General features: G+C 63.4%; 59 protein-coding genes (3 of these 59 only partly in view). 17 read left to right on the top strand and 42 right to left on the bottom strand.

Annotated features, from left to right (window positions below):
* On the bottom strand, positions 1 to 3 hold the 5' portion of the coding sequence (locus HQ843_RS26370) for a hypothetical protein (protein WP_180900428.1). Its footprint begins 333 nt before the window's first position; only the first 3 of its 336 coding nucleotides appear in the window; it begins with the start codon at positions 1 to 3; the stop codon falls past the left edge of the window.
* Positions 1 to 1,354, bottom strand: the 5' portion of a protein-coding gene (locus HQ843_RS26365; RefSeq protein WP_180900429.1) for a phage head spike fiber domain-containing protein. The gene continues 5 nt to the left of window position 1, outside the view; the window shows 1,354 of its 1,359 coding nt (coding positions 1–1,354); it begins with the start codon at positions 1,352 to 1,354; its stop codon lies beyond the left edge, outside the window. The genes HQ843_RS26370 and HQ843_RS26365 overlap by 8 nt, the downstream gene beginning before the upstream one ends.
* Positions 1,351 to 1,614 carry a spike base protein, RCAP_Rcc01079 family gene (locus tag HQ843_RS26360; RefSeq protein WP_180900430.1) on the bottom strand — a complete coding sequence of 88 codons (264 nt, stop codon included), beginning with the start codon at positions 1,612 to 1,614 and terminating at the stop codon, positions 1,351 to 1,353. Before HQ843_RS26360 ends, HQ843_RS26365 begins: the two co-directional genes overlap by 4 nt.
* Before the next feature lie 124 nt (positions 1,615 to 1,738).
* Between HQ843_RS26360 and xseA the strand changes: the two genes are divergently transcribed.
* Entirely contained in the window at positions 1,739 to 3,199 is a 1,461-nt protein-coding gene (xseA, locus tag HQ843_RS26355; RefSeq protein ID WP_180900431.1) for an exodeoxyribonuclease VII large subunit, read from the top strand.
* 75 nt (positions 3,200 to 3,274) lie between these two features.
* On the opposite strand, the gene HQ843_RS26350 is transcribed toward xseA, so the two are convergent.
* A complete protein-coding gene (locus HQ843_RS26350; protein WP_180900432.1) occupies positions 3,275 to 4,531 on the bottom strand; it encodes an aminopeptidase in 1,257 nt (418 codons plus the stop codon).
* A 94-nt stretch (positions 4,532 to 4,625) separates the two neighbouring features.
* Entirely contained in the window at positions 4,626 to 5,042 is a 417-nt protein-coding gene (locus HQ843_RS26345) for a hypothetical protein (RefSeq protein WP_180900433.1), read from the bottom strand.
* A gap of 76 nt (positions 5,043 to 5,118) precedes the next feature.
* On the opposite strand from HQ843_RS26345, the gene HQ843_RS26340 reads away from it, so the two are divergent.
* On the top strand, positions 5,119 to 5,889 hold the full coding sequence (locus HQ843_RS26340; RefSeq protein ID WP_180900434.1) for a hypothetical protein: 771 nt from the start codon (positions 5,119 to 5,121) through the stop codon (positions 5,887 to 5,889).
* Between the two features lie 3 nt (positions 5,890 to 5,892).
* On the opposite strand, the gene ybaK is transcribed toward HQ843_RS26340, so the two are convergent.
* The 4 genes from ybaK to rpsT all read right to left on the bottom strand — a co-directional run bounded on the left by ybaK (position 5,893) and on the right by rpsT (position 9,575).
* The gene (ybaK, locus tag HQ843_RS26335; RefSeq protein WP_180900435.1) at positions 5,893 to 6,366 is read right to left on the bottom strand and encodes a Cys-tRNA(Pro) deacylase; all 474 of its coding nucleotides are present in this window, start codon (positions 6,364 to 6,366) and stop codon (positions 5,893 to 5,895) included.
* A 3-nt stretch (positions 6,367 to 6,369) separates the two neighbouring features.
* Positions 6,370 to 6,723 (bottom strand): ArsC family reductase, encoded by a 354-nt coding sequence (locus HQ843_RS26330; RefSeq protein ID WP_180900436.1) that lies wholly within the window; start codon positions 6,721 to 6,723, stop codon positions 6,370 to 6,372.
* 224 nt (positions 6,724 to 6,947) lie between these two features.
* The gene (gene dnaA / locus HQ843_RS26325) at positions 6,948 to 8,486 is read right to left on the bottom strand and encodes a chromosomal replication initiator protein DnaA (protein WP_180900437.1); all 1,539 of its coding nucleotides are present in this window, start codon (positions 8,484 to 8,486) and stop codon (positions 6,948 to 6,950) included.
* Positions 8,487 to 9,308: 822 nt separating this feature from the next.
* Complete coding sequence (gene rpsT, locus HQ843_RS26320) at positions 9,309 to 9,575, bottom strand: 30S ribosomal protein S20 (RefSeq protein WP_180900438.1); 267 nt, start codon at positions 9,573 to 9,575, stop codon at positions 9,309 to 9,311.
* A 295-nt stretch (positions 9,576 to 9,870) separates the two neighbouring features.
* Between rpsT and HQ843_RS26315 the strand changes: the two genes are divergently transcribed.
* Positions 9,871 to 10,863 carry a 2-hydroxyacid dehydrogenase gene (locus HQ843_RS26315; RefSeq protein WP_180900439.1) on the top strand — a complete coding sequence of 331 codons (993 nt, stop codon included), beginning with the start codon at positions 9,871 to 9,873 and terminating at the stop codon, positions 10,861 to 10,863.
* A gap of 4 nt (positions 10,864 to 10,867) precedes the next feature.
* Here HQ843_RS26315 and mutM read toward each other — a convergent pair whose 3' ends face one another.
* Positions 10,868 to 11,749 (bottom strand): bifunctional DNA-formamidopyrimidine glycosylase/DNA-(apurinic or apyrimidinic site) lyase, encoded by an 882-nt coding sequence (gene mutM, locus HQ843_RS26310; protein ID WP_180900440.1) that lies wholly within the window; start codon positions 11,747 to 11,749, stop codon positions 10,868 to 10,870.
* A 173-nt stretch (positions 11,750 to 11,922) separates the two neighbouring features.
* On the opposite strand from mutM, the gene ubiE reads away from it, so the two are divergent.
* The 12 genes from ubiE (at position 11,923) to HQ843_RS26250 (ending at position 26,257) form a co-directional block, all read left to right on the top strand.
* Entirely contained in the window at positions 11,923 to 12,699 is a 777-nt protein-coding gene (ubiE, locus tag HQ843_RS26305; RefSeq protein ID WP_180900441.1) for a bifunctional demethylmenaquinone methyltransferase/2-methoxy-6-polyprenyl-1,4-benzoquinol methylase UbiE, read from the top strand.
* 9 nt (positions 12,700 to 12,708) lie between these two features.
* Positions 12,709 to 14,295, top strand: a complete 1,587-nt coding sequence (gene ubiB, locus HQ843_RS26300) for a 2-polyprenylphenol 6-hydroxylase (protein ID WP_180900442.1) — start codon at positions 12,709 to 12,711, stop codon at positions 14,293 to 14,295.
* A gap of 255 nt (positions 14,296 to 14,550) precedes the next feature.
* Complete coding sequence (locus HQ843_RS26295; protein ID WP_180900443.1) at positions 14,551 to 15,834, top strand: RsmB/NOP family class I SAM-dependent RNA methyltransferase; 1,284 nt, start codon at positions 14,551 to 14,553, stop codon at positions 15,832 to 15,834.
* A 144-nt stretch (positions 15,835 to 15,978) separates the two neighbouring features.
* Positions 15,979 to 17,259, top strand: a complete 1,281-nt coding sequence (locus tag HQ843_RS26290; RefSeq protein ID WP_180900444.1) for an imelysin family protein — start codon at positions 15,979 to 15,981, stop codon at positions 17,257 to 17,259.
* Between the two features lie 300 nt (positions 17,260 to 17,559).
* Positions 17,560 to 19,089 carry a di-heme oxidoreductase family protein gene (locus tag HQ843_RS26285; RefSeq protein WP_246710228.1) on the top strand — a complete coding sequence of 510 codons (1,530 nt, stop codon included), beginning with the start codon at positions 17,560 to 17,562 and terminating at the stop codon, positions 19,087 to 19,089.
* A complete protein-coding gene (locus tag HQ843_RS26280; RefSeq protein ID WP_180900446.1) occupies positions 19,086 to 20,159 on the top strand; it encodes an imelysin family protein in 1,074 nt (357 codons plus the stop codon). Before HQ843_RS26285 ends, HQ843_RS26280 begins: the two co-directional genes overlap by 4 nt.
* A 1-nt stretch (position 20,160) precedes the next feature.
* Complete coding sequence (locus tag HQ843_RS26275; RefSeq protein ID WP_180900447.1) at positions 20,161 to 21,255, top strand: DUF1513 domain-containing protein; 1,095 nt, start codon at positions 20,161 to 20,163, stop codon at positions 21,253 to 21,255.
* Between the two features lie 19 nt (positions 21,256 to 21,274).
* Positions 21,275 to 21,733 (top strand): TspO/MBR family protein, encoded by a 459-nt coding sequence (locus HQ843_RS26270; protein ID WP_180900448.1) that lies wholly within the window; start codon positions 21,275 to 21,277, stop codon positions 21,731 to 21,733.
* Between the two features lie 353 nt (positions 21,734 to 22,086).
* Complete coding sequence (locus tag HQ843_RS26265; protein ID WP_371822146.1) at positions 22,087 to 22,470, top strand: PaaI family thioesterase; 384 nt, start codon at positions 22,087 to 22,089, stop codon at positions 22,468 to 22,470.
* Positions 22,470 to 23,102 carry a 5'-methylthioadenosine/S-adenosylhomocysteine nucleosidase gene (locus HQ843_RS26260; protein WP_180900450.1) on the top strand — a complete coding sequence of 211 codons (633 nt, stop codon included), beginning with the start codon at positions 22,470 to 22,472 and terminating at the stop codon, positions 23,100 to 23,102. Before HQ843_RS26265 ends, HQ843_RS26260 begins: the two co-directional genes overlap by 1 nt.
* Positions 23,103 to 23,143: 41 nt before the next feature.
* Positions 23,144 to 24,706: a glutamine-hydrolyzing GMP synthase gene (gene guaA, locus HQ843_RS26255; protein WP_180902025.1), complete on the top strand. Its 1,563-nt coding sequence runs from the start codon at positions 23,144 to 23,146 to the stop codon at positions 24,704 to 24,706.
* Positions 24,707 to 25,000: 294 nt separating this feature from the next.
* Positions 25,001 to 26,257 carry a tyrosine-type recombinase/integrase gene (locus tag HQ843_RS26250; protein ID WP_180900451.1) on the top strand — a complete coding sequence of 419 codons (1,257 nt, stop codon included), beginning with the start codon at positions 25,001 to 25,003 and terminating at the stop codon, positions 26,255 to 26,257.
* Here HQ843_RS26250 and HQ843_RS26245 read toward each other — a convergent pair.
* From HQ843_RS26245 to HQ843_RS26235, 3 genes are all read right to left on the bottom strand, one after another.
* Entirely contained in the window at positions 26,223 to 26,507 is a 285-nt protein-coding gene (locus HQ843_RS26245; protein ID WP_180900452.1) for a helix-turn-helix transcriptional regulator, read from the bottom strand. The genes HQ843_RS26250 and HQ843_RS26245 overlap by 35 nt on opposite strands.
* 226 nt (positions 26,508 to 26,733) lie before the next feature.
* Complete coding sequence (locus HQ843_RS26240) at positions 26,734 to 27,663, bottom strand: LysR family transcriptional regulator (protein ID WP_180900453.1); 930 nt, start codon at positions 27,661 to 27,663, stop codon at positions 26,734 to 26,736.
* Between the two features lie 56 nt (positions 27,664 to 27,719).
* Positions 27,720 to 28,991, bottom strand: a complete 1,272-nt coding sequence (locus HQ843_RS26235; protein ID WP_180900454.1) for an FAD-dependent oxidoreductase — start codon at positions 28,989 to 28,991, stop codon at positions 27,720 to 27,722.
* A gap of 67 nt (positions 28,992 to 29,058) precedes the next feature.
* Between HQ843_RS26235 and HQ843_RS26230 the strand changes: the two genes are divergently transcribed.
* On the top strand, positions 29,059 to 29,646 hold the full coding sequence (locus HQ843_RS26230) for a TetR/AcrR family transcriptional regulator C-terminal domain-containing protein (protein ID WP_180900455.1): 588 nt from the start codon (positions 29,059 to 29,061) through the stop codon (positions 29,644 to 29,646).
* An 81-nt stretch (positions 29,647 to 29,727) separates the two neighbouring features.
* Here the strand turns inward: HQ843_RS26230 and HQ843_RS26225 are convergent, their stop codons facing one another.
* From HQ843_RS26225 to HQ843_RS26170, 12 genes are all read right to left on the bottom strand, one after another.
* Positions 29,728 to 29,967 (bottom strand): DUF2274 domain-containing protein, encoded by a 240-nt coding sequence (locus HQ843_RS26225; RefSeq protein WP_180900456.1) that lies wholly within the window; start codon positions 29,965 to 29,967, stop codon positions 29,728 to 29,730.
* Positions 29,968 to 29,969: 2 nt separating this feature from the next.
* Positions 29,970 to 31,202: a TrbI/VirB10 family protein gene (locus tag HQ843_RS26220; protein ID WP_180900457.1), complete on the bottom strand. Its 1,233-nt coding sequence runs from the start codon at positions 31,200 to 31,202 to the stop codon at positions 29,970 to 29,972.
* Complete coding sequence (gene trbG / locus HQ843_RS26215; RefSeq protein WP_180900458.1) at positions 31,199 to 32,248, bottom strand: P-type conjugative transfer protein TrbG; 1,050 nt, start codon at positions 32,246 to 32,248, stop codon at positions 31,199 to 31,201. The genes HQ843_RS26220 and trbG overlap by 4 nt, the downstream gene beginning before the upstream one ends.
* On the bottom strand, positions 32,245 to 32,928 hold the full coding sequence (trbF, locus tag HQ843_RS26210; protein ID WP_180900459.1) for a conjugal transfer protein TrbF: 684 nt from the start codon (positions 32,926 to 32,928) through the stop codon (positions 32,245 to 32,247). The genes trbG and trbF overlap by 4 nt, the downstream gene beginning before the upstream one ends.
* Complete coding sequence (gene trbL, locus HQ843_RS26205) at positions 32,928 to 34,280, bottom strand: P-type conjugative transfer protein TrbL (protein ID WP_180900460.1); 1,353 nt, start codon at positions 34,278 to 34,280, stop codon at positions 32,928 to 32,930. Before trbL ends, trbF begins: the two co-directional genes overlap by 1 nt.
* Positions 34,281 to 34,284: 4 nt before the next feature.
* A complete protein-coding gene (trbK-alt, locus tag HQ843_RS26200) occupies positions 34,285 to 34,599 on the bottom strand; it encodes a putative entry exclusion protein TrbK-alt (protein ID WP_180900461.1) in 315 nt (104 codons plus the stop codon).
* A gap of 9 nt (positions 34,600 to 34,608) precedes the next feature.
* A complete protein-coding gene (gene trbJ, locus HQ843_RS26195) occupies positions 34,609 to 35,373 on the bottom strand; it encodes a P-type conjugative transfer protein TrbJ (protein ID WP_180900462.1) in 765 nt (254 codons plus the stop codon).
* Positions 35,370 to 37,808: a conjugal transfer protein TrbE gene (gene trbE, locus HQ843_RS26190; protein WP_180900463.1), complete on the bottom strand. Its 2,439-nt coding sequence runs from the start codon at positions 37,806 to 37,808 to the stop codon at positions 35,370 to 35,372. Before trbE ends, trbJ begins: the two co-directional genes overlap by 4 nt.
* Before the next feature lie 10 nt (positions 37,809 to 37,818).
* A complete protein-coding gene (locus HQ843_RS26185) occupies positions 37,819 to 38,100 on the bottom strand; it encodes a VirB3 family type IV secretion system protein (RefSeq protein ID WP_180900464.1) in 282 nt (93 codons plus the stop codon).
* Complete coding sequence (locus HQ843_RS26180) at positions 38,100 to 38,432, bottom strand: TrbC/VirB2 family protein (protein ID WP_180900465.1); 333 nt, start codon at positions 38,430 to 38,432, stop codon at positions 38,100 to 38,102. Before HQ843_RS26180 ends, HQ843_RS26185 begins: the two co-directional genes overlap by 1 nt.
* Positions 38,429 to 39,412 (bottom strand): P-type conjugative transfer ATPase TrbB, encoded by a 984-nt coding sequence (trbB, locus tag HQ843_RS26175; RefSeq protein ID WP_180900466.1) that lies wholly within the window; start codon positions 39,410 to 39,412, stop codon positions 38,429 to 38,431. The genes HQ843_RS26180 and trbB overlap by 4 nt, the downstream gene beginning before the upstream one ends.
* Before the next feature lie 414 nt (positions 39,413 to 39,826).
* Entirely contained in the window at positions 39,827 to 40,540 is a 714-nt protein-coding gene (locus HQ843_RS26170) for a TetR/AcrR family transcriptional regulator (RefSeq protein ID WP_180900467.1), read from the bottom strand.
* Between the two features lie 91 nt (positions 40,541 to 40,631).
* Between HQ843_RS26170 and HQ843_RS26165 the strand changes: the two genes are divergently transcribed.
* Positions 40,632 to 42,524 (top strand): FAD-dependent oxidoreductase, encoded by a 1,893-nt coding sequence (locus HQ843_RS26165; RefSeq protein ID WP_210280277.1) that lies wholly within the window; start codon positions 40,632 to 40,634, stop codon positions 42,522 to 42,524.
* Between the two features lie 95 nt (positions 42,525 to 42,619).
* Here the strand turns inward: HQ843_RS26165 and HQ843_RS26160 are convergent, their stop codons facing one another.
* The 17 genes from HQ843_RS26160 to HQ843_RS26085 form a co-directional block, all read right to left on the bottom strand.
* Entirely contained in the window at positions 42,620 to 43,054 is a 435-nt protein-coding gene (locus HQ843_RS26160; protein WP_180900469.1) for a CopG family transcriptional regulator, read from the bottom strand.
* A 10-nt stretch (positions 43,055 to 43,064) separates the two neighbouring features.
* Positions 43,065 to 45,050, bottom strand: a complete 1,986-nt coding sequence (locus HQ843_RS26155; protein WP_180900470.1) for a conjugal transfer protein TraG — start codon at positions 45,048 to 45,050, stop codon at positions 43,065 to 43,067.
* A 25-nt stretch (positions 45,051 to 45,075) separates the two neighbouring features.
* A complete protein-coding gene (locus tag HQ843_RS26150; protein ID WP_180900471.1) occupies positions 45,076 to 46,815 on the bottom strand; it encodes a relaxase/mobilization nuclease domain-containing protein in 1,740 nt (579 codons plus the stop codon).
* Positions 46,816 to 47,059: 244 nt separating this feature from the next.
* On the bottom strand, positions 47,060 to 47,824 hold the full coding sequence (locus HQ843_RS26145) for a lytic transglycosylase domain-containing protein (RefSeq protein WP_180900472.1): 765 nt from the start codon (positions 47,822 to 47,824) through the stop codon (positions 47,060 to 47,062).
* A gap of 3 nt (positions 47,825 to 47,827) precedes the next feature.
* Complete coding sequence (locus tag HQ843_RS26140) at positions 47,828 to 48,175, bottom strand: DUF736 domain-containing protein (RefSeq protein ID WP_180900473.1); 348 nt, start codon at positions 48,173 to 48,175, stop codon at positions 47,828 to 47,830.
* Between the two features lie 45 nt (positions 48,176 to 48,220).
* Positions 48,221 to 48,766 (bottom strand): S26 family signal peptidase, encoded by a 546-nt coding sequence (locus HQ843_RS26135; protein WP_180900474.1) that lies wholly within the window; start codon positions 48,764 to 48,766, stop codon positions 48,221 to 48,223.
* Positions 48,763 to 49,281: a DUF2840 domain-containing protein gene (locus tag HQ843_RS26130; RefSeq protein WP_180900475.1), complete on the bottom strand. Its 519-nt coding sequence runs from the start codon at positions 49,279 to 49,281 to the stop codon at positions 48,763 to 48,765. Before HQ843_RS26130 ends, HQ843_RS26135 begins: the two co-directional genes overlap by 4 nt.
* A complete protein-coding gene (locus tag HQ843_RS26125; protein WP_128222408.1) occupies positions 49,278 to 49,532 on the bottom strand; it encodes a hypothetical protein in 255 nt (84 codons plus the stop codon). Before HQ843_RS26125 ends, HQ843_RS26130 begins: the two co-directional genes overlap by 4 nt.
* Positions 49,529 to 50,167 (bottom strand): ParA family partition ATPase, encoded by a 639-nt coding sequence (parA, locus tag HQ843_RS26120; RefSeq protein ID WP_180900476.1) that lies wholly within the window; start codon positions 50,165 to 50,167, stop codon positions 49,529 to 49,531. The genes HQ843_RS26125 and parA overlap by 4 nt, the downstream gene beginning before the upstream one ends.
* Positions 50,168 to 50,375: 208 nt before the next feature.
* Positions 50,376 to 51,263, bottom strand: a complete 888-nt coding sequence (locus tag HQ843_RS26115) for a replication initiator protein A (RefSeq protein WP_180900477.1) — start codon at positions 51,261 to 51,263, stop codon at positions 50,376 to 50,378.
* Between the two features lie 11 nt (positions 51,264 to 51,274).
* Positions 51,275 to 51,556, bottom strand: a complete 282-nt coding sequence (locus HQ843_RS26110; RefSeq protein WP_180900478.1) for a helix-turn-helix transcriptional regulator — start codon at positions 51,554 to 51,556, stop codon at positions 51,275 to 51,277.
* A gap of 126 nt (positions 51,557 to 51,682) precedes the next feature.
* Positions 51,683 to 52,057: a DUF2285 domain-containing protein gene (locus HQ843_RS29635; protein WP_246710227.1), complete on the bottom strand. Its 375-nt coding sequence runs from the start codon at positions 52,055 to 52,057 to the stop codon at positions 51,683 to 51,685.
* A 76-nt stretch (positions 52,058 to 52,133) separates the two neighbouring features.
* Entirely contained in the window at positions 52,134 to 52,448 is a 315-nt protein-coding gene (locus HQ843_RS29630; RefSeq protein WP_246710226.1) for a transcriptional regulator domain-containing protein, read from the bottom strand.
* Positions 52,449 to 52,565: 117 nt separating this feature from the next.
* Positions 52,566 to 52,829 (bottom strand): DNA -binding domain-containing protein, encoded by a 264-nt coding sequence (locus HQ843_RS26100; RefSeq protein ID WP_180900479.1) that lies wholly within the window; start codon positions 52,827 to 52,829, stop codon positions 52,566 to 52,568.
* A gap of 120 nt (positions 52,830 to 52,949) precedes the next feature.
* Positions 52,950 to 53,192 carry a helix-turn-helix domain-containing protein gene (locus HQ843_RS26095; protein WP_099555757.1) on the bottom strand — a complete coding sequence of 81 codons (243 nt, stop codon included), beginning with the start codon at positions 53,190 to 53,192 and terminating at the stop codon, positions 52,950 to 52,952.
* A gap of 289 nt (positions 53,193 to 53,481) precedes the next feature.
* Positions 53,482 to 54,192 (bottom strand): SDR family oxidoreductase, encoded by a 711-nt coding sequence (locus tag HQ843_RS26090; protein WP_180900480.1) that lies wholly within the window; start codon positions 54,190 to 54,192, stop codon positions 53,482 to 53,484.
* 55 nt (positions 54,193 to 54,247) lie between these two features.
* Positions 54,248 to 54,710: the 3' portion of a peroxiredoxin-like family protein gene (locus HQ843_RS26085; RefSeq protein WP_180900481.1), read on the bottom strand. The gene runs 212 nt beyond the window's last position; 463 of the gene's 675 nt are visible here — the last part of the coding sequence; its start codon lies beyond the right edge, outside the window — the gene reads right to left on this strand; the stop codon is at positions 54,248 to 54,250.

The raw sequence follows: 54,710 nt of genomic DNA, 5'->3' as shown, positions 1-54,710 counted from the left end.
CATAAGCCACCGCCTTTGCCTGAAGATCGGCGTCCGTCATCCGGAACGGCCAGATCATGAGTTGGTCATACCAGCCGGCCGCGAAGGCAATGGCCGTTTCGTTGCGCCCAAGATACGCGGTCGACAAAACCGCCTCTTGCATACCGGACCTGCTCTGCACGGCTCCTGCGTTGTAACTCCCACTCAAAGTGGAGCCGTCCCAGCCCGCCGCGATCCCGAAGCCAGGCAAAGGCGCTGCTACTGTCGCGAGTTCCATAACTGGGGATGCGGCATTGATCGATGTGCCGAGTGTGTTCAGTAGGTAAACTGCGTCTGATCCGTCTGGCCCGCTCAATAGCCTGCCGCCGGTAAATGGCGATGAGCCGGAAATTCCTTCGCCCTGCACCAGCACACTCGCCTCCTCGCGCCGCAGCAGTGCGGCAACGGGCTCCGCCAATTGCGCCCTGTCGGCGGGTCGGGTGACGGTTGTTCCATTGGTCGGAATGTAGGAGGTGGAATGGGAGCCAGCCTCCAGCTGGGTTCCGTAGACGATGATTTTTTCCGCCCCGGTCGGCGTCCAGCCGTCAATGCCGGCTGCGTCCGTCGCGTTCAGGCCTAAGAGCACATTGCCGGTCCCGGCCGTCATCGTCGCGGTCACGGTGATCTTGTAGAACCCGTTTTCGTCCGCCGTCATCGTGCGGGCAACCGCCCCGGACGTGTTCCCGGCTACGCCGTTGAGAAGATCGAAAGAGGCCAGAGGAAGGTTCGATCCGTCGTAGAGGCGGACGTAAAACCATCGATGGCCTGCGTATTTCACGCGCAGCGTCAGGGTGTAGGGCTGGGCGGAAAATGTGACCGGCCGATAGATGTAATGGCTTCCCGCCTCCGGGGCTGCGACAATGGCGCAAGCATCATCGGGTGCGCCGGATGGGCCGGTCTCGGCCTTCGCAGCCGAGACCCGGGTCTTCAGCCATGCGGCATTGGTCAAATCATTCGAATAGGTCAGCAAATTCGTCGCGGGCCCCTCCAGCAACAACTGACGCCGCCCATGGGTGTAATCGAAGCGCGGCTGATCGGCCGCAGCCAGCTGGAGCAGGCCATCGGCATCGATATAGGTGGCGGAGCCTGCGCGGGTGAAGCCCAGAATATCCGTGAGCTGCCTTGCCGACAGAGCCGTGAGCGCCGCCGTCGAGGCCAGGGGGACATCCCCTGCCGGCACCCCCGACAGGGCAAAACGGTCCTGACGGAGGTCGAGGATGGCGGCCGGGCCGTGCTGGTTGCTGCCATCCGCGGCGGTCGCCAGATAGACGGGGGCGCTCCAGAATGGCGTCGGTTGCCTGCCGCCGCTGGCCGCGATGGAGACGCCCAGTCTCATATCAGTCCCACCAGCGCATCTGCCGTGGTGCCGGTGGCCAGGACATGGCTGACGCGGATGGGCAGGATCGTGCCCGCGGACACGTTCTGGAAGGTAACGGTCTCGCCGGAGGCGAAGGTCGCGGTAAGATCTCCGGCGATCCCGACATAGAGTGCGCGAGTAACCTCCAGCACCGGTTCGGCGTCGTCGGTGGTGATCGGGAACCCGTCATAGGCCGGGCTGGTGAGCGTTGCGTGGCGGGATGCAAATCTGTCTGTCATGACGCGTCTCCTTGGCTTGCGTTGACCGGCCCTAATTCTGCGGGCCGCGCGCGCCGCGGGGATTTGCGGGGAGAAAACAGGTTCGATTGTGCAACGGAAACGCGGATCGGGTAGACTGAAAGCCATGAGCAATCCCTTCGACGCCGAATCGGCGACAAACCTGACGGAATTTACCGTTTCGGAGCTTTCCGGATCGATCAAACGCACGGTCGAGGACCGGTTCGAACGGATTCGCCTGCGCGGCGAAATCTCCGGCTACCGCGGACCACATTCCTCGGGTCACGCCTATTTTTCGATCAAGGACGAGCGCGCCCGGATCGATGCCGTCATCTGGCGCGGCGTATTTTCCGGGCTGAAGATCAAGCCGGAAGAGGGCATGGAAGTGATCGTCACCGGCAAGGTCACCACCTTCCCCGGCGCTTCGAAATACCAGATCGTGGTGGAGGCGCTGGAGCCTGCCGGCGCCGGCGCGCTGATGGCGCTCTTGGAAGAGCGCCGCAGGAAGCTCGCTGCCGAGGGCCTGTTCGACGAGGCGGCCAAGAAGAAGCTGCCGTTCATGCCGCGTGTCGTGGGTGTGGTCACGTCGCCGACCGGGGCGGTGATCCGCGATATCCTGCACCGCATTGCCGATCGCTTTCCGGTCCATGTCGTGGTCTGGCCGGTGAAGGTCCAGGGCGATGGTTCGGGCGATGCGGTCGCCGCCGCCATCAGGGGGTTCAACGCCCTCGGCCCCGACGCTCCCGTGCGCCAGCCCGATGTGCTGATCGTCGCGCGCGGCGGCGGCTCGCTGGAAGATCTCTGGGGCTTCAATGACGAGGCGGTGGTGCGGGCGGCATACGAAAGCAAGATCCCGCTGATCTCCGCCGTCGGCCACGAGACCGACTGGACGCTGATCGATCACGCCGCCGATTACCGCGCCCCGACGCCGACGGGGGCGGCCGAACGGGCCGTGCCGGTCAAGGCCGACCTCGTCGCCGATCAGGCCCGTCTCGCAGCCCGGCTTGCAAGCGCCGTTTCCCGGGTGATGGATTTCCGCCGGCAGACGCTGACCGGGCTTGTCCGCGGCCTGCCGTCGCTCGATCAGTTGCTGGCCCTGCCGCGACGGCGCTTCGATGAGGCGGCGCTGAGAAGCACCCGCGCGCTGGAACTCAATACCATCAACAAGCGCCGGGCGTTTGAGCGCAGCGCCTCCGGCCTTTCGGCAACGCCCCAGCGCCTGACGATGATGATCGCGCGTGACCGTGAAAAGGTAGCGGTGCTTTCGCGCCGGGCGGCAACCGCGGTCGATGCCGGCCTGAAGACCCATCGCGCCGCCATCGCCGGCCAGCAGCGGGTGCTGAACTCGCTGTCCTACCGCAATGTGCTGGCGCGCGGCTTTGCGGTGATCCGCGATCAGGACAACCGCCCGGTCTCGCGCGCGGCTGGAATCCAGTCCGGCGCGCCGGTCGAGATCGAGTTTGCCGACGGAAGGGTAAAGGCGGTGACGGGCGAGGGGGGCACACCGTCGGAGGCCCCGCCTGCACCAAAGCCTAAGAAAAAGCCAAAAATCCCCGCCAAACCGCCCACTCAGGGCAGCCTGTTTTAGTCACCGCAGCCTTGCCGCCCACAATCTCTCCCCTCAAGGGGGGAGATTATTGTCCGGAAGGTTTGGGAGTGTTGCCTACTCGGCCCATTCGCCGCCGCGCATCACCGGCGTGGCATTGCCGTCGGCGTCGATCCCGTCGATGTCGATCCTGTCGGAGCCGATCATCCAGTCGATATGGATCAGCGATGAATTGCCGCCGCGCGCCGCGATCTCGTCGGGCGAAAGCGTGTCGCCGTTGAGGAAGCATTTCGAATAGCACTGGCCGAGCGCGATGTGGCACGAGGCGTTCTCATCGAACAGCGTGTTGTAGAACAGGATGCCGCTGGCCGAGATCGGCGAGGAATGCGGCACCAGCGCCACCTCGCCCAGCCGGCGGGCGCCCTCGTCGGTGTCGAGCACCTTGTTCAGCACCGCTTCGCCCTTGGCGGCGGAAGCCTTGACGATGCGGCCCTCGCTGAATTCGACGCGGATGTCATCGATCAGCGTGCCCTGGTGGGACAACGGCTTGGTGGACGAGACATGGCCGTCGACCCTGAGCCGGTGCGGCGTGGTGAACACTTCCTCGGTCGGGATGTTCGGGTTGCAGATAATGCCGTTCTTGGCCATCGACGCGCCGCCATGCCACTCGTGATCATCGGCAAGCCCGATCGTCAGATCGGTGCCGGGGCCGGTGTAGTGCAGCGCCGAGAACCGCTTGGCGTTGAGAAAGGCGGAACGGGCATGCAGGTTCTCGTTATGCTTGCGCCACGCGCCGACCGGGTCGGGCCGGTCCACCCGCGATGCGGCGTAGATCGCCTTGGCGAGCTTGGCGACGGCGATCGCGTCGGGGTCCTGCGGGAATACCGTCCTCGCCCAGGCAAGCGTCGGGTAGGAGACGATGTTCCAGTTGATGTCGAACCCCGCGATCTTCTCCAGCGCCGGCTTGTAGGCGGTCGACATGGCGCGGTTGGCGCGGGCAACCTTGTCGGCATCCTGGGCGGCAAGCAGCATCGGATCGTCGCCCGCGATCGCAAGCCGCGCCGCGCCATTGCCGAACGCCTTGCCCATGCCCTCGTAGAGCCAGTCCGCGGCCTTGTCGAAGCTCGCGTCATGGCCGTGCTCGAACCGTTCCAGCGTCGCCTCCGGGTCGGAAAACAGCGTGGTCACCACGCCGGCGCCGGCCTGATAGGCATGGCGGCTGATCAGCCGGGTCAGCGGCTGCGCCTCGATCGGCGCGGTCATCACCAGGTCCTGCCCCTCGGCAAGGTTGAGGCCGACCTTGACGGCGACCTCGGCCAGTTTTTCGAGTTTTTCCAGATCGATGGGATGGGGAAGCCGTGTCTGAACGTTCATCGTCGCCTCGCATGGATTTGCAATTGTCGGAACCTGTCTAATGCGTTTTGCGACGGAATTGAAGCAGTCACGGCTTTTTGGGGATATCCCGGCTTTAAATGACGCAGTTCAATGCACGCAATTGTTTGGCATTCTCGGTCAGTCGGTCTTGCCAATCTGCATGGGCTTGTTTGGCGGCCTCCATCTGGGCTTTGGTTTTCATGTACTCACCATCGCCAAGGCGCAGCTTCTCTTCGGCTCGAGTGATCATCACATCCAGCGCTATTCCCGCTATACTGCTGCCGGTCCGCAATCCTGGATGAGGGGCTGTGCCTGCCGCCGCAGCGGCTGCCTGCAACGCCTGGAGTTTGTATATTTCATTTTGAGCATCGGCTCTGGCCGTTTTTGCTTTCTCGTGAAGTTCAGCAGCATTTCTATAAACCTCAAGACTGTTCTTGATCCGCTCGTTGATCATAATTTCCGCATCCCGGCGTACGCGGCATTGTTCCGGGTCTTTTTCAGGCTCACGCATATTGATTGCTCCGCTTGTTGTGGAAGCCTATGGTAGTGCTTGCATCGGGAGCGGGGATTTGCGGGGATTGGGTGAAATGCGGCTAGGGGCTATCGTCTTGCTGTTTCTGGCCATTCTGCAGCCGGCGCACGCCGCAGATCGCTGGTCTTTCGAAACGCATCCCCATCCGTCCTATCCCGATGAGTATGCGCAAGAAGATCTGGCAATGATCGCGGATATCAATGCGTTGGGGTTTGACGGATGCGCCGCCCAGGTGGCTTTCGACTACCTGATCTATAACAGGACGTATCCGGATTACGCGCTGAAACACGATGGCGAAGACGGCCTTGAGGCATGGAAGCTGCATGTGCTTCGAACGGAGCGTTCGGCCTCGGCTTTCTGCATCGTGCAGACTGTCAGCGAGGCGCTCAGGGAGGTTTATATCCTGCGCCCTTCCGAAAGCCGTCTGGACGGGCTGTTCTGCGGCAGGTTCGGCAGACCCGCCGAAACCATCCTTGAGGACCGTGTGGTGGAGCTTCTGCACAAGCTCGTCAGTTTTGCCGAAACCGGACATTATTTCGCGATCCCGGAACTGCTGCGTAGCCGCAACTGGCTGGATTTCCGCTTCAATCCGGATATCCGGTACTACCTTGAGGCCAGACAGGAGCGCCGTTACGGGAACGAACCGGCCCCGATTCTGCGTCAGGCGGTAATCGAACTGCAAGGCAGGGACCGGCTCGCCTTCGTGGAGGATGCCATTGCCCGAAACGACCTTGCCGGCGTTATCGCAACCAGCCCGGACTGTTCTGCCTTCACGCCGGAAGCGCGGGCGAAAGCGCGCGAGGCGGCGCGCGGCGACCCGATCTGAGGTTTACGCGATCACGCCCGCCGTTACCGCGCCAAGCGCCTTCACCGCGTCGGCCGGCGCAAGCTTGACCTGCAAACCGCGCTGGCCGCCATTCATCACCACATAGGGCTCGGCAAGCGCCTTCTCCTCGAACGCCACCGGCACGCGCTTTCTCTGGCCGAAGGGCGAGATGCCGCCGACATGATAGCCGGAAAGCCGCTCGGCGGTCTTCGGGTCCGCCATCTCGGCATGCTTGCCGGAAAAGGCGGTGGCGAGTTTCTTCATCGAGACTTCGGCATTGGAGGGCACCACCGCGCAGACCGGCCTGCCATCAACCATGGCCATCAGCGTCTTCAGCACCCGGTCGGGGGCCTCGCCGATCGCTTCGGCCGCCTGAAGCCCGACCTTGAAGGCATTGGGGTCGTAATCATACTGCTGGATGGTGTAATCGACGCCGGCCTTGTCGAGAAACCGGGTCGCCTGCGTGGTCTTCGCCATCGCCTAGCCCTTGCCAAAAAGGGCTTCGTAGCTGTCCGGCCTGAAGCCGAGCGTAATCGCCCCGTCCGTTTCCAGCACCGGCCGCTTGATCATCGAGGGTTGGGCCAGCATCAGACCGATCGCCTTTTCGCGGGTGAGATCGGTCTTGTCGGCCTCCGGCAGCTTGCGGAAGGTCATGCCGGCGCGGTTCAGAACCTTGTCCCAGCCGGCTTCGTCGCACCAGCGCTCCAGATGCGCCCGGTCGATGCCGGCCTTCTTGTAGTCGTGAAAGTCGTAGGCAATGGAATGCGCGTCGAGCCAGGTCCAGGCCTTCTTCATCGTGTCGCAATTCCTGATTCCGTAAAGCGTGACCAGCATGACGTCTCTCCTGTTTGCCGTCTGCTTTAGCAAGTCGGCAGGAATGAGAAAAGCCCGGCGCGGGGCCGGGCTTATCGAGCGGTGACGAACCTGTCCTCACACTCCGCGTCCTCGGGCTTGACCCGAGGATCCAGGCCACACGGCGTGCGCTGGCCAAAGAGTATCGCTGCTCAATGCGTTAAGCGCTCGCAGCCGTGATTTCAGGTAATGAACTCGGGCGCTGTCTACTCGTTGATCAGCCGTTTCAGAAGTTCCACCTCCTGCGACAGCTTGTTGTCCTTCTCCAGAAGGTCCTCGATCTTGCGCACCGCATGCAGCACGGTGGTATGATCGCGTCCGCCGAAACGGCGGCCGATTTCCGGGAAGGAGCGCGGCGTCATGGTCTTGGCCAGAAACATCGCGATCTGGCGCGGCTTGACGATCACCCGCGTGCGCCGGTTGGAGACGAGCTCCTGCCGGGTGACGCAATAATGACGGGCGACGACGCGCTGGATATCCTCGATGCGCACCCGCTTCGGCTCGCCGGTTCCGACAAGATGGACCAGAAGCTCATCGACGCGTTCCAGCGACAGGTTGGGTTCGAACGAGCGGCGGAACAGCAACTGGTTGAACGCGCCTTCAAGCTCGCGCCCGCTCGCGGTCACCTTGCTGGCGACATGTTCGAGCACTTCCGGGGCGATGTCGATCGCGGCGTCTTCCTGCTGCGCCAGATAAAGCCGGCGCTTCAGCATTTCCAGCCGCATCGTGTAGTCGGGACCGTTCATTTCCAGCGAAACGCCGCCGGTCAGGCGCGAACGCACCCGGGGGTCGAGCGATTCCAGCTCCCACGGCGCGCGGTCGGCGGCGACGACAACCTGTTTGGCGCTGTCGAGCAGCGTGTTGATCAGGTGGCAGAATTCGTGCTGGATCATCTTGCCCTGCAGGAACTGCATGTCGTCGATCACCAGAAGGTCGATATTGCGCAGCGAATCCTTGAGCGTCAGCGCGTCGTTGTCGCGGATCGCGGTGGCGAATTTCCACATGAAGTATTCGGCGGTGAGGTAGACCACGCGCTGCTTGTCGGGCGAGGCAAGCGCCGCGTTCGCGATCGCCTGCAGAAGATGGGTCTTGCCGAGACCGACCGAGGAGTGAATGAACAGCGGATTGAAGCGCACCGCCGCCATGCCAGATTCGGCGATGGTCCTGGCGGCGGCAAAGGCAACCCGGTTGGATGCGCCCTCGACGAAGCTGTCAAAGGTGAAGAACGGATCGAGTGGCGAGCCGAAAACGGTCTGGCCCGACGTGTTGGCGCCGCGCGCCTGCGGCATTTCGGGATCGGGCATCAGCGGCTGGCCGGCCGGTGCGCGCATCAGCGGCCGCGATACCGGAGCGGGGCTGGCGGCGATCGGCTTCGGTTGCTCGTTTGTGAGCGGCTGGCGCGGAGCGCGGGTCGCGGAACGGACCAGAATCTCGATCTTCAGCACGTGCGGACGTTCCGCGCGGGCGATCTCGGTGATCAGATCGAGATAGTGATTGTTGATCCACGACTTCAGAAAGGCGGTGGGCACCGAAAAGCGGACCACGCCCTTGTCGCAGGAATGCAGTTTCAAACGGCCGAACCAACTGGCATAGACATCGCCGCCGACATGGGCTTTCAACGCGGTGCAGCAACGTTCGAAGAAGATATCGTCCCCGTTGGAATTCCTGGCAGCTGTCGCCGGTTTTGCATCATGTCCACCGGCCTCCGAATCGCCCGCATTGCCCTCGGTGCGAGAGGCTACCATTCTCATTCTCATCGTTGCCGCCTTTCAAACGTCATCACCCTGGCGCGCGCTTGTTTTTAATCGCCCGCTGCCTGTTTTGCCCTGCTGCCGGTGTCTTCCCGGCATGCGTTGTAGTCCGGCTCAATGCCGGAAATGGGACTTTCCGCCGCTCACCCGCCATCCGATCCTCGTATCGGAAAATGCAGGCTGCAAAATGTCCGGAGCTATACTGCCCTGAAGTTGTGATGCTCCCCCTGATCTCGTTGGCCGTTCGCAAAAGACACACAGGAACGATCCCGGAATTCGCGTGAAAACCGGAGTGCAACCTGTGATTGTTGGAAAAACGGCGCCACAAGGCAACCGCTCCCAGCGCCGGGAAGACAACGCATCCTGTGTCGAACACGCCCCTCCCGAAGAGATCGGGAGCTCATTCCGTTTGCTGTCGGGAGGCATTTAGGCAAGAACGACCGACAATTTCAACAAGGAATTTTTGCCGACTCGGCGCTTCCAGCATTGACTCTTACGAGTGAGTTTGCGTTCCCGCAGAGGGGTGGAAAAGAATCGCTTTTGAATCAATTAGATTCAGATATGACTGACATTGGATGGAACGGGTCGCCCGAGAAAATAAATTTTGCCGATTACATTTTTGCGCCGGGCGCGGCGGCCCGAAAATGGTGGAAATGCGGCGAACCTCCCGTAAACCTTTGATAGAGCTAAATTTTTTTGGTCATTTTTATGACATCTGTCTGTAATGTTGATGTCACAATCTACAAGTGTATGAACTCAAAACAAAAAACCCGGCGCGGGGCCGGGTTCTTCAAAAAGCTTGATTTCAAATTCGGCTCAGGCCGAAATCGACTTCACCCGCCGGGCCAGGCGCGATACCTTGCGCGAGGCGGTGTTGCGGTGAAGAACACCCTTGCTGGCGGCGCGCGCCAGTTCCGGCTCGGCGACGGCCAGAGCGGCCTTTGCCTGATCGAGATCGCCGGCGAGGATCGCTTCCTCAACCTTGCGGATATAGCCGCGGACACGAGTGCGGCGGGACTTGTTGACGGCAGTACGGCGGGCCATCTTGCGCGTCGCCTTTTTCGCCGAAGTTGTATTGGCCATATAAGTCTCTCTTCGAATTCTGACGCAAGCTCCGTCAGTTGCGGTCGCCGTAAAAGGCCTCATTCGCTTTTGTGACGGGAGCAATTGATGAAGCTCATCGAGCTTTCAAATACTGTGGCCGGGCATATAAAGCGAAACCGACGATCCGTCAATGCGTAATCCCGCAAAATCGGGGGGAAGGCGACAGAATACCGAATCTGCGATTGCCGCCAGCGATTGCCGCCAGCCATTGTCATTGCCATTGTCGCAAAGGCCCCTACACTTGGCTGGCCCGCGTCAAGCTACAGGAACCGCCATGCGTGTCACAGTCTTTTCTGCCAAGCCCTATGACGAAGATTTTCTGAAGGCCGCGAACGAGGGCCGGCACGAACTGGTCTTCACCGAGGCCGGGCTCCATGCCCCGACCGCGAAACTGGCCGCCGGCTCGAAGGCGATCTGCGCTTTCGTCAACGACGATCTCGGCGCATCCACGCTCTCGGTCCTGAAGGCTGTCGGGGTCGAACTGGTGGCGCTCAGATGCGCCGGCTTCAACCGGCTGGATCTGACTGCTGCCGACCGCCTCGGGATCGCCGCCGCCCGGGTGCCGTCCTATTCCCCGTATGCGATCGCAGAACATACCCTTGCGCTGGTGCTGACGCTGAACCGCAAGATCCACCGCGCCTTCAACCGGGTGCGGGAGGGCAATTTCGCCCTCAACGGGCTGCTCGGCTTCGATCTTCACGGCAAGACCGTCGGCGTGGTCGGCACGGGCGGGATCGGCCGCAATGTGATGCGCGCCTTTGCCGGCTTCGGCTGCGAGCTTCTGGCCTTCGATCCCTATCCCAGTGACGAGGCGGTCGCGCTCGGCGCGCGTTATGTCGGCAAGGACGAGCTTCTCGAAAAATCCGAGATCCTCACGCTTCATTGCCCGCTGACGCCGGAAACCCGCCATTTCATCGATGAGGGTGCAATCGCATCGATGAAGCGCTGCCGCATGCTGGTCAATACCAGCCGCGGCGGAGTGATCGATACCCATGCGGTCATCGAGGGGCTGAAATCCGGCCGCATTGGCGCGCTCGCGCTCGATGTCTACGAGGAGGAGGAGGATCTGTTTTTCCGCGATCTCTCCTCCACGGTCATCCGCGACGATGTGTTCGCCCGGCTCCTGACCTTCCCGAACGTGCTGATCACCGGCCATCAGGGCTTCTTCACCCAGGAGGCGCTCCACAACATCGCCCGCACTACGCTTGCCAACATCACCGCCTTCGAGGACAACGGCGCGGCGCTGCACCCGATCGGCAAGCGCTGAGGCCTCACCCCTTCTGGCACGCCGGGCAATAAAAGGTGGAGCGGCCGGTCTGGACGGCGCGGGCGATTGTGCCATCGCAGCCCTCGTGCCGGCAGGGCGCGCCGGTGCGGTCGTAGACCGAGAAGGAATGCTGGAAATAGCCGAGCGTGCCGTCGGTCTTTCGATGGTCGCGCAGCGTCGAGCCGCCGGCCTCGATCGCTTCGGCGATCACATCGCGAATGGCCGGGACGAGGCGCGTCAGTCCCGCCCGCGGCCTGCCCGCCGGGGTGACCAGATGGCCGGCGGCGCGGAATGGCGAAAGCTCCGCCCGCCACAGCGCCTCGCAGACATAGATATTGCCCAGCCCCGCGATATTGCGCTGGTCGAGCAGGGCGGCCTTCAGGCTCTGGGTCTTGCCGGCAAAGCGGGTTGCCAGATAATCCGCGTCGAGGCTGTTGCCCGTCGGCTCCGGGCCGAGGCCCTTGAAGCTGGCATCCGACTCGATCCCGGCGCGCGCGACGAGTTTCATGAAGCCGAAGCGGCGCGGGTCGTTGTAGATCACCCGCCCGTCCTCGAGATGGAAGATGACATGGTCATGGGCGGCTGCGGCATTTCGCGGCAGGTGGAAGTCGCCGGGTGTCTCCGCCGCGCCGTCCGCTTCCACGCGGTAGGAGCCGGACATGCCGAGATGGGCGACGATTGTCATGCCGTCTTCGAGATCGATCAGCAGATATTTGGCCCTTCGTCCCAGCGCTTCGATCCGCTTTCCCTTCACCGCATTGGAAAAATCCCTCGGGAACGGAAACCGGAGATCGGCCCGGCGCAGTTCCAGCTTCTCGATGATGCGGCCTTCCATGGCGGGCGCAAGCCCGCGGCGAACGGTTTCGACTTCCGGCAGTTCCGGCATGGTATTTTTAAGCCTTTGGCGTTTCGCTTTTCCGGGTTTCGGTTTATAGCCGCAACGGCGTCTGTTGTGTATCGCTGCGGCAGACCCGATATTAGGCCCGATATAGCAATTCAGGTCGGGCTGAGAAAGCCGAAACGGGCAGACGGAACATCTTCAAGCGTGAGGTGCGTAAAATGACGGATAGCCGGACCACCGCCAATGGCGGCATGGAAACCTCCTTCGGCTTTAAAAGTGTCGCCGACGGCGACAAGCAGCCGCTCGTCAACGACGTGTTCCACAAGGTTGCCAAACGCTACGACATCATGAACGACGTGATGTCGGCGGGGCTTCACCGTGCCTGGAAAAGCGCGATGGTGGCAAGCCTCAATCCACCCGCCGATCCCGATTATCATGTCCTCGATGTCGCCGGCGGCACGGGCGATATCGCCTTCCGCATCGTCGATGCGTCGAAGGGTTTCGCCCGCGCCACCGTGCTCGACATCAACGGCTCGATGCTGGCCGTCGGCGAGGAGCGCGCGCACAAGAAGGGCATTGCCGAAAACCTCACCTTCGTCGAGGCCAATGCCGAGGACCTGCCGTTCGAGGACAAGACATTCGACGCCTATACGATCGCCTTCGGCATCCGCAACGTGCCACATATCGACAAGGCGCTGGCGGAAGCCTACCGGGTGCTCAAACGCGGCGGGCGGCTGCTGGTGCTGGAGTTCTCCGAGGTCGAGGCACCGATCCTCGACAAGATCTACGATCTGTGGTCGTTCCACGCCATTCCGCGCGTCGGCAAGGCGATTGCCGGCGACGGCGAGCCCTATCGCTACCTGGTCGAATCGATCCGCAAATTCCCCAATCAGGCCGATTTCGCGAAGATGATCGAGCGCGCCGGGTTCTCGCGCGTGAAATTCACCAATTATTCCGGCGGTATCGCTGCCCTTCATTCCGGCTGGAAACTGTAGGCATTCATCATGGGCGCGCTTCGATCCTATCTTAACCTTCTCGGCGTCGGCTGGGTGCTGGCCCGCGAAGGCGTGATCAACGCGCTGCCGTCGGAAGGCCTGCCGCCCTTTGCCCGGCTGGTGAAGACCATGCTGGTGCCGTTCGCCCGGCCGGGCGCGCGCAGACAAGCGCGCTCCGACAGGCTCGGCAAGGCAATCTCGCGGCTCGGGCCCTCCTATGTGAAGATGGGCCAGTTTCTGGCGACCCGTCCGGATGTCGTCGGCGCGGGCTTTGCCGAGGATCTGGCGCAGTTGCAGGACCGGATGCCGTTCTTCCCGGTGGAAGCGTCCAAGGCGACCATTCGCGGCTCGCTCGGGCGCAGCGTCGATGAACTCTACACCGAATTCGGCGATCCGATCGCCGCGGCCTCGATCGCGCAGGTGCATCCGGCGATGGTCGAGACGCCGGAGGGCGAGAAGAAGGTCGCCGTCAAGGTGATCCGTCCCGGCATTCGTCAGCGTTTCAACGAGGATCTCGGCGCGATGTATCTGGTCGCGCGCATGCAGGAGCGTTTCGTCCGTTCCAGCCGGCGCCTCAGGCCCGTCGATGTCACCCGCACGCTGGAGCAGACCACCAGGATCGAGATGGATTTGCGGCTGGAAGCGGCCGCGATCTCCGAGATGACGGAAAACACCGTTCATGACGAAGGGTTTCGCCTGCCCGTGGTCGACTGGGAGCGCACCGGGCGCGATGTCGTCACCATGGAATGGATCGACGGCGTCAAGATGTCGGATGTCGCCGGGCTGAAGGCTGCTGGCCACGATCTGGAAAAACTGGCGGTGACGCTGATCCAGTCGTTCCTGCGCCATACGCTGCGCGACGGCTTCTTTCATGCCGACATGCATCCCGGCAATCTGTTCGTCGACCATGACGGCATGATCGTCGCCGTCGACATGGGCATTGTCGGCCGGCTCGGAAAGAAGGAGCGGCGGGTGCTCGCCGAAATCCTCTACGGTTTCATCACCCGCGATTACATGCGCGTGGCGGAAGCCCATTTCGAGGCCGGTTACGTGCCGTCGCACCACAACAAGGCCTCGTTCGCGCAGGCGATCCGCGCCATCGGCGAGCCGATCCACGGCCAGTCGGCGGAAACCATCTCGATGGGCAAGCTTTTGACGCTGCTGTTCGAGATCACCGAAATCTTCGACATGACCACCCAGACCCAGCTCATCAACCTGCAGAAGACCATGGTGGTGGTCGAGGGCGTCGCGCGCATGCTCGATCCGCATTTCAACATGTGGAAGGCGTCTGAACCGGTGGTCGGTCGCTGGATCGAGCAGAATCTCGGCCCCCGCCGGGTGCTCGCCGATATGCGCGATGGCATGCAGGCGGTGCTGAAGATCGCCGAGGCGATCCCCGAAATCGCCGACAAGACCGAAAAATTCCACAACGAGATCGTCGCCATGAGCGAGAAGGGGCTGCGCTTCGACGAGCGCACCTCGGAGGCCATCGGCCGCGCCGAGGCCCGCCACACCCGCTCCGGCCGCGTGGCGCTGTGGCTGATCGCGGCGGTGCTGGTGTATCTCGCCGTGGTGGCTTCGGTTGCGGTGTTTTGATGGGTGTGAGCTCTGGTGATGTGGTTGCTGTTTGGCGACCGGGCTATCCGCATCGCCCCCTTCAATCTCCCCCCTTGAGGGGGAGATGTCGCGAAGCGACAGAGAGGGGTATGGGGCATATCCCGAAACGCCGAACCTATTGGCTCACGGTTCACCCCTCTCTGCCCCTGTCGGGGCATCTCCCCCTCAAGGGGGGAGATCGGAAAGGTGGCCGTTTCCACCTTAAATCAGTCTAATCCCAGGGGAGCATAATCCATGCGCATCGGCGGACGTCTTCAGGGCGCAATCGAGGTTCTTTCCGAGGTCGAGGAGCGCAGGCGGCCGATTTCCAGCGCGCTGAAGGACTGGGGCACCGCGCACCGGTTCGCCGGCTCCGGCGACCGGGCGGCGATCGGCAATATCGTCTATGACGCGCTGCGGCTGAAGCTTTCCCACGGCTGGCTCATGGATGACGAAAGTCCCGCGGCGCTCGCCCATGCGGTGTTGTTCCGGCAATGGGGCTTTACCCCGGAAAGCCTTGCCGAGCGGCTTGAGGGCGACAAGTTCGCGCCTGAGCCGCTGCCGGAGACAGCGCTGGCCGCCTTTGCAAGCCGCAAGCTCGTCGATGCTCCCGACCACGTCCGCGCCGACCTGCCGGAGTGGATCCTGCCGGCGTTCAAGGCGAATTTCGGCGAGCATTGGCTTGCCGAGGCCGAGGCGCTGAACCTCAGGCCGCCGCTCGATCTGCGCGTCAACACGCTGAAGGCGGACCGGGAGAAGGTGAAGAAGGCGTTGGCGCGCGCAGGGGCCGAACTTGCGGCGACCGCGCCCCAGGGCCTGCGCATTCCCCCCGGCAGCGGGGCTGACCGGCTGCCGAACGTCACCGCCGAACTCGCCTTCCAGAAGGGCTGGTTCGAGGTGCAGGACGAGGGTTCGCAGATCGTGGCCCGGCTGGTCGATGCCCATGCCGGCCAGCAGGTGCTGGATTATTGCGCCGGCGGCGGCGGCAAGACGCTGGCGCTTTCCGCCGACATGGACAATGCCGGCCAGGTGCACGCCTATGATGCCGACCGCACCCGGCTTGCGCCGATCATCGAGCGGCTTCGTCGCGCCGGGACCCGCAATGTTCAGGTTCATGACGATGCCGCGGCGCTGGAGGGGCTGACGTTCGACCGCGTGCTGATCGATGCGCCGTGCACGGGCACCGGCACGTGGCGGCGCCGGCCCGATATCAAATGGCGGCTGTCGGAAAAGAACCTCGAAGAGCGCACCGTCCAGCAGGACGAGGTGCTGGCCGCAGCCTCCCGTTTCGTCAAGCCGGGCGGGCTGCTGGTCTATGTCACCTGCTCGCTGCTGCCCGATGAAAATCAGGCCCGGATCGCGGGTTTTCTCGACAGCCATGCCGATTTCACGGCGGTCGACATTGAAGGGCTCTGGCAGGAGCGCTTCCCGTCATCCGAAAAGCGCCCGCATTTCACCGATGGACGGTTTGCGACGCTGACGCCGGCGGTAACCGGTACCGACGGTTTCTTCTGCGCTGTTCTGCGCAAAAAAGGCTGAAATTTGCGAGAATTGACGATACGCAATGCGGCTTCCGCGTGATCGCGCTAGAACCGGTTTTCTATAACTGGACTGTTTGACACAAGTTTGTTTTTCCTTCATGTAGTCGGCATTCACAGTGTCATTGAAGGAGAGGGACCCATAATGCACACGATCCGAACGCGCGCCCTTCTGGCGGGCTTTGCTGCCTCGACCATGCTCGCAGCCCCGGCATTTGCCGACGACGTCACGTCCGAGGCGGTGGTCATGCACTATGCCGATGTTGCGCTTGCGAAATATCAGGATTCACTGACGACGGCGAAGGCGCTGGACGAGGCCATTCAGGCGTTTATCGCAAATCCGAGCGAAGAGACCCAGAACGCCGCCAAGGACGCCTGGATCGCGGCCCGCATTCCCTATCAGCAGACCGAGGTCTACCGTTTCGGCAACCCGACCGTCGATGACTGGGAAGGCAAGGTCAATGCCTGGCCGCTGGACGAGGGCCTGATCGACTATGTCGATGCCTCCTATGGCATGGAAAGCGACGAGAATTCGCTCTACACCGCCAATGTCATTGCCAATCCGGAGATCAAGATCAACGGCGAAACGATTGACGCCAGCGAGATCACGCCGGCGCTTCTTTCCGATACGCTGCAGGAAGCGGGCGAGATCGAGGCCAATGTCGCGACCGGCTACCACGCCATCGAATTCCTGCTCTGGGGCCAGGATCTCAACGGCACGGATGCGGGCGCGGGCGAGCGCTCCTACACGGATTACCTCACCGGCGATGATTGCACCAACGGCAATTGCGATCGCCGCGCGGCCTACATCACCGCGGCCTCCGAACTGCTGATTTCCGATCTCGAGGATATCGTGGCGGCCTGGGAACAGGGTGGCGAGGCCTATAGCTACGTCACCGAAGACCCGACCACCGGCATCGCCGCGATCCTGACGGGCATGGGTTCGCTCTCCTATGGCGAACTTGCCGGCGAGCGCATGAAGCTCGGCCTGCTGCTGCACGATCCGGAAGAAGAGCATGATTGCTTCTCCGACAACACCCATGCCTCGCATCTGAACGACGCGATCGGCATCCTTCAGGCCTATACCGGCGATTACACCCGCGTCGATGGCACGGAAATGACCGGCGCTTCGGTTTCCGATCTGGTGGCTGCGAAGGATCCGGCGCTGGACGAGGAACTCAAGGCGAAGCTGGTTGCGACCGTCGAAGCGATGACGGCCATGGCAGTCCGCGCCGAGACCGTGGAAGCCTATGACCAGATGATCGGCGAAGGCAATACGGAAGGCAACGCCACAGTCCAGGCCGCCATCGATGGCCTCGTCGCCCAGACGCCCTCGATCGAACGCGCGATCGCCGCTCTGGACCTTGGCCAGATCGAACTGGAAGGCTCCGACAGCCTTGACGCGCCGGAAGCTGTGTTCCAGTAGGGAACGGATAATAGGCAGTTCAGCCGTCTGCGCCCGTCGTGCGATGGCGAACCCACCGATAACGATCTCCCCCCTTGAGGGGGAGATGTCGCGAAAGCGACAGAGAGGGGTGAACCCTTTCGATGAACTCAGAACTTGCGGCTGGCGCTGCACCCCCCTCTGCCCCTGTCGGGGCATCTCCCCCTCAAGGGGGGAGATTGGAATAGCCGAGGCTTTTCACGCGCGGCTGAAGCAAGGGAGGTCGCAGGCCTTGCTCCAGGAAAGAAGGACGGCCGTAACGACCGTGATGAAATGACGGAAATGAAACGGCATATTCTTGTGATCTCGACAGCGGCCGTGGCCGCTTGTTTGTGTTTTACGACAGCGCTTGCCGGCGACTGGACGCCACCAACCGAGCGCACCGACCTCGATGCCAGGGATAGGGCGCGGGTCGAGAAGGTCACGCGGCCGACGGACGATTTTTCCAAGCCGGAAGCCTTCGAGACCATGCAGGGCGGGGCCGCGACCAGCACGGCGAATGTCACCCGCGACAGTTTCTCGCATTCTTCCGCCAACATCACCTTCGCCGAGGAGGAAACCTTCAAGCTCGGCAATGCGCTGTTTCGAAAGTTCTGGGTTTCCTCGCCGTCCTCGACCCAGGCCTCCGACGGGCTCGGGCCGTTGTTCAACGCGCGCTCGTGCCAGAGTTGCCATCTGAAGGACGGACGCGGCCATCCGCCCGAAGGCAACAGCGACGCGACATCGATGTTCCTGCGCCTTGCCCGCCCCGCGCGCACGCCGGAGGAGCAGGCGCGCATCGACAATTACGAGACCATCAACTTTCCCGACGCGGTCTATGGCGGGCAGCTTCAGGATCTGGCGGTGCCGGGGCTTTCCGCCGAAGGGCGGATGCAGATCGATTATGCCGAGCAAGAGATGACGCTCGGCGATGGCGCCGTGGTGTCGCTGCGTCACCCGACCTACAGTGTCGAAGATCTTGCCTATGGGCCGCTGGGGGAGGATACCACGCTGTCGCCCCGCGTCGCGAACCCGATGATCGGCCTTGGCCTCGTGCAGGCGATCCATCCGGCCGATATTCTGGCCAATGCCGACCCGGAAGACGCGGATGGCGACGGCATTTCCGGCCGACCGAATATCGTCAGCGATACGGTGACGGGCGAGGTCACGCTTGGCCGCTTCGGCTGGAAGGCGCAGAACGCGACGATCCGCGATCAGTCCACCGGCGCGCTCAGCGGCGATATCGGCGTATCCTCGCCCGATGCGCCGAACCCTTACGGCGATTGTTCCGAGGCGGAGGCAGCATGCCTGGCAATGCCCACCGGCGTACAGCCGCGCCTCGGCGATACCGAGGCGCCCGATCCGGTGATGGATCTCATCACCTTCTATTCCGAAAACCTCGCCGTGCCGGCGCGGCGCGATGTCGATGACCCTGAGGTGCTGCGCGGCAAGCAGGTGTTTTACGACGCCGGCTGCACCGCCTGCCATACGCCCAAATACGTCACCAGCCGCGAGGCCGAAAATCCGGCGCATCGCTTCCAGCTGATCTGGCCCTATTCCGATTTCCTGCTTCACGATATGGGCGAAGGGCTTGCAGACGGCCAGCCGGTGGCGATGGCCACCGGCCGCGAATGGCGCACCGCGCCGCTCTGGGGCAATGGCTTGACAGAGGTGGTCAACGATCATTCCTTCTTCCTGCATGATGGCCGCGCCCGCAACCGCACCGAGGCGATCCTCTGGCATGGCGGCGAGGCTGAAGCCGCGCGCGACAATTTCGCCAACGCCTCGAAGGAAGACCGGGACGCGCTGATCAAATTCCTGGAGTCGCTGTGAAACAGATCCTTGCCGCCACGTTTGTCATCCTGATCGCCGGCAGCGCCGCCGCCATGAACGAGCACGCCGTTCCCGGCGTGCTGGAACAGGCTGTGGATGGCTTTATCCGCCCCGGCTACCAGAATTTCGCGGCCTCCACGGCCACGCTTTCAGGCGCGGTCGAAGCCTTTTGCGCGTCGCCAGACGAGACCAGCTATGAGGCCGCGACGGCGGCCTTCGACAATACCGTCGAAGCCTGGTCCGCAATCGAGATCGTGCGCACCGGCCCGGTGCTGGAGGATCACCGTTTCGAGCGCATCCTCTATTATCCCGACCGCAAGAGCATCGGCCTGAAACAGGTGCAGGCGGCCATCGTCGAAGAGGATGAAAGCGCGCTGGACCCCGACTATCTGCCGCAGAAGAGCGTGGCGATGCAGGGTCTGCTGGCACTCGAATTCGTGCTGTTCGGCACCCGGTACGAGACCATGTTGGAAGCTCCCGACACCTACCGCTGCCGCTACGGCGAGGCGATCGCCACGAACATGGATCGTGTCGCCGGTGAATTGATTGCGGCCTGGGAAGCCGAGGACGGCGTCGCCGATGCCTGGAAACATCCCGGCCCCGAAAACCCGCTGTTTCGCACCGATGACGAGGCGCTGACCGCGCTGCTCGGCATTCTCGTCCACGGCGCGGAAACGGTGCGCGACCAGCGCATAGAATATTTCTACCGGGGCGAGGACGGGCCGAACTTCGCCGCCCGCGCGATCTACTGGCGCTCGCAAAACACCTGGCCCTCGATCGCCGCCAATCTTGATGCGCTGCAGGCGCTTTTGAACGATGCCGGCATGGAAGACCTGCTGGACGAGGATGTCCGCTCGATCGTGTCCTCGGTCAACTTCCTGTTTTCCGCGCTTGAGGGCGTGGCGGATGGCATGAGCCCGGATATCGAATTCGTGCTCGACGATCCGGATCAGCGCGCCAAGCTCGACTACATGATCATCAACCTGCGGGACCTGATTGTCCGGCTGAACGATAATTACGGCGGGGCGATCGGTCTCGGCGCTGGCTTTTCCTTCGCCGACGGAGACTGACATGTCCGCCCGCTCGGCCCTGATCGATCGCCGCAATTTCGTGAAGGCCGCCGGTTCCCTGTTTCTCGCGGGGCTTTCCGCGCCCGCCGCCCTCGCCCTGACGCGCGCCGATGCGGTTTTTGCCACGGGGATCAGAACGCCGGACGGACGGTTCGCGCTGGCGCTGATGGCAGAGGATGGCGGCTTCATCGCCGAGATCGCGCTGCCGGACCGGATCCACGGTCTCACCGTTTCACCGACAACCGGCGCGGTGGCGGCCTTCGCCCGCAGGCCCGGCACCTTCGTTCTGGTGACGTCGCCATCGGGCTCGAGCGCCGCGACGATTATCACCGCCGTCGCCGACCGGCATTTCTACGGTCATGGCGCGTTCTCGCCGGATGGCCGGTTGCTTTATGCCAGCGAGAACGATTTCGAAAGCCGACGTGGCGTGATCGGCATTTATGATGCCGGGCAGGATTACGCCCGGATCGGCGAATATCCGACCTATGGCATCGGCCCGCACGACCTTTCGGTGACGCCGGACGGCCGGTTTCTGGTGGCCGCCAATGGCGGGATCGAGACCCATCCGGATTTCGGCCGCACCAAGCTCAATCTCGACCATATGGAGCCGTCGCTGGCGCTGATCGACGCCGGAACCGGCGCGCTTGTCGAAAAACACGCGCTTCCCGCAGCCCTCAGCCAGCTTTCGACCCGGCATCTGGCGATCGGGGCGGAAGGGCGTATCTGGTTTGCCTGCCAGTTCGAGGGGCCGCGCAACGAGACGCCGCCGCTGATCGGCCATATCGCGCCAGGCGAGGCGCTTGCGTTCACCCCGCTGCCGGAGGACGTCACGATCGGTCTCGGCAATTATGTCGGCGCGATTGCGTCCAACCCGCGCGACGGGCTGATCGGCCTGACCTCGCCGAAGGGCCTGGTGGTGACGCTGGAGGAGGCGAGCGGCCGGCTGATCTCGACCCGAAGGCTTGAAAACGCCGCCGGCATCGCCTCCGCCGCGCACGGCTTTGCCGTTGGCACCTATGACGGGATATTTGCCGGCATGCGCCATGACGCTGCCTTCGATCAGCATGCGGTGCGCCTCACTGGCAATTCGGTCTAGCGGCGCTATCTATATGGTCATGAAAAACAGCAAAGCCATTCACGCGCTCTTCATTGTCGGCGTCGCCGCCGCCGGCCTTCTGGCCGGTTTCCTCAACATGCCGGGCGAATGGTATGCGTCGCTCGCCAAGCCGCCCTTCAATCCGCCGGACTGGCTGTTCGGCCCGGTCTGGACGGTGCTCTACGTCTTCATCGGCTGGGCCGGCGCCCGCAGCTTCCTCAGCCGCAGGGCCCATCCGGCGACCTTCGGTCTCTGGGTCGTTCAGCTTGTCCTGAATCTCGCCTGGATGCCGGTGTTCTTCGGCCTGCATATGATGGTCCCGGCGCTGATCATCATACTGGTCCTGCTGCTCGCCATCCTCGCCTTCATTGCCCGGACCCGGCAGCATGATCGCCTCTCGGCAGGCCTGTTCGTCCCCTACGCCCTCTGGGTCGCCTTCGCGACGCTGCTCAATGCCGCGCTGATTTACCTCAACTGAGGTTGCCGCTTGTCGGAAGCGCAGAGGCGTGGCAGGTTTGCGGGGAGCGAAAATGGTTTTGCGTTGGCGGCGAGAGCTCCGGTCAATCTCTCCCCTTGAGGGAGAGATGTCGCGAAAGCGACAGAGAGGGGTGAACCGTTTCTGCCAATTCTGAATTTCGGGGTGGCATTTCACCCCTCTCTGCCCTGCCGGGCATCTCCCCCTCAAGGGGGGAGATTGGCCGTGCGGCGAGGTCCGAGGCAAAGACAAACCTGGGTGTTCGGGCACCCGATCCATAAGGCAAGGCATTGGCAGATTTCGAACATGGTGATTTTCACGCCCGGATCGTGAACAGTTTCGCAAGTCAGGGCGCGATGGACATGATCGGCGCGGAGTTGACGCGGATCAGCCATGGCGTGGTCGAGATCGAGCTGTCGTTCGACCAGAAACTCACCCAGCAGCATGGCATTCTGCATGCAGGGGTGATCGCGGCCGGGCTGGAGACGGCCTGCACCTATGCCGCCTACACCATGATCGATACCGACGCCTCGCTGCTCACCATCGAGTTCAAGGTCAATCTGATGGCGCCGGGCAGGGGCGGCCGGTTCCTGTTTCGCGGCGAGGTCACCAAGCCCGGCAGCAACATCATCGTTACCGACGGCCGGGGCTATGCCATCGGCGACGGCCCCGCCAAGCTGATCGCCTCGATGTCGGGCACATGCATGGTGCTGCGCGACCGGGAAGGGTTTGCGGGCTGATGCGGGTCGAACGGATCGCCGGCAAACACGTGCTGTTCGTGATGGCCGCGTCCGCCGAATATGGCGAGCGGCTCAAGGCCCGCATCGCGCCGCTGATGACCGGCATCGGCCCGGTGGAAGCGGCGGTGCAACTGTCCAGAACGCTTGCCATGCTGGAACACGCTGATGCCGCGCCCGACCTCGTGGTCTCGCTCGGCTCCGCCGGGTCCGCCACGCTGGAGCAGACGGAACTCTACCAGGCCTCCTCGGTCTCCTACCGCGACATGGATGCCTCGCCGCTCGGCTTCGACAAGGGACGCACCCCCTTTCTTGAACTGCCGGCCGAAGTTGCGCTGCCATTTGTCATTCCGGGTTTGCCGCAGGCGCGGCTTTCGACCGGCGGCAACATCGTGTCGGGCGCTGCCTATGATGCCATCGACGCCGATATGGTGGACATGGAAACCTTCGCGCTTTTGCGCGCAGCCCAAGCCTTCAACCTGCCGCTGATCGCCTTGCGCGGGATTTCCGATGGCAAGGCGGAACTGAGGCATGTCAGCGACTGGACGCAATATCTGCATATAATCGATGAAAAACTCAGCCGTGCCATCGATCGTCTGGAAACCGCCATTGAAACGGGCGCGATTCCCCTATAAGGCCGGTTTTTAGCTTTCACCGACAGGAAGGCCCAGCCGTGATTCCAGAAATTACCCATCCCGATTCCGTCCTGATCATCGATTTCGGCAGTCAGGTGACGCAGCTGATCGCGCGCCGCGTGCGCGAGACCGGCGTCTATTGCGAGATCGTTCCGTTCCAGAAGGCGGAGGAAGGCTTCGAGCGGCTGCAGCCGAAGGGCGTGATTTTCTCCGGCGGTCCGGATTCCGTGACACGGGAAGGCTCGCCCCGCGCGCCGCAGGCCGTGTTCGACAGCGGCGTGCCGATCCTTGCGATCTGCTACGGCCAGCAGACCATGTGCGTTCAGCTCGGCGGCGTTGTCGAGGGCGGGCACGCGGCGGAATTCGGCCGGGCCGATGTCGAGATCCTGAAGGCCTCGCCGCTGTTCGAGGGTATCTGGGAGGTCGGCAACAAGTATCCGGTGTGGATGAGCCATGGCGACCGCGTCACGCAAGCGCCCGAAGGGTTCGAGATCATCGGCGTCTCGCCCAACGCGCCGTTCGCGATCTGCGTCAACGAGGACAAGCGCTACTACACCACGATGTTCCATCCGGAAGTGGTGCACACGCCTGACGGCGGCAGGCTGCTCGCCAATTTCGTGCACAACATCGTCGGGCTGAAGTCCGACTGGTCGATGGCGGCCTACCGCGCCGAGATGGTGCAGAAAATCCGCGATCAGGTCGGCGACAGCAAGGTTATCTGCGCGCTGTCGGGCGGCGTCGATTCATCCGTTGCAGCACTTCTGATCCATGAGGCCGTCGGCGACCAGCTCACCTGCATCCTCGTCGACCACGGGCTGATGCGCAAGAACGAAGCCAATGAAGTGGTCGCGATGTTCCGCGAGCACTACAATCTGCATCTCATCCATGTCGACGCGGTCGACAGGTTCGTCGGCGAACTGGAAGGCGTCGCCGATCCCGAAACCAAGCGCAAGATCATCGGCCGGCTGTTCATCGAGACCTTCGAGGACGAGGCGAAGAAGCTCGGCGGCGCCGATTTCCTGGGGCAGGGCACGCTCTATCCGGATGTCATCGAAAGCGTATCCTTCTCCGGCGGCCCCTCGGTGACGATCAAGTCGCACCACAATGTCGGGGGCCTGCCCGAGCGGATGAACATGCAACTGGTCGAGCCGCTGCGCGAACTGTTCAAGGACGAGGTCCGCGTGCTTGGCAAGGAACTCGGCCTGCCCGACAGCTTCATCGGCCGTCACCCGTTCCCGGGCCCCGGCCTTGCTATCCGCTGCCCCGGCGGCGTGACGAAGGAAAAGCTCGACATCCTGCGCGAGGCCGATGCGATCTATCTCGACGAGATCCGCAAGAACGGCCTCTACGACGTCATCTGGCAGGCCTTCGCCGTGCTGCTGCCGGTCCAGACCGTCGGCGTCATGGGCGACGGCCGCACCTATGAATTCGTCTGCGCTCTGCGCGCCGTCACCTCCGTCGACGGCATGACGGCGGACTTCTACCACTACGACATGAACTTCCTCGGCAAGGCCGCCACCCGCATCATCAACGAAGTCCGCGGCATCAACCGGGTGGTCTACGACGTAACGTCAAAGCCGCCGGGCACGATCGAGTGGGAATGATTCAGGCCCATCCGAACGCCGCCGAACCCACGCTAGAATACGACGTAACCTACTGAAAATAAAAATAAATTCCTCCTATGCCTATCGACATCTATCGGTGGGCATAGATGGCGTTCGGCGGCCTCGCTGACGGGCCTCGCCCCCATTGATCAACCGGAAAAACGAAAGTACCGTCAAGAGCAATGAGGCTCATGACGGTACTTTTTTTGACATAAGACGCTGAAATATAAGCGTTTTCTGTGCCATCGGCCTCCAAAAACCGCGTGACGGTACTTTTCCGCGAGGAGACCCGAAATGTTGACCGATGCAGCACTCAAGTGCTTGAAACCAAAAGCCAAAATGTACAAGGTATCCGATCGTGACGGCATGTATGTGCGCGTCGCGCCGTCTGGTGCCATCTCTTTCCGGCTCGACTATCGGCTGAACGGCAGGCGAGAGACCGTCTATCTCGGCAAATATGCCCGCGACGGAATATCGCTCGCCAGGGCTCGCGAGCTATGCATCGACGCACGGCGCGCAATTGCCGAGGGGCGGTCTCCTGCCATTGAGAAGCAGCGGGAAAAGCGCCGGATTAAGGAAGCGAAGAGCTTCGGTCAGTTCGGCGAGAAGTGGCTGACGAACGCAACCATGGCCGACAGCACGCGCGCGATGCGGCGCTCCATCTTCGAGCGCGAACTGATGCCCGTCTGGCGGAACCGACTTCTGACAGAGATCACACCTGATGACCTGCGCGCCCATTGCGGCAAGATCGTCGAGCGGGGTGCGCCTGCGACCGCCATTCATGTGAGAGATATTCTGAAGCAGATCTACGGTTTCGCCATTCTGCACGGCGAGAAGGTCGCCAACCCGGCTGATGACGTCGGTCCGGCCTCGATCGCCACCTTTACCCCGAAGGACCGCGCGCTTTCACCCGCCGAGATCCGCATCATGTTCAAACAGCTCGAGCATGTCGCGACGCTACCGACTATCCGCCTCGGCATGAAACTTTTCCTCCTCACCATGGTCCGGAAAAGTGAGTTGCAGGATGCGGTGTGGGACGAGATCGATTTCGACAACGCCGTCTGGACGATCCCGAAGGAGCGCATGAAGCGGTCGAAGCCGCACAACGTCTACCTGTGCCGACAGACGTTGGACATCATGATCGCGCTCAAGACCTGTTCCGGCAACTCCCGATATCTGTTGCCGTCCCGGTACGACGCGGACGCGCCGATGTCGCGTGCGACTTTCAATCGGGTTACCTATGCCGTCGTCGAACAGGCCAAAAAGGAGGGGCTGCCGCTGGAACCTTTCACGGTCCATGATCTGCGGCGAACGGGCTCGACCCTGTTAAACGAGTTGGGCTTTAACAGCGACTGGATCGAAAAGTGCCTGGCGCACGAGGACGGGCGTTCATCGCGCGGCGTCTATAACAAGGCCGAGTATGAAGTGCAGCGCCGGCATATGATGCAGCAGTGGGCGGATACCGTTGACGCTTGGATCGACGGGCGGAAGCATGCTCCCACGCTTTTGCCGCAAGCTATGCCCTTGATGGAGCTTGATCCCGCCCTTTGACGGGGCGGGTTTTCCGCTTGGTGACATCAGGGTGTTGTGCCCGCCGGATCGGCGCAGCCCGCCTTGCCATCAGCCAAGCCTCGACCTCGGCGAGGTCCCATACGATACACCGTGGCGAGAGTGCGAACCGACGGGGGAACTCGCCACGTTGCTCCATTTCATAAATCGTGCTGTCAGCCATCGGCACCATCTCGCGTAACTGGTGGCGCCGGATTGTTCGCCTGATTTGGGTAGTTTCGGTCCTCGCCATGCTGAATCTCCTCTTCGAGTCTTCGCTTGGAGATAGAAGACGATAGATCGCGTGGTTTGGAAGCCCTCCACTCAGGCCGTGCGGCAATATCGTGCAATGGCGGGCAAATCGGACGGACGTCAGGTCAAGCCATCCACGATCCGCATAGGCGCCTTGTCGGATTCGGATCTGTCGGCCGCCAGCCTGGAGAGATAGATCACTGACGTGGGCAGAACACGGGTGCCGGTCAGCGGCGCGGAGTCGTTGGGACAGAGTTGGTGTGATTGGAAATTTGGGCGCAAATTTCAAGCAGGCGGCGTAGAGCAGGATTGCTTCTGTCAACCTTCCACACCGCGCTGAAGTCGAAGGTCTCGCCAGGATTCGAAAGGGGAATGACCGTGAAATCAGGATGAACCATCGCAAGCGCTGCGTTTCCAACAAGCGTAATGCCATAGCCGGCAGTGATGAGACTGAGGACGCTCGCACAACCAGCGTTGTTCCGAATAATTCGCGGCCGAAAGCCTGGCTCAGAAAGCCGCCTAATCAGGAAGTCGTGAATATCGGACCCAGCTCCGGTAGAATTCAAGATGAACGTTTCGGATTTCAACTCCTCTACTGATATCGAATCTCGCGCTGCACGGGGATGGCGCGATCCCAATGCAACGAGGAGGCTTTCGGTCCATAGCCTCATGGTATGGCAGCCAGGAACATCAGGCGAGCCGGCTACAAATGCGACATCAGTCGACCCACTAACTACAGCAGCGATAGTTTCTTCCGAGGACCGTTCATCAATGGCGATCTCCGCTCCGGGCATTTCGTGGCGAAAGTGATGGAGCACGTTGGTGAGGAAGGATGCCCCAGAAAAGCAGGCAGTACCCAACCGCAGTGTTTCTCCGGCCGCGCCGCGGCTTCGGCGTAAGGCATCCACAACTTGGCGGAGTTGCTCGGCGCCGCGCGGCGCTTCGTCGACGAACTTCTTTCCGAGGTTCGTCAGGACGGCACCCCTGCGAGTTCGATCGAAAAGCGCAAACCCGAGTCTGTTCTCCAAGGCGCAAACGCGCCTACTAATTGTCGACTGAGGAATGTTTGTGAACTCGGCGGCGCGACGAAAACTTCCGTATTCCGCGACAAGAATTACGCATCGTAGATGTCGGAAATCCAGTTCAAAATCTGCCATGGACAGCGCGGCAAATTGAGGAGGGCGAGATCACGGCTTGCATTATGAGTTCTCCCCTATCCGAATTGCGTATTCTGATGGACCGAATGCAGCTCCGTGTAGTCGGGTAGCCGCCATCCGCCATCCCTATCTACCGGCGCGAATCTGGCGACTAAGTCCGGAATGCGGAGTAATGCGGCTAAGGCTGTTACGGTAAGAAACGTACTTACCCCAAGTCTCGTCTTGGGCATTCCCAAACGCAGCAGCCACGGATTTACGTTCTGGATTTCGTTGACGAAGGGCCGCAGCGTCTTGTCGTAGAGCGTAAAGGCGCGCGCGAGATTCTCCGCATTCCGATTGATCTCGCCGGCTAGGACATAGGCCCCAACCAGACTGCCCGAGACGCCCATCCCGCTGAATGGGGACGCGCAATGCGCGGCATCGCCCACCAGAACGACGCGGCCCTTGTGCCAGGTGTCGGTGCGAACCTGCACCACTTCCTGAGAGTAGAAGCTCGGCGTAGTCATCATGCCCTCGATAAACCGATCGGTTTGCCACCCGGCGTCGCGGAACCGTTTTGTCCAGAAGCTTATTTGCTGGTCGAGCGGTGCCCGATGAATCGCCGATGCTTCCTCGGAGCTTTCTCTGAGCACGAAGTAGACTTGCGTTTCCGTCGGGTTGTGGCTCCTGCGCATGATCATTCGGCCGCCAGGAGCGAGGTAGGTATTGCGGATATTGCCATCGTCGGCAGACGTGCGTGGGATGAACCAATAGGCCATATGAATGCCCATGCGCAGGTAGGGATCACCGGCATCGCGCGGCAGGATGCCCCTTCGGATGCGCGACCCCTGACCATCTGCTCCGACCAGCAGATCAAACGTATCGGATGTCCCATCGGAGAAGTGAGCGATGACCTTCTCGTCGTCCTGTTCGAACCGATCCAAGCTTTGGCCGAAGACGTATTCGACATTGTCCTTGGTTGCCTCATAGAGAATGCGCACAAGGTCACCGCGCATGATTTCATATTCGGACGTGAGGGATTGCGCGCCGCGGCCGGACCGGTTGGCCATGATCGTCGCTTTGGCGCGGCCTTGGGAGTCGACGAACGAGACGCCAGCCTCATCGACAAGGGTGCTGCGGATGGTGTCGATCAGACCCATGTGTCTGGCGGCTTCTATGCCTTGCCCGCGCAGATCCACCTGTGCCCCCGTGGCCCTGAGGGCCGGAAAGCGCTCGACCACGACGACTTGATGGCCGCTTCGAGTTAGCCAATAGGCCAATGCCGGCCCTGCGATCCCGCCGCCGCAAACGAGAATTTTGAGAGAGCGATTTTCAGTTTCAATCTTCATGTGAACAACCGAATCTATCAGTGATAGGCTAATTTACAAAATTCCCTATCGGCGATAGATTGTCAAGATGACCAAGCTGAATCGTGAAGCCGTAATTGCTGAGGCGCTGGATCTGCTCGACGAGGTTGGCCTTGATGGCATAAGTACAAGGCAACTCGCGAAGCGGCTTGGCGTCGAACAACCGTCGCTCTACTGGCATTTTCGCAAGAAGGAGGATCTGCTCGCTGCCATGGCCGAGACTGCGATGGCGCCGCACGCGACCGCTCCGCTTCCAACACCGTCCGATGACTGGCGTGATTGGTTCCTCAACAACACACGCAGTTTCCGGCAGACTCTGCTGATGCGCCGTGACGGCGCGAAGCTGCACGCAGGCACTCGCCCCGGCACTGCAGATATCGACCGGATCACGCACAAGATGGCCTTCCTGGTGGCGTCCGGCTTGTCAGAGCGGGATGCCCAGACAGCGATGCTCGCGTCCAGCCGCTTCACCGTCGGGAGCGTGTTAGAGGAACAAGCGGAAGCCAATCTCGCCGCAACGACGGACGATCTGATCGATTTTCCGCAGATAGATCACCAAGCCGCATTCGAAGAAGGGCTGAAGCTGATCATTGAGGGCCTCGCTGTACGATTGGAGAGTCAATCAAGGAGATCATAGAGGATGAGTTTAAATTCTGGTTCCGGTTGCCGGTGACCTGGTCGTTGCGCGTTTACGACTATCAAGAGCCAAGACGTCGCGTTAGCTTGGAGGAGAATGTCCGTCTCGCATACGCCGAGCTTTGTTATAGCCGCGATCGGTGGCGATGAAGCGCGCAATCATCGGCGCGATAAGTCGAGCTGGTTCAGTAACTGGCTCGCCTGTTTCCCGTCCGTGGATTTCGGCGTAGCTGACAAGGCTCCTGTAGACATTTGCGGGCAATTCCACAGTGACCTTCACGGGCTTGTCGTCACTTAGAGGGCCGAGCTTTAAGGCCGCCATGGTTAACCTCCATAGGGTTCGAGGACGAGATCTCGGGTGACGATCACCCTGACGGGGAAGCCTGGTCTAATCGTGAGCGTCGGGGCAATGTTGAGCTGGCGACGGACGATCTGCTGGCCGGCATCGTTGATCGTGTCCTGACCGCCATTGCGGATCGCTTGCATCAAGCGGTCATCGTTGCTGGTGGCAAGCTCTGCGCCGACACTGAGCAATGTCGAGAGGCCTGCCGCCTTGGCCAGATCCCACCAATGGTAATCGGTGCCGTCTTGGAGACCGGCGTGGCCTTCCGCATCGGCGCCCGGTTGGCGCTCCAGCACGATCGAGCGACCGTTCGGAAAGATCAGGCGATTCCAGACCAGCAGTACCCGGTTTTGCCCAAACTGGACGTTGTTGTCGTATTGACCAATGACGCGGGTGCCTTGCGGCACGAGCAGGATGCGGCCGGTCGGGCTATCGTAAATATTCTCTGTGACCTGCGCGGTGACCTGGCCGGGAAGATCGGAACGTATACCGGTGATCAACGCTGCCGATATGACCGCGCCAGCCTGCAGCACATAACGGGACGCCGGGGCCACCACCCGGTCGGGCGACACTGTGCGCCGATCGACGGCGGCATTTAGAAAGGCGTTCTGCCGGTCTTGCGCGGTCGGTGTGGCGGGCTGCGGCGCAAGGCCGAGGCTCGTGAGATCCTGCGTGACAGGCACATTCGTAGCGGCCGCATTGGGTGTAGGGGGCGCTGACGATGCGGTTCGTGTTTCTGTCGATGCAAACAGTCGGGCCGTTCTTGCGGCCTCGAGTTCCTGCAAGCGGCGTTGCTCTTCGGGGCTGAGGGCCGGATTGGGCGTTGCGACGCCCGGTGCCGGCATGGGCTGTCCGCGATTCTGTGCGTCGAGGATCGGTCGTCCGAGATCGCCAGGCAGCGGCGGCCCGAGCTGCGGGACGCCACTATAATCGCGTGGCAGACCGGCGATGCCATCGGCCGTGGCCCGGTTCTCGGTCGAGTAGAGTTCCTCGGCCGGGCGATCGCTGTCACGGGTCTGAAGGGCATAGACCAGCGCGCCGCCGATCCCGACACTCACGATGAGGCCGAGACCGGCCAGCACCTTTCGCGAAAGCCGGGTCACGCGCGGCGGCTCAGCGCGCAGCCGCATTGCCGCAGGACTTGTCGGCTCGCCCGTCAGGGGCCGAGCGCCGTCCTCCGGCTCTTCTTCTTTCCGGGTGTCGTTGTCGCTCACGACGCCGGCCTCCCGTCGGTGCGAATGATCCGAACCCGCTTCTGCTCACGGCCGGCCCCATACCGCAACTCGGCGGCGGCGAAGAGGCGGTCGACGATCATGTAGTTCGAGCGGACCCGATAGTTGACGAGTTCGGACGTGTTGCCTTCGGGACCGACGACGAAAAGCGGCGGCATTTCACCCTGGCCGATGCCGCGCGGGAATTCGATAAAGACCTGGCGTCCGTCATCGAAGGCGCGCAACGGGCGCCAGGGCGCCCGGTCGCCTTCGATCGTGTAGCGGAAGTTGACGTTGGTCAGATCGACGCCGGTGGCGACGGGCCGCGTCGCCTCGGCCTGCGCGTTCTGCCGGCGCAGCGCGATGAGTTGATCCTGCGGGTACTGCCAGGAGACAGAGGCCATATAGGTGCGCTCGGTCGAGCGCAACTCCATATGGTAAGTGCGCAAGTTGGTGTTGATGATGAGATTTGTCATCAGATCCGGTCGGGTCGGTTTGACCAGGATATGGACCTGTTGCGTCGCGCCCGAGCCGCTCAGTGTGTCGCCGATAATCCAGCGGACGGTGTCGCCGGCGGCGACCGGACCGGAGCCGACGAGCTGCTCACCGGGCTGGAGAGCGATGTCGGTGATCTGAGCGACGGCGGTATAGACTTGATAGAGCGCGCCCTGGGTGAACGGGTAGACCTGCATCGAGTTAATGAAACCGGCTCGGACGGGCTGCACGCGCGCAGCAGCGTTAGCCTGGTTCACCCGTGCCGCGGGATCGGCGGGTTCCGGTGTCTGCCGGGAGCGCTCGACCGGCTTCATCTGGCCGGGAAGCGGAAGCGGCCGCGGCAATTCCACGACAGTGACGGGCGCCGGGGGATCGACCGTCTGCACGGCCGGAGCGGCGTTGTCGTAGGATATCTCCGGCGGCTTTTGCGTGGTCGCGCATCCGGCGAGCGCCGTCGTGGCGAGAAGAATGACCGTCAGCATACCGATTCTCGTATGCGGATATGTTTGGATGTGTGAAGCCGGCATTCCGGCTTTACGGAAATACGGCTTCATTGCCCAAGCTCCCGTGACCAGTTGATGGCGTTGACGTAGATTCCGAGCGGGTTCTTCCGCAGCGTGTCGGCGTTGCGCGGCGTCTGGATCACGATCGTCAGGATGGCGGTCCATCGCTCGGTCGTCGCAAGCTGGCCGTTCTCGTAGCGGCGCTCGATCCAGGCAACGCGGAAGCTGTCGGGGGACGCGCGGATGACGCTGGAGACCTCGACGGAGATTTGCTGGCGGCCGACCTTGGTGAAGGGGTCATTGGCGCGCGCATAGTCATTGAGGGCGGCGGCGCCATGATCGGTCGTGAAGTCGTAGGCCCGCAGCCAGTTCTGGCGGACGATGATGACGTCGGCCGGAATCGAGCGCACCTCCTCGATGAAGCGGGCCAGGTGGAAGGCGATTTGCGGATCGGTCGGGCGATAATCGGCCACGGCTGGCGCGACCGCCTGTGCCTGTCCGAGCCGGTCGGTCTGCACCACCCAGGGCACGACGGTTCCCCGCGCCGACTGCCAGACAAGCGCAGCGGCAAAGCCTGCCGAGAGGAAAAGCGAGCCGAAGGCCATGAGTCGCCAGTTGCGCGCCTGGACGCGCGCCGATCCGATGCGCTCATCCCAGACTTGGCTCGCACGCTGGTAAGGGGTCTCGGGTTCGGGGCTCTTGCCATAGTGGGTGGAGGGTCGCTTGAACATTAGCGGTCGCTTTCGGAGAGGTTGACGGAGGAGCCGCCGCCATGCGCGTCGCCGGAGCGGACGGCGTGCGCCGTCGCCTGAACGGCATGGGTCATTTTCTGACTGCGGCGCATGCGTTGGGCCCAGGCGGGAGGACCATCGGCCTTGGAAGAAGGCGCGGCCTCGGCGGCGTCACCGCCGATCGTTCCGCCGGTCGATGAGCCGCCCGTGGCTTCGAGCGCGGCATGCCCGCCGGCATTGAAGCTCGAACGCATGCTGTCGGCGGCGCGCGATGCGGCACGGCGCAGGGGCGAGATCGCCGCGCTTCCCCCGGCGCGCGCGACGCCGCCGAGACCGGATGCGACGCCCGCGGCCCCAGACTGGCCGGCCGCGCCGAGACTGTAGGCAGTCGAAGCGCCACCAGCGAGCGCCGCGCCGCCACGGGCGGCGGCGGCGGCCCCTCCGACCAGCGACGCTCCTCCCGTCGCGGCCGCGCCCACGGCGCCAGCGCCAAGCGCGACCATGCCGCCGGCCGCAAGGCCGGTTCCCACCGCCGCGCCGGCGCTGAGCTGCGGGCCACCGGAGACGATGCCCGATGCTATGCCGGGGCCGAAGATGCCAAGGCCGAGCAGCGACAGCGCGGCGAGGACAATGGCCATGGCCTCGTCGATCGAGGGCGTCGCGCCACCGAAGCCGGCGGTGAATTCCGAAAAGAGCGTCGAGCCGATGCCGATGATGACGGCGAGGACCAGCACCTTGATGCCAGACGAGATGACATTGCCAAGCACACGCTCGGCCATGAAGGCCGATTTGCCGAACAGGCCGAAGGGGATTAGCACGAAGCCGGCGAGCGTCGTCAGCTTGAACTCGATCAGGGTGACGAAGAGCTGGATGGCGAGGACGAAGAAGGCGAGCAGCACCAGCGCCCAGGCGAACAACATGCAGGTGATCTGGATGAAGTTCTCGAAGAAGGACCAATAGCCCATCATGTTCGAGATCGAGTCGAGCAGCGGACGGCCAGCATCCAACCCGGTCTGCGCCACCTTGCCGGGGCGCAGGAGGTCGGCCGTTGTGAATCCCGTGCCACTCGCCTTGAGGCCGAGGCCTGCGAAGCTTTCGAAGACGATACGGGCGAGATTGTTCCAGTTGCCGATGATGTAAGCGAAGACGCCCACGAACAGCGTCTTCTTCACCAGCCGGGCGATGATGTCATCATCGCCGCCCCAGGACCAGAATAGCGCCGCCAGCGTCACGTCGATGACGATCAGCGTGGTGGCAATGAAGGCGACTTCGCCGCCGAGCAGCCCGAAGCCCCCGTCGATGTAGCGGGTGAAGACCTCGAGGAAATGGTCGATGACGCCGGTGTTCCCCATGTGCCTATTGCGCCTCTACCGGCTGGGGCGCCGTGGGCGCCTGAGGGAGGCGCTCGGCAGGACGCGAACCCGGCGCCAGGAAGCGCCGACGATTCTCCGCCCATGCGCGGCGGCAGGATGGATCGCGGGGACCGGCTTCGCCGAGCGCCTGGCAGCGCAGCAGTTCGTCGCGGAGCGGATCGGATTGCAGCGACGCCGGAGCGCTGGATGCCCAGGGCTCGGCCGGCTCCTCCTTGCGGCTCATCTCGATCGCCGTCGCGGTGATGGCGATGGCAACGAAAACGATGGCGGCCAGGCGTGCGAGCATCTTCCCGTCCATGGCCGACCCTCAGTTGCCGTTGCCGGGGAACATCCGGGCGTTGCCTGGCTGATAGCCGCTGCCGGGCGTCAGGAAGCGCCGGCGCTGTTCGCGGCCCTGCTCGGCGGCGGCGGCGCGCTCCGCTTCGGAGAGTGCCTGCGCGCGGCCATTGGCGGACACCACGGCGGTCAGATCGGCGAGTTGCTGCGCCTGAAGCGCGAGAAGCTGGTTTCCGGCTTGGGACACCTGCAAGGCGCCCGTCGCGCCCTGGCTCTGTCCGACCAGCGCCGACATCTGCGCGCGGTTGGTGTCGATGTTGCCGACGACACCGGCCTGCACGCGCATGGCGTCCTGAAGGCCGCCGACCGTGTTCTGCCAGCGCTCGCGTGCGTCGGCGACGAGCTGCTGGTCGGAGGCCGCCATCGACGCGTTGCCGTAGGTGGTGCGGAACGCCTGATCGATGTTCTGGACATTGTAGGCGATGCCTTGGGCCTCGCCGAGAAGCTGCTGGGTGCGTTGCACCGACTGCTGAAGCTGCTGAAGGGACGAATATGGTAGACTTGCGAGATTGCGGGCCTGATTGATCAACATCGTCGCCTCATTCTGGAGCGAGGTGATCTGGTTGTTGATCTGCTGAAGCGCGCGGGTCGCCGAAAGCAGGTTCTGGGCGTAGTTGGTGGGATCGTAGACGATCCACTGCGCATGCGCCGGAGCGGACAGCAGCGGTAGCGTGACGGTAGAGGCGGTGAACAGCGCGGCAGCGAGGCGTGCCGCGCGCGAGCGGCGCGGATTCATGATGACGTCTCCTTAATATTAAGGCCCGGAATGAGATCGACCGCCCAGCCGAGGTCGTGGCGGCCGAGCCAGCCGGCGAGGAACCCGTCGCGGCCATACTCGGCGACAGTTTGGGCGATGGCGGTCTGGTCGGACTTCGACGACGCGGCGCAGAGCGCCAGCGCCACGTCGGACAGGCCCAACTCGAACAGCCGGTTGCCTCGGCGCGACTGGCAGTAATAATCGCGCTTCGGCATGGCGCGGGCGAGGATCTCGATCTGCCGGTCGTTGAGGCCGAACCGCCGGTAGATGGCGGTAATCTGCGGCTCGATGGCCCGCTCGTTGGGGAGCAGGATACGGGTCTGACAGCTCTCGATGATGGCGGGAGCGATGGCCGAGCCGTCGATGTCGGACAGCGATTGGGTGGCGAAGAGGACCGAGGCGTTCTTCTTGCGCAGCGTTTTCAGCCATTCGCGGAGCCGGCCGGCGAAGCCTTCGTCGTCGAGCGCGAGCCAGCCCTCGTCGATGATGATGAGGGTAGCGCGGCCGTCGAGGCGGTCCTCAATCCGGTGGAAGAGATAGGCTAGCACGGCGGCCGCGGCCCCTGTACCGATCAGCCCCTCGGTCTCGAAGGCCTGGACGGTGGCTTCGCCGAGATGCTCCGCTTCGGCGTCGAGGAGCCGGCCATAGGGGCCGCCGACGCAATAGGGCCGCAGCGCCTGTTTGAGATCATTGGACTGGAGCAGCACGGACATACCGGTCAGGGTGCGCTCGGCGGGCGGTGCCGAGGCCAGCGAGGTTAGCGCCGTCCAGATATGCTCCTTGACCTCCGGCGTGATCGCGACGCTCTCGCGGCTGAGGATGGCGGAAATCCAGTCGGCGGCCCAAGCACGCTCGGCACCATCGTCGATCCGGGCGAGCGGCTGAAGCGATACGCTGTCGTCAGCGCCCTCGCTCAGACCGCCACCAAGATCGTGCCAATCGCCACCCATGGCGAGCGCCGCGGCGCGGATCGAACCGCCGAAATCGAAGGCGAAGACCTGGGCGCGATCGTAGCGCCGGAACTGCAACGCCATCAGCGCCAGAAGCACCGATTTGCCGGCGCCGGTCGGCCCGACGACCAGCGTATGGCCGACGTCGCCGACATGGATGGAAAGCCGGAACGGAGTCGAGCCATCGGTCTTGCCGAACAGCAGTGGGGGTGCTGCGAAATGCTCGTCCCGTTCCGGTCCCGCCCACACCGCCGAGAGCGGGATCATGTGGGCGAGATTGAGCGTCGACAGCGGCGGCTGCCGGACATTGGCATAGACATGGCCCGGCAGACTGCCGAGCCAGGCGTCGACGGCGTTGATGGTCTCGGGCATGGCCGTGAAGTCGCGGCCCTGGATCACCTTCTCGACCAGCCGCAGCTTCTCGGCGGCAATACGGGGATCAGCGTCCCAGACGGTAACGGTGGCGGTGACGTAGGCCTGACCGGCATAGTCGGCGCCGAGCTCCTGCAATGCGAGATCGGCGTCGGCCGCTTTGTTGGCGGCGTCGGTATCGACCAGCACCGACGCCTCGTTGGTCATCACCTCCTTCAGGATGGCGGCAATCGACTTGCGCTTGGCGAACCATTGCCGTCGAATTCTGGTGAGCAGTCTGGTCGCGTCGGTCTTGTCGAGCAGGACGGCGCGTGTGGACCAGCGATAGGGAAAGGCGAGCCCGTTGAGTTCGTCGAGGATGCCGGGCGTCGTCGCGGTCGGGAAGCCGACGATGGTGAGGATGCGGAAATGCGTGTCGCCTAGGCGTGGTTCCAGTCCGCCGGTGAGCGGCTGGTCGGCGACCAGCGCATCAAGATAGATCGGCGTCTCGGGTACACGGACGCGGTGCCGTTTGGTCGAGACCGTGGAGTGCAAATAGGTCAGCGTCTCGGCGTCATCGAGCCATGCGCATTCCGGCATGAAGGCGTCGACGAGTTGCAGGATGCGATTGGTGCGATCGGCAAAGCCGCGCAGCGCTTCATGGGCATCGGCGCCGCCACGCTCGCGGCCCTCGTAGAGCCAGCTTTCGGCGCGGGCGGCATCTTCGGCCGGCGGCAGATAGAGGAAGGTCAGGAAATAACTGGACTCGAAATGCGCTCCGGCCTCCTCGAAACCGGCTTTGCGCTCGGCATCGACCAATGCCGACGCCGGATCGGGAAAGCGGCTGTCAGGATAGATCGCCGCCTCATGGCGCTGCGCCTCGACGAAGATCGCCCAGCCTGAGCCGAGGCGGCGGAAGGCGTTGTTGAGTCGACCCGCGACCGCGACTACCTCGGCGGGCACGGCGCTGTCGAGATCGGGACCGCGAAACCGTGCGGTGCGCTGGAAGCTGCCGTCCTTGTTCAACACCACGCCATCACCGACGAGCGCGACCCACGGGAGGAAATCGGCGAGTCGGGTGTTGCGATTGCGATATTCGGCGAGGTTCATCATGGCGAGGTCCTCACACCGCGAGATAGGCGGGGATGCGCATATGCCGGCGTCCGACGTCAATGAACTGCGGATCGCGCTTGGCGGCCCAGACGGCGGCGAAATGGCCCATGGCCCACAGCGCAATCCCGACCAGCCAAAGGCGCAAGCCAAGGCCGAGCGCTGCCGCAAGCGTGCCGTTGAGGATGGCGATCGAGCGCGGCGCGCCGCCGAGCAGGATGTGTTCGGTCAGCGCCTGATGCACGGGAACGGAGAAACCCGGCACTTCGCCGCCATGGTCCGAGCCCCCGACCATCAGACCAGCGCCCCGCCGCCGAACGAGAAGAAGGACAGGAAGAAGCTCGATGCCGCAAACGCGATCGACAGACCGAAGACGATCTGGATCAGCCGCCGGAAGCCGCCCGAGGTGTCGCCGAAGGCGAGCGTCAGGCCGGTGACAATGATGATGATCACCGCGATGATTTTGGCGACGGGGCCTTCGATGCTTTCGAGGATGCTTTGCAGCGGCGCTTCCCAAGGCATGGAAGATCCGGAGGCGTGGGCGGCCGGCGCGAGCGCTACGATGATGAAGGTGGCGGAGGCCGCCGTGGCGATATGGCGGCGGATGCGCAAAGTGTGTCGGATCATGAGGGTTCTCCATGGTCGGTGTGCTGGATCGGGGTGACGCGGTAATCGCCGTCGGGGCCGAGCCCATCGATGCGCGCGAGTTCACCCAGGCGGCGCACCGCGCCGCGGCCGGACAGTACCGCGACGAGGTCGATGGTCTCGGCGATCAGCGCGCGGGGCACGGTAACGACGGCTTCCTGGATGAGCTGTTCGAGACGGCGCAGCGCGCCGATGGCCGTGCCGGCGTGAATGGTGCCGAGGCCGCCGGGATGGCCGGTTCCCCAGGCCTTGAGAAGGTCGAGCGCCTCGCTGCCGCGCACCTCGCCGATCGGGATGCGATCCGGACGCAGGCGCAGCGACGAACGGACGAGGTCGGACAAGGTCGCGACGCCGTCCTTGGTGCGCATGGCGACGAGGTTGGGCGCGGCGCATTGCAGCTCACGCGTATCCTCGATCAGCACGACGCGGTCCGAGGTCTTGGACACCTCGGCGAGAAGCGCATTGGTGAGCGTGGTCTTGCCGGTCGAGGTGCCGCCAGCGACGAGGATGTTGCGGCGTTCCGCAACGGCGGTGCGCAGCGCGTCGGCCTGGGCGGCGACCATGATGCCAGCGGCGACATAGTCGTCGAGGGTGAAAACGGCGACGGCGGGCTTACGGATGGCGAAGGCCGGCGCGGCTACCACGGGCGGCAGAAGGCCCTCGAACCGCTCTCCCGTTTCCGGTAGCTCGGCTGAGACGCGCGGATTACCGGCATGGACCTCGGCGCCGACATGGTGGGCGACCAGGCGGACGATGCGCTCGCCGTCGGCCACCGACAGCCGCTCGCCGCTGTCCGACAATCCCTCGGACAGCCGGTCAATCCAGAGACGGCCGTCGGGGTTGAGCATTACCTCGACGACGCTGACGTCTCCAAGGAAACCGGCAATGGCGGGGCCGAGTGCGGTCCGCAGCATGCGGGCCCCACGAAGTATTGCCTCAGGTTTCTCGGAAGAAGCGGCCACGTCGTCCCCGTTCTTTGCGGGACCGCGTCAGGCCGTCCCTGGCTCGGGGATGATTAAGAGAACCGGAAATCGATCCTCGGCAACAAGTTGTTTTTCTTGTCGTACTGTGGCGTACAAAGACAGGCGATCGGCGGGATTGAACAATACTTGAGTAGCCAAATTCGCTTACTATCGCGCGAACTCTTGCTGGTTCTGGCGTTGTCGCAATCGACGGGGGCTGGTCTGCAAATCCCCCGCTGTCGTCTTCAGGCTTCACATCCTCGAAACCGCCTCGAATGACGCTCCGCCATATAACGGTCTGGCGAGCTGCTGAGCGCCTTGCGGAACATGGTCACGAAGCTGCCGGACCAGGCACGTTGTAGCGCTCGAATATCTGGGAAGAGGCAAGAATGTCGCTGAGCGAAGATCAACGTCTCAGCGCGAAATCTGAGACCCAAGGCCATCAAGGACAGTTTCAAGCCCTGTATCGAAGATAATATCTGGGGACGGATGGCTGGCATCACGAATTATTTTCGCCAGCATTGGGAAATTTCCGGTCGCGATTAAACGCTCAAGATAGGGCCACCAGACCTTCTGCCAGTCCGCTTTACTCATACTGTTCTTGAGGTCGCTATTCTCGGCCTGCACAGCGCCGATCACGTATGCGTTGACTGTTCTGATGGCTTGCATGCTGGCGTCAACCGTGTCGAAGCCTGGGGAATCGTTCAACGCCGCAAAGCTTGCTTCCAGCATGGCGAGCGCGTTGGGTCCCATATGGGGCCGACCTCCGAGCAACTCGATGAACCAGGGGTGCTCACGGCAAGCACTGCGGATTCGGTTCGCGATTGTCCGAAGGGTGTCTCGCCACTCACCTACGATGGGTCCTTCAGAGACGATCTCGCCATACACGGCGTCAGCCATGAGGTCGAGCAACTCATCCTTCGTCGACAGATAGCGGTACAGCCGCATCGCTCCCGCATCGAGCGAGGATGCAACCTTCCTAAGTGAGACTGCGGACAAGCCTTCGCTGTCTGCGAGCGCAATTGCAGAGCGCACGATGTTGTCCCGGCTCAGCGGGCTCGGCGCGGGGCGGACAGCGGGCTCGGACCTTTCCCAAAGAGGTATAGGATCGCCCTGTTCGGACTTCATTGACGGTGTCATGCCCCTACTTTGCAGGAAAGCACCCGTCGTTGACAAGTCGCCGTCTGAAGAAATACACTGTATCGAATCAGACAGTGTAATGTCGGCCTTTTTGGCGACCGGCAAGGAGATCAAGATGGATATAGAACGTGCGTCGGTCCTAGTCGTCGGAGGCGGGATGGTTGGCCTGTCGGCTGCAGTGTTCCTGGCACGGCACGGCGTGCCGACAGTGCTGGTCGAACGACACGCTGGCAGTTCGCTTCATCCGCGTGCGATGGGCTTCACGACGCGAACGATGGAACTTTACCGGGCCGTCGGCCTCGGGTCCGAAATCCCACAGATTCCGCCTGGTTTCAGCCGACCTCGCCGTGTCAAGGTCGAGAGCGTCGCCGGGCAATGGGCGGCTGGCGATGTTGCCTGGACCCCCGATGCGCTCGAGGCGACGGCGGAGGGTTCCTCGGAAACGCGGGAATTTTCGATCTGCACCGGAGCGGCGATCCCGCAGGATCGGCTTGAGCCAATCATCCGCGCCAAAGCGATAGGACTGGGTGCGGACGTCAGGTTGTCGACGACGCTTTTGTCGTTCGAACAGGATGCGCGCGGCGTGACCGTCTTTCTGCGCCGGCGCGATGGCCACGAATACTCGCTGCGTGTCGATTACCTAATCGCGGCGGACGGTCATTCAAGTGCGATCCGTGAGGCCCTCGGCATCGGCCGCGATGGACGCGGGGTCCTCCGAACGGTGCGGAGCGTCCTGTTTCGGGCGCCACTCGATCAATATCTCGAATCCGGCGTCAGCCAATTCGAGATCGAGCAATCTGACTTCAAGGCCATGCTGACCACCTATCGTGACGGTCGCTGGCTGTTGATGTTCTCCGACGATCAGGAGCGTGACGAGTCCAGCCTGAAGGCGATGGTGGTCAAAGCGGTCGGGCGGTCGGATCTCGAAATTGAGATTATAACGACAGGCAGATGGGAATTGAGCGCATTGATTGCCGATCGGTTCGCATCCGGTCGGATATTCCTGGCCGGGGATGCGGCGCACACGCTGCCGCCTAGTCGCGGTGGCTATGGCGCCAACACGGGAATTGAGGATGCCCACAACCTTGCCTGGAAGGCTGCGTCTGTACTCTCCGGCTCATCCGCTCCCGGGTTGCTCGACACCTATGATGAGGAGCGGAGGCCTATCGCTTGGCTGCGTCACAGGCAAATCTTCGCGCGGCCGGACTATGCGCAGTTTGCTCTGCCAGCCGACAAGGATGTCCCGATCATCGACGATGATGCGATGGAGCTCGGCCAGCTCTACCAATCCGCAGCGGTCTGCAATGCCGGTCAAGATCTCCCTGCGGCCTTGAGACCCGATCAATGGTCGGGACAGCCGGGAACACGCGCGCCTCACGAGTGGGTGATCAGCGGCGGAGCCCGAGTATCGACGCTCGATCTCGTTCAGCCGGAATGGGTGTTGCTGACCCAGGATCAGCGTTGGCGGGCAGCAGCGGAGCAGGCGAGTGATCAGACCGGCATCAAGCTGAAGTGCGAGTTGGTCGATGGCGCGGCGGAAATGAGACCGCAAAAGTCGGGAAATCCACTCGATCTGCCGATTGAAAGAATTGTTGCCGAAGTGGCAGGAAAATCAGTGCTGGATACGCTGCTGCCCCAAGTTACGGGGCATGCCAGGTATGAGACTTTCAAAACGATGAGCCTGCGGCAGCTCCAGCCAATGTCACAGGGACAAATTAGCGATGAGGCGCTCGCTTCGGTGCAATCGGAATTGGGGGCAATTCTCGATTGCGCGACACTGCTCGACCCTGTCGATCCGGAAGCGTTTGCCAAAGCCTTTGGCATTGGTTGTGAAGGCTGTTCCCTGATTAGGCCCGACGGATTTGTCGCGTGGCGCTCGATCGACTTTCCCCCGAATGCAGTTCGCCAACTTGTTGACGTCTTCCGCGAGGTCGCTTTCGCGCGATCCTCGGTGCCGGCCTCCCTGAGGTAGCAGCGGCGGCGGGCCGATGATCTTCGACAACGCCAAGGCGGGACGGTTTGTAACATATAGGCCCCGACCGCCTCGGATTTGTCAGGGGTAGACGGCTATTCGGATCGGCGGTCACCATCGATGTCCTCGGAAATTTCCTGCCGCAGCTTCGGCCCGTTCGCGAGTCTACGACCCAGAGCCGCGATGAAGGCGTCGTATCGCTCGCCGGCCTTAGCACGAGCGGCCTGAGCGGCAGGCTCGGGCAAAGCCGGCGTCGTGGTCAGCCAGAAGCGAACGAAGATGGCCAGTGTCTCGACGGAAATGCCGACATCGCGTTCCATGCGGGTCATGCGCCGGTCGAGCTGGTCGAGCCGCTTGGTGATCGCAGCCTCCTGACGTTCCGCAGCGTCGGGTGACAAGAAGGATGCAATGCCGGCCTCTGCGACCAATGACAGCGAGTGGCCACGTCGGGCCGCGTGCGTAGCGAGAGCTTTCATGACATCGGGCTCGAGATAGACCGACAAGCGGCGCTTTTTCGGGGATTTCGTCATCGTGGCTCTCCTAAAGCTCAACGCCGTCGCCGGGATCGAGCGAAGCCTGGCGCGCGACCTGCCGCATGTTCTGGTTCATGCGGCTGAGACGCGCCACCTCGTCATCGGCATCGTCCGCCGAGTCGATCTCGAACTCGTTTTCGATCGGCGCCGCCATGGGGATCGGCTGCACGCGGCTGAGCTCGGGTTGGCGGCGCCGCTCGGATTCCGTCGTGTCCTCCTCGTTTGGACTGCCTTCCGTCGCCGCTGTCAGAATCTCCGGTGACGGCGGCAACGCCAGCTTGCTCCAGTCGTCGGTCGAAACATCAATCGGCTTGATGAGCGCCGGCGGCGGCAGCACTCGCTCCTGAAACCGGCGGTCCTCGTAGTAGCGGGCCTTCTTGGCCCGGATCGGCGGTGTGCCCGCGACCATGACGATCTCGTCGGACGGCGGAAGTTGCATGATCTCGCCGGGCGTGAGCAGCTGCCTGGCCGTTTCCGACCGCGACACCATCATGTGGCCGAGCCAGGGCGAGAGTCGGTGGCCGGCATAGTTCTTCATCGCCCGCATCTCGGTTGCGGTGCCGAGCGCATCTGACACGCGCTTGGCCGTTCGCTCGTCATTGGTCGCGAAGCTGACGCGGACATGGCAGTTGTCGAGGATCGAGTTGTTCGGCCCGTAGGCCTTTTCGATCTGGTTGAGCGACTGGGCGATCAGGAAGCTTTTGAGGCCGTAGCCCGCCATGAACGCGAGCGCGCTTTCGAAGAAGTCGAGCCGTCCGAGCGCCGGGAATTCGTCCAACATGAGGAGCAGACGGTGCCGGCCGCCCTTCGCCTGCAGGTCCTCGGTGAGACGCCGGCCGACCTGATTGAGGATCAGGCGGATCAGCGGCTTGGTCCGGTTGATGTCCGAGGGCGGAACCACGAGGTAGAGCGTTGATGGCCACTTGCCGCCGACGATATCCGCGATCCGCCAGTCGCAACGCCTTGTCACTTCGGCGACGACGGGATCGCGATAGAGGCCAAGGAACGACATCGCCGTCGAAAGCACGCCGCTGCGCTCGTTGTCCGATTTGTTCAGCAGCTCGCGGGCGGCGCTCGCAATGACGGGATGCGGACCGGCTTCGCCGAGATGCGCGGTCTTCATCATCGCCGCCAGCGTTGACTCAATCGGCCGCTTCGAATCGGAGAGGAAGGCGGCGACGCCGGCGAGCGTCTTGTCGGCTTCGGCGTAGAGGACGTGGAGGATCGCGCCGACCAGCAGCGCGTGACTGGTCTTTTCCCAGTGATTGCGCTTCTCAAGCGATCCTTCCGGATCGACCAGGATGTCGGCGATGTTCTGAACGTCGCGGACCTCCCATTCGCCACGGCGCACCTCGAGCAGCGGATTGTAGGCGGCCGATTTCGGATTGGTGGGATCGAACAGCAGCACGCGCCCGTGGCGCGAGCGGAAACCCGCCGTCAGCGTCCAGTTCTCGCCCTTGATGTCATGGACGATCGCCGAGCCTGGCCAGGTCAGCAGTGAAGGCACGACGAGGCCGACGCCCTTGCCGGAGCGAGTCGGCGCGAAGCAGAGCACATGCTCTGGCCCGTCATGGCGCAGATAGTCGCGATCGAGCTTGCCGAGGATCACGCCGTCGGGACCGAGCAGGCCGGCGGCCTTTACTTCGTCATCCCGCGCCCAGCGCGCCGAGCCATAGGTCTCTACGTTCTTCGCTTCACGTGCCCGCCAGACGGACATGCCGATCGCCACGGCGATCGAGATGAAGCCGCCGGACGCCGCGATGTAGGCGCCCTCGACGAAGACCGACGGCGCATAGGCATCGTAGAAGTACCACCACCAGAAGAAGGCTGGCGGATAATAGATCGGCCAGCCCGCAAGCTCGAACCAGGGCGGGCCGAGCTGTGGCTGGAAGCCGAGCCGATAGGCCGTCCACTCTGTCGCCGCCCAGGTCGTAAAGAGCACGATCATGAAGACGGTGAGGATCTGTCCCCAAAGGATTTTTGTCGCCGACATGGTGGGGTCCTTTCTTGATTGCGGGCTACAGGCCGAGGCTGCGTTTGCGGCCAAAACTCCAGTCGACCCGGCCATCGCCGCGGGCAACGCCGGAGACTTGCTGGCCAAGGTGCTTTTCGAGAGAGGGCGACCAGGGCACGAGTTGGAAGCCGAGGCCGTCGTCGATCATCGCGAAGCGGCCCGACGCGAGGGCGATGCGTTGCCGATAGGCGCCGGCGACAAATTCCCCGGTCCCTGCCTTTGCGAACGGGCGCCCGGTCTCGGCCGCGAGCTTCGCCCCGAGCGCGTCGACCTCGCGCTGACGCAACGTGTCGATGAGGTTGCGGGAGAAGATGACGCTGCGGCCATGGCGCTCTGCCAGGCGCTGCTCGATCAGATGTTTGGCGCGCCGGTCCATCGCGTCGCGCACCTCAGCGCCGAATCCGCCACCTCCAAGCGCCACGGGCTCGCGGGCTATCGCCTGCCGATCGAGCCAAGTCGCGCCGGTCGCGGTGACCTGGGCAGAGATGTCGAGATCCGAGCGGACGGCAAGCGCGACGCGCCGCTGCCCCCGCGCGTCATCGAACTTGCGCAGCTCGACGATCGAACCCGGCACGCTGTCGCCGGCAGCATCGAGATCCGGGAGCTTGATGTGGTGAGTCCGGCCATCGACCCCGTCGACAACAGCATAGGCCGTGCCCTTGAGTTCGTCGTCGAGGCCTCGCGTCACCAGCCGGCCGACAATGGGGTCGTTCAGGCTTTCGCCGGCGAGCACATAGCTTGGCGCGCCGCGTTCGATGCCGCGGTCGGTCAGCGCGCGGTGCATGCGCTTGATGATATCGCCACGCTCGCCAAGCTCGCGCAGCGTCGCCTCGACCTTCTCCGAGATCGTCCATTGGCCGGGACCGATCTCGTCGGCGAGGCCAAGACCTTCGAGCTTGCGCAGCCGTCCGACTTTCAGGGCGTGGAATTCATCCGGTTGCTGGTCGGGATGCGGGGCGAGATCAACGACGCCGGTCCTGTAGGCGTCGCGCGCGAGCTGACGATCAAGATTGGTCCAGCGCTCGGACTCGATCTGGCGCTCAATGGTGCGGCGGATTTCCTGATCGGTGCGCGGTCCCAGCTCCTGCGTGATGAGATCGCGCGCCCGGTCGCGCATGCCCTCCTTGATGTAGTCGCGCGAGATGACGAGATTCTCGCCGTCGTCGCGCACGCCGCGGACGATCAGATGGACATGGGGATGCTCAGTGTTCCAGTGATCGACGGCGACCCAATCGAGGCGGGTAGCCAGATCCTTCTCCATCTGCCCGACCAGCTCGCGGGTGAAGCCCTTGAGGTCGGCCATCTCCACCGCGTCGTCGGGCGACACGATGAAACGGAAATGGTGGCGGTCATCCTCGCACCGCTCCGCGAACGCCTTGGGATCGGCGTCATCCCCGCCGGGGCCGAACAGCCGGGCCTTCTCTCCATCCCGGGTCACGCCCTCGCGGCGGAGATAGTTGAGGTGGGTCCTGAGGGGCGCGTTGCGTCCGCCCTGGCGCACGACCCGCGCCTTGACGACGGCGCCCCGCGAGCGGGCGGTCAGTAGCCGGTTGGCTTGCACCGCCGCGCGCTGCCCGCGGCCAAAGCGCGAGCGGTTGCCGGGACCGATCCTTCCTTGCCGGGAGACTGCGCCACCGGCTTTCTGCGCGGCGGCGAGCGCCTGCGCGATAAAGGGTCTGGCCTGCTGGGCGCGCGTCGAGCGGATGCGGCCTGGCCGGATGCGGAAATCGTCCTCGGCGCTCATGGGCGTGGCCCCGCACATCGCGCAAAGCCGAGGAAATCATTGGGAAAGCGCCGCGCGCGCAGGCTGCGCCGAGCAGGCGCACATCGCGTAAACGCGCCATAACCCCTTGAAAAACCACAACCGCACAAGACCGCACATCGCGGCCCTTTATCCTGCCATCGTGCGGTTGTGATGACTGCTCTTCCCACTTCTGACGCCAATTCCACGCCAGAGCCCGACAATGCCGCAGAGAGTGCGAAGTCGATCATTGCGGCCTCGCACTGTCGGTTCGCGCCACGAAGAGACCGTCCGATCGCGGTGCAGGCGGCGTTGGATCGCGTACGGACTCCGGCGTGGGTGGTGCAACCGGATCGCTGTCGGTCTGCTGCCGATCTGCACGCGGCCCGTTATCGACCTGCACGATGAAGAGCGGCGCACGGGTCCAGGCGAGCGGATCGGCGGTCGCCACCGTGACGGGGGCAGTCGGATCGCCGCCGCCAATGATCGGTGCGAGCGCAGTAACATAAGCGCGCGTTTCGGCCGGCAATGGGCGGCCGATGGCGCGATATTCCTCGTAGCGCCCGGGACCGGCATTGTAAGCCGCCAGAAATCCGGGCGAGCCGTAGCGGTCGTGCATCTCGCGCAGATACGCCGCGCCCGCCATGATGTTGTCGCGCGGGGCGTAGGGATCATTGCCGAGGCCGTGTCGGGTGCGCAAATCCGTCCAGGTCGCCGGCATGATCTGCATCAGACCCATCGAGCCCTTGGGTGAGATCGCGCGCACATCACCACGGCTTTCGACGCGCATGACGGCCCGGATCCACGCTTCCGGAATGCCGAACCGGCGCGCTGCGTCAGCGATATGGCCGGCATAGGGATCGCTGGGTGAAGTGCGCTGCACCGGCGTGTCCTGGGCAGCGGCCGAACCGGCAGGCGCAAGGGCGATGAGCAGACCGGGAAGGAGAAGGAAGGCTGTACGCCGGACGGTGGGAAACCGTCCGACGACAGCGCGATGGCGGTGGACCGGCATCGCTCAGTCCCGCTCGCCGCGCTTCGGCGGGCGGTTCCAGTGCAGACCCCAGGAGACCTTATCGTCGGCCGACTGGAACAGGTTGGCGCGGATCGGCTGGCTGAAGGTCGGATCGTCGAGCTGCAACGAGACGTACTCGCCGGCCTTCTCGCCCGTGCGTTTCCAGCCCGCGCCGATCTCAGCGCCGGGTTCGTTGTGCATGCTATCGAAGACGTGGACGCGGAAATCCGGCGCATTCTCAGCGTCGGAGTGATCGGCAGGAATGATGATGATGTCTTGGTGCAGCAGGAGTGTTTCCAAGTGGCCGATGAAGCCACCATCGTCGCGGGTGAATTGACCGATCAGGGACATGATTTACTCCTTGAGATTGCGGTGAGGTTGGGCATGGGCTCGCCGTCACCGCGTCGGCGCGCGCCAGACGAAGCGGCCGTCGCCGTCCTCGTCGGTGTAGAGAGGGATGGCCCGGCCGATCACGGCGGAGGCAGGCAGCGGTCCGAAGTAGCGGCCGTCGAGGCTGTCGCGGACTTCCCTGTTCATCAGGAACAGCTCGCCCTCGGCGACGACGCGGCAGCCCTGCCAGATGGGCAGCGGACGGCCGCGACGATCCCGATCGAGCGCATCACCCATAGGCACGGCGTCCACGGCGATCGCGAGGCCGGTCCTGCAAACCCGCTGGCCAGGAAGCGCCACGACGCGCTTCATCAGGGGAACGCCGCGCGGCAGGTAGCCGCCCTCGGCGAGGAAGCTCGCGAGCGGCTCGGGGGCGCGTACCGCGACCAGATCGGCGACTTCCGGAGACCGGTCCGGCTTGATGGCGTAGAGGCCGATGGGTGTGCTGGCCGACGCGTTCCAGATCAGCTTCGGCGCGAAGGATACGAAGGACAGGATGCCGAGCAACGACACCGCGCCCGTCGTAGTGATGGCGTAGCCGAGCCGGGTCATGCGCCGATCCTCCGCGCCAGGAGGAAGGCGCGATGGCGCTGCAGCGTGTAGGCGCGCGGCGTCTCGCCGACGGCCAAGCGGTTGTGGACGTGTCGCCAGTAATCGGGCGAGACATCGACGGGATCGATGCCGATCGCCTCGATCGCGTCGATGTGCTGAAGCATGCGCTCTACCTTCGGCCAACCGTGGACGCGCAGCAGGATGTCGGCGCCAGGCGTCACGGTCGGGATCGTCTGGCAGGGTTCGCCGGAAGCGACGGCGCGCAGGATGTCGAGCCGGGAGAGCACAGTGCCGTGCTCGTTCGCGGCCCAGCGCACCAGCGCGAAGGTCGAGCCGGGAGGGAAAAAGAGGATGCGGCGGCGGCGGTCGAGGACCTGTTCGCGGACCTCTCGGCCGAAGCGGATCCAGTGTTCGATCTGCTTCTCGATCCAGACCAGTTCGACCTGGGTGAGATCTTCCGGCGGCGCATGAAGGGCGCGGCCGGGGCGCGCGGATGCGGCGGCAAGGCCGGTCATTGAGCGTCTCCTTGGGCTGGCGGGAATTCGCGCTCGAACAGTGCGCGGAGCATGTCGGCGACCGTCTGGCCGCGCTGGAAGGCCGCGATCTTGATCCGGCCGCGCATGTCGGCGGTGACGTCGATGGTCAGCCTGGCCGAGAAGTCGTCGGCGCTTTGAGGTTGCCGCGTCTGGCGATCGGGCGCCTTGATCCAGCTCTCCGGATCGCCTGGTCGGGACGCGAAGCCGCGCTTGGGGGATCGTTCGCTCATGCGCCGAGCCTCGCCACCTCGGCCGCGAACGCGGCGATCTCGCGCGCGCCTGGACTATCCTCGTCCTGCTCAGCAGCGATCCGGCCGGTCTGCACGACATCGGCGAAGACGATGCGCTGACCGATGGTGGTGGCGAGCAACGGCGGGTCGTGGTCGGCGAGCGTCTCGGCGGTTTCGCGGGCGAGCACCGTGCGCGCCGCGCAGCGGTTCAGCACGAAGCGCGCGGCAAGGTCGGGACGGTAGATGCGCGCTTCGCCGAGCAGCGCGAGCATCTCGGCGGATGCCCAGCCGTCGAGGGGCGACGGCTGCACCGGGATCAGCACGAGATCGGCGGCGAGCAGCGCCGAGCGCATGAGGCTGGCGACGCGTGGCGGCCCATCGATGACGACATGGTCGGCGTCACGGGCCAGCTCCGGCGCTTCGCGATGCAGAGTGTCGCGCGCCAGGCCGACGACGCCGAAAAGTCGCTGCAATCCCTCCCGGCTGCGTTGCTGCGACCAGTCCAGCGCTGACCCTTGTGGATCGGCGTCGATCAGCGTGACGCGCTTGCCGCCTCGCGCCCATTCGCCGGCGAGATGCAGCGCCAGCGTCGTCTTGCCGACGCCGCCCTTCTGGTTGAGGAGGGCGACGATCATGACGGTCTCCCGGCGATCGGGGACTCGTCCACAGCGGTCGAAAAGCGGGTTTGCGTTAGAAAGATTCCGAAGGAATCTAGGTTAGATAAGTTACGGGGCTCGCAAGCTGCTGATTCAGCGCGAAGAATCGGCGATTCCGGTCCCCGATAGCACGAGAGTCCGGTCCCCGATGGCACGACAGTGCCGGTCCCTGATAGCACGAGACTATTCACAGCTTATCCCCAGAGCGAGTTGACGAACGGCGACAGCGGCGCGGGATGCCGAGCGCGTCGGGATCGGTGGGTGCGAAGGACAGGATCTCCGGACCACCGAGGCATTGCTCGATGGTGAGCCGGTAGCCCGGCAGCGGTTGACGGCGGACGATGTCGCGCAGGTCGTAGGCGAAGTGTTTGAGCGGCGAGAGGCTGCCGGACTTGGCGTGGAGGTGCGGGAAGTCGAAGCTCCAACCGAATTCCTGCTTGCCGCCGTGCTTTCGCACCAGGCGGTAAAGCCAGCGCTCCAACCCGCCGGTGAGATCGAAGTATTTGCGGTCGATCGTCAGCACGAGCGCGTCGTCGAGGACGGCGCCGTAGAACCAGTCGGGGAGGATCAGTTCGAGGCCGAGCGGACGGCCGCGGTAATCGGCGCGCTCCTTCCATTCGTTGATCCAGGAGAAGCGGTGCATTCGCCGCTCGGTCGGCTGGCGGATCGAGGTCGCGACCGTTGTCGATTGCAGCCTATCCAGCGCGGCCTTCAAGCGGTCGTAGTCGCGAAGCGACACGCCACGGCCGATGAAGTTCAGGATCTCATAGGGAGTGGTCGCCATCAGGCGCGAGGGGCGCAGGCCGACGTCGCGCGCCTCGACGATCTGCGAGGCTGCCCAGATCAAGACGTCCGCGTCCCAGATCGTCGCCATGCCATGCTCGGGAACGGCTTCGACGCGGATTTTCACCGAGCCGGCCTTGAAGTCTATCGGCGCCAGACGCTTCGACTTGGCGAGCGAGAAGAACGGGTAGGCCATGAGGTCCTGCGCATCGCGGGGTGCGAGATCGCCGGGCAGCGCCCGAAACAGATCGAGTTGTGCGCGCTCATCGTGATGGGTGTGGCGGGACGACACGGCCGGCCACCTCAGCGCGGGAAGCGTCCGCCGGCGGCGGTCGAGGCTGTTTGTCGCTTGGCCGGCAAAACAGTGCCGCCGCGCGGATCGGACGTGGAGGTGACGAGACCGCGATCCGCCCAGGCCTGCAGGTCCTCGACGGAATAAACGACGCGGCCGCCGAGCTTGCGGTAGATCGGACCTGTCCCGTAGGTCCGATGCTTCTCAAGGGTGCGTTCGGAAAGGCCGAGGAAGCGAGCCGCCTCCTGCGTTCTCAGGTAGCGTGGCGGTAAATTGACGGCTCTTTCGGCCATGATGGCACCTCCGTGGTCTCGCGGGCGGCCGCTTCGAATAAGCGGCGGGTTGCGAGCACCGTGGCGCGAAGACGGCGCCCCGGACGATGTCGAAGTAAGATGCTAAAATCGACACGCGAGCGGGTATCAGCGATCCCGGCGTGGGCGGCGCAGCAATGTCCGATAGCCGCCGCGAACCAGCTTCATGCCGTCGCGGGCGAGACGGATGGTGATCTCCCGGATCGGGTCGCCGACCCAGGATGCTGCGTCGATTTTGTGCTGGGGGAAGAGATGCTCGGCGACAGTGCGGTAGATGGCGCCGCTCTCGCGCGCGTCGATGGCGCGCAGCATCTGGCGGGCGCGCTGACGTCTTTGCGGCGTCAGGCGTGGATCGGGTGGCACGCGCTTGCCGAACATAGCGTGCCAGAGGCGTTCGACCGCGGTCAGTCGGTCGGGCGTCAGCTCATCGAATATGATGAACGCGCCGACGGGGTGGGCATCATCGACGTTGAACAGGGCCACGTCGTGGGGCTCGCCGCGCAGTACGAGCCGGATCAGACCAGGATCATGCTCGATGGTGGCCTGGGCGTGCAGATCCTCAACGCGGAGGCGGAGATGTCCCGCCGGGTTCGGTCCGACGGTGAACGGGAGTGTCGCGGGATCGGTTTGCGGGGTCCAGAAGATCGGCTGGATGAGCGCGGAGTTGCGAGGGTCGGCGACGAAATCGCAACCCCCATTGCTCGGCGAACTCGCGCGCAAGATCCTCGGTCAGCCGGCCGATGGACACCAATTCCTGATAGGATTTTCTGTATTCTGGGTTACGACGCAGGAACTCCCAGGCGAGATCGCCGGGGGTCAACTTGTCGATATAGTCATAAGCGGCTTCGGACCGCCAACTTTCATCTTCGGACATCTCCACCGTCTCCGCGCAAGGTCGTGCAAAGCGAGTTTCGCAGTGGATACGATTCCGCGTTGAACGGAGCGCGGGAAGAACGAAGTGGCCGCAACGTGATGCGGTTTACGCATCACCTCAGTGCTGGCGGCCCTGGAGCAACTCACAAAAGCCGCTCTTCGTCATCCATTTCGCGCGGTCGAGATGGCTGGTGTAGATGCGTTGAGCGCGCTCCGGTTCGGCCTTGGCATCGAGGCCGAAGAGGACTTCGACGACTTCACGCCAGTCGGCTTTTTCAGCGTCGGCATCCAGCAGCCGGACGTACAGCTTCAGATGCGCCTCGTCATAGGCGGTCAATGCCGCCCCGGCCGGCGGCTGATCAAGAAAATCGTCTTTGGTCACAACATCCCCCAATGGCGAGATGTATCCAAACTGGAGGAGATTGTTAACGGTGATTTTACCGAAATGATGACGCAAAGCGCTGATGCGGGAAGATGTAGCCGCGCCGCGACCTGTCGAACGTCAGGTTTCCTTCTTTGCATCAACGAGCAGCACTCCCTTACCCTGATCGGAGTTCAGGAAGACGATGCCGGCGCGTTCGAAAGCCCGTCTCACCTCATCACGCGTGCTCTCAAAGACCTCAAGCCCACTGGGGGATTCGAGGCGCTTGAGCGCGGTCAATGAGACCCGGGCCTTGTCAGCGAGCGTCTCCTGTGTCCAACCCAGCAACGCACGTGCGGCCCGAAACTGTCGGGCGGTGATCATACATGATCACCTCCCACACGGACCTACGTGTACGCCAAAACTACGACTATAATAGTCGTTCTTGACGGGATATTCCAGCCGGAAGTAGCTATCTGTGTTCTCTACGATCAATTGGGCCGCAACTGATTCGGTCGCCGCAGAATTGAGGGGCCCGACCTTCGAGCCGGACCCAAATCAGCGAGAAGATGTCACCTTCCGGTCGTCGACAGGTTGGCCTAGATCGAGGCGTAGAAGCTCGGATCGTCCAGCTTGAGGCCCATGAAGGTTGTCCAGGGCCGTCGCGGTTGCTTCACAGCGCGGCCTTGCCAATCGAGGCCCCGCCATCGACATGGAGCGTCTGCCCGGTGATGAACGCCGCATCGTCGGATAGCAGGAATGCAATCGTCGCGGCGATCTCCTCCGGCTTCCCGAACCGGCGCATTGGGACACCTGAAAGATAGCGTGCCTCTCCCTCGCTGCCGACCGGATTGTTCTGCCGAAACAACTCGGTCTCGGTCGGCCCCGGAGAGACAGCGTTGACCGTGATGCCGGATGAGGCGAGTTCGAGCGCCCAGTTCCTCGCGAAACTGACGAGGGCGGCCTTGGCGGCGGCATAGCTGGTGCGTTCGACGCTGCCGAGCACTGTCAGGCTTGAGACGTTGACGATCCTGCCCCAGCCGCGGGACCTCATGCCTGGCAACGCGGCCTGTGTCGCAATGAGTGCAGGGTGCAGGTTGACCCGCATGACCTCTTCAAGGGTCGAGACCGCGATTGCTCCCAGCGGCTCGGCTCGCACCAGTCCAACGTTGTTGACGATCCCGTCGACCGCGCTCCGCTCGACGATGTCGGCAAGTTTCTCTCCGCCAGCGTCGGCCAGGTCGAGCAGGTGAAGCTTTCCGGGAAAGCTATCGACGTTATTGCGCGCTATGCCGACGATATCGTGCCCCTGGCTTGCGAGGCGATTGGCCAGGGCAAGGCCGATACCCTTGCTGGCGCCGGTGATCAGAAATCTTCTCTTCATGGCAATATCCTTCGGCCCCGCTCCTTGTGGGCGGGGCCTGTTGAACGGGTTTCGATCAGGCAGCGAGGCTGGCGGCGCGGCGCAGCGCCGGCAGCATGTCTTCCGGCTCGGGACGGCGGGTGTAGTCCGGGTTTACCTCGGCATAGAGGATCACACCATCCTGGCCGACGACGTAGCGGGCGGGCATCGGCAGCGTCCAGCTTGGATCGCCATTAAAGGCGGGAAGATCGTTCTTCAGCGACTTGTAGAGGTCGACCAGATAGTCCTGCATCTCGAAGCGCAGGCCGAAGGCGGCTGCCACGTCGTTATGCGGATCCGACAGGATGGGAAAGGTGAGGTTGTTCTGGCGAACCGACTTGCGGCTGTTGACTGCGTTCTGCGGCGAGATGGCGACAAGGCTTGCGCCCAGTTCCTGGAATATCGGCAATGCCTCCTCAAGGGCCTGGAGCTCCATGTTGCAGTACGGGCACCACACACCGCGATAGAAGCTGATGACCAGCGGTCCGCGTGACAGAAGA

Source organism: Martelella sp. NC20, assembly GCF_013459645.1.
Classification (GTDB): Bacteria; Pseudomonadota; Alphaproteobacteria; order Rhizobiales; family Rhizobiaceae; genus Martelella.
The sequence above is the reverse complement of the archived record's forward strand: the minus strand, read 5'-3'. Positions and strand labels throughout refer to the sequence as shown.

Excerpts from the sequence above, each read along its gene's own strand:
- HQ843_RS26360 (WP_180900430.1), bottom strand. The coding sequence starts at position 1,614 with ATGACAGACAGATTTGCATCCCGCCACGCAACGCTCACCAGCCCGGCC.
- xseA (WP_180900431.1), top strand. The coding sequence starts at position 1,739 with ATGAGCAATCCCTTCGACGCCGAATCGGCGACAAACCTGACGGAATTT.
- HQ843_RS26350 (WP_180900432.1), bottom strand. The coding sequence starts at position 4,531 with ATGAACGTTCAGACACGGCTTCCCCATCCCATCGATCTGGAAAAACTC.
- HQ843_RS26345 (WP_180900433.1), bottom strand. The coding sequence starts at position 5,042 with ATGCGTGAGCCTGAAAAAGACCCGGAACAATGCCGCGTACGCCGGGAT.
- HQ843_RS26340 (WP_180900434.1), top strand. The coding sequence starts at position 5,119 with ATGCGGCTAGGGGCTATCGTCTTGCTGTTTCTGGCCATTCTGCAGCCG.
- ybaK (WP_180900435.1), bottom strand. The coding sequence starts at position 6,366 with ATGGCGAAGACCACGCAGGCGACCCGGTTTCTCGACAAGGCCGGCGTC.
- HQ843_RS26330 (WP_180900436.1), bottom strand. The coding sequence starts at position 6,723 with ATGCTGGTCACGCTTTACGGAATCAGGAATTGCGACACGATGAAGAAG.
- dnaA (WP_180900437.1), bottom strand. The coding sequence starts at position 8,486 with ATGGTAGCCTCTCGCACCGAGGGCAATGCGGGCGATTCGGAGGCCGGT.
- rpsT (WP_180900438.1), bottom strand. The coding sequence starts at position 9,575 with ATGGCCAATACAACTTCGGCGAAAAAGGCGACGCGCAAGATGGCCCGC.
- HQ843_RS26315 (WP_180900439.1), top strand. The coding sequence starts at position 9,871 with ATGCGTGTCACAGTCTTTTCTGCCAAGCCCTATGACGAAGATTTTCTG.
- mutM (WP_180900440.1), bottom strand. The coding sequence starts at position 11,749 with ATGCCGGAACTGCCGGAAGTCGAAACCGTTCGCCGCGGGCTTGCGCCC.
- ubiE (WP_180900441.1), top strand. The coding sequence starts at position 11,923 with ATGACGGATAGCCGGACCACCGCCAATGGCGGCATGGAAACCTCCTTC.
- ubiB (WP_180900442.1), top strand. The coding sequence starts at position 12,709 with ATGGGCGCGCTTCGATCCTATCTTAACCTTCTCGGCGTCGGCTGGGTG.
- HQ843_RS26295 (WP_180900443.1), top strand. The coding sequence starts at position 14,551 with ATGCGCATCGGCGGACGTCTTCAGGGCGCAATCGAGGTTCTTTCCGAG.
- HQ843_RS26290 (WP_180900444.1), top strand. The coding sequence starts at position 15,979 with ATGCACACGATCCGAACGCGCGCCCTTCTGGCGGGCTTTGCTGCCTCG.
- HQ843_RS26285 (WP_246710228.1), top strand. The coding sequence starts at position 17,560 with ATGAAACGGCATATTCTTGTGATCTCGACAGCGGCCGTGGCCGCTTGT.
- HQ843_RS26275 (WP_180900447.1), top strand. The coding sequence starts at position 20,161 with ATGTCCGCCCGCTCGGCCCTGATCGATCGCCGCAATTTCGTGAAGGCC.
- HQ843_RS26270 (WP_180900448.1), top strand. The coding sequence starts at position 21,275 with ATGAAAAACAGCAAAGCCATTCACGCGCTCTTCATTGTCGGCGTCGCC.
- HQ843_RS26265 (WP_371822146.1), top strand. The coding sequence starts at position 22,087 with ATGGACATGATCGGCGCGGAGTTGACGCGGATCAGCCATGGCGTGGTC.
- HQ843_RS26260 (WP_180900450.1), top strand. The coding sequence starts at position 22,470 with ATGCGGGTCGAACGGATCGCCGGCAAACACGTGCTGTTCGTGATGGCC.
- HQ843_RS26250 (WP_180900451.1), top strand. The coding sequence starts at position 25,001 with ATGTTGACCGATGCAGCACTCAAGTGCTTGAAACCAAAAGCCAAAATG.
- HQ843_RS26245 (WP_180900452.1), bottom strand. The coding sequence starts at position 26,507 with ATGGCGAGGACCGAAACTACCCAAATCAGGCGAACAATCCGGCGCCAC.
- HQ843_RS26240 (WP_180900453.1), bottom strand. The coding sequence starts at position 27,663 with ATGGCAGATTTTGAACTGGATTTCCGACATCTACGATGCGTAATTCTT.
- HQ843_RS26235 (WP_180900454.1), bottom strand. The coding sequence starts at position 28,991 with ATGAAGATTGAAACTGAAAATCGCTCTCTCAAAATTCTCGTTTGCGGC.
- HQ843_RS26230 (WP_180900455.1), top strand. The coding sequence starts at position 29,059 with ATGACCAAGCTGAATCGTGAAGCCGTAATTGCTGAGGCGCTGGATCTG.
- HQ843_RS26225 (WP_180900456.1), bottom strand. The coding sequence starts at position 29,967 with ATGGCGGCCTTAAAGCTCGGCCCTCTAAGTGACGACAAGCCCGTGAAG.
- trbG (WP_180900458.1), bottom strand. The coding sequence starts at position 32,248 with ATGAAGCCGTATTTCCGTAAAGCCGGAATGCCGGCTTCACACATCCAA.
- trbF (WP_180900459.1), bottom strand. The coding sequence starts at position 32,928 with ATGTTCAAGCGACCCTCCACCCACTATGGCAAGAGCCCCGAACCCGAG.
- trbL (WP_180900460.1), bottom strand. The coding sequence starts at position 34,280 with ATGGGGAACACCGGCGTCATCGACCATTTCCTCGAGGTCTTCACCCGC.
- trbK-alt (WP_180900461.1), bottom strand. The coding sequence starts at position 34,599 with ATGGACGGGAAGATGCTCGCACGCCTGGCCGCCATCGTTTTCGTTGCC.
- trbJ (WP_180900462.1), bottom strand. The coding sequence starts at position 35,373 with ATGAATCCGCGCCGCTCGCGCGCGGCACGCCTCGCTGCCGCGCTGTTC.
- trbE (WP_180900463.1), bottom strand. The coding sequence starts at position 37,808 with ATGATGAACCTCGCCGAATATCGCAATCGCAACACCCGACTCGCCGAT.
- HQ843_RS26185 (WP_180900464.1), bottom strand. The coding sequence starts at position 38,100 with ATGGTCGGGGGCTCGGACCATGGCGGCGAAGTGCCGGGTTTCTCCGTT.
- HQ843_RS26180 (WP_180900465.1), bottom strand. The coding sequence starts at position 38,432 with ATGATCCGACACACTTTGCGCATCCGCCGCCATATCGCCACGGCGGCC.
- HQ843_RS26170 (WP_180900467.1), bottom strand. The coding sequence starts at position 40,540 with ATGAAGTCCGAACAGGGCGATCCTATACCTCTTTGGGAAAGGTCCGAG.
- HQ843_RS26165 (WP_210280277.1), top strand. The coding sequence starts at position 40,632 with ATGTCGGCCTTTTTGGCGACCGGCAAGGAGATCAAGATGGATATAGAA.
- HQ843_RS26160 (WP_180900469.1), bottom strand. The coding sequence starts at position 43,054 with ATGACGAAATCCCCGAAAAAGCGCCGCTTGTCGGTCTATCTCGAGCCC.
- HQ843_RS26155 (WP_180900470.1), bottom strand. The coding sequence starts at position 45,050 with ATGTCGGCGACAAAAATCCTTTGGGGACAGATCCTCACCGTCTTCATG.
- HQ843_RS26150 (WP_180900471.1), bottom strand. The coding sequence starts at position 46,815 with ATGAGCGCCGAGGACGATTTCCGCATCCGGCCAGGCCGCATCCGCTCG.
- HQ843_RS26145 (WP_180900472.1), bottom strand. The coding sequence starts at position 47,824 with ATGCCGGTCCACCGCCATCGCGCTGTCGTCGGACGGTTTCCCACCGTC.
- HQ843_RS26140 (WP_180900473.1), bottom strand. The coding sequence starts at position 48,175 with ATGTCCCTGATCGGTCAATTCACCCGCGACGATGGTGGCTTCATCGGC.
- HQ843_RS26135 (WP_180900474.1), bottom strand. The coding sequence starts at position 48,766 with ATGACCCGGCTCGGCTACGCCATCACTACGACGGGCGCGGTGTCGTTG.
- HQ843_RS26130 (WP_180900475.1), bottom strand. The coding sequence starts at position 49,281 with ATGACCGGCCTTGCCGCCGCATCCGCGCGCCCCGGCCGCGCCCTTCAT.
- HQ843_RS26125 (WP_128222408.1), bottom strand. The coding sequence starts at position 49,532 with ATGAGCGAACGATCCCCCAAGCGCGGCTTCGCGTCCCGACCAGGCGAT.
- parA (WP_180900476.1), bottom strand. The coding sequence starts at position 50,167 with ATGATCGTCGCCCTCCTCAACCAGAAGGGCGGCGTCGGCAAGACGACG.
- HQ843_RS26110 (WP_180900478.1), bottom strand. The coding sequence starts at position 51,556 with ATGGCCGAAAGAGCCGTCAATTTACCGCCACGCTACCTGAGAACGCAG.
- HQ843_RS29630 (WP_246710226.1), bottom strand. The coding sequence starts at position 52,448 with ATGTCCGAAGATGAAAGTTGGCGGTCCGAAGCCGCTTATGACTATATC.
- HQ843_RS26095 (WP_099555757.1), bottom strand. The coding sequence starts at position 53,192 with ATGATCACCGCCCGACAGTTTCGGGCCGCACGTGCGTTGCTGGGTTGG.
- HQ843_RS26090 (WP_180900480.1), bottom strand. The coding sequence starts at position 54,192 with ATGAAGAGAAGATTTCTGATCACCGGCGCCAGCAAGGGTATCGGCCTT.